The following is a 43624-nucleotide window of genomic DNA, read 5'->3' on the forward strand; positions in this document are numbered from 1 at the left end:
CGGCCCACCCCGCGCGCCGCGGACCGATCCGTCGCTCCGCGCGCCGCGGACCGGCCCGGGAGGCGGCACGGTCACCGCGGCGGGAGGGCCGTCGTCACGCGTGCCGGCGCCGTCCGCGTGCGCCGTCGTCCTCACCTCCGCGGGCGCCCCGGACGACGTCTCCTCCGGCGGCTCCGCGCGGGACGTCCCGTCCCGGGGCTCTCCGGCGGACGTCCCGCCGGGGCCACTCCCGTCCGGCGGCGGGCCGTCCACCGCGGGCCGGGCGGCGGCGACCCGGCGCGCCCGTTCCGCGCGCAGGCAGCCGCGGACCGACTCCGGGTCCAGTCCCTCCTCGACGGCCCGGTGCAGGAGCCGGGCGAAGAGGTAGCCGGGGTCGGCGGCGAGCGCCATCGCCAGCGCCTCCCGCGCCTCCACGTCGTCGCCGGCGGACCAGGCCACCCAGCCCGCCAGGGTGAGCGAGGGCGCCGCGTGCTCACCGTAGGAGCCGACGCAGCGGCGGGAGAGCGCCCGCCAGAGCCGGAGCGCGGGCTCCGCCTCGCCTCCCTCCATCCACTCCGCCGCCCGGTCCCGGGTGGTGCGGTCCTGCAGGCCGAGGATCAGCGCCGCGGCCTCCTCGTCGGTGAGGAGCTCGTCGTCCCGGAGGTCCGCGTCGAGCGGATCGGGCCGCGACGGTTCCGCCGCGTACCGGCGGTGGACCCGCGCCGCCAGTTCCATGGTCCGCTCCGCCACCGACGCGCGGCCGTCCGCCTCGACGAGGCGCGGCAGCAGCGCGGCAGCCGTCTCGTCCAGCGCGGTCTCCTGGGCCGCCACCGCCGCGGTCCCCTCCCAGGGGCGCAGCCGCACCCGCATCTCCCCCAGCGAGCCACGCACTCTCAGCCCGGCGTAGGCCGCCGCGGCGGCCAGCACCGAGGTGCCGGGAAGGCCCGCGGGTCTGCCCTCCGCCGGGCAGCAGGTCTCGTCCGAGCAGCAGTAGGACCAGTAGCGCCCGCCGGAGAGGCACAACGCCTCGATCACCGGCACGTCGAGCTTTCCGCACTCCGTGCGCAGCAGCTGGGCCAGCGGCCGCAGGCGTTCCATGACGGCGCGCCCGGTCCCGCCGGACGCGGGCTCCTCGCACACGTAGGCGACCATCCCGGTGACCGCGGAGCCCCGGCGGGCGCTGCCGGTCACCAGGCCGAGGGCGAGCTGCCGGGCGGCGGCCTGCCACTCCGAGGAGTCGGCCGGGATGCCGAGCCGGGCCCTGCCACCGAACCGTCCGTGGTCCCCCGAGTCGTGCAGGGCCACCAGCACCATGCTGTCCTCCGGCCGGTAACCGAGCAGGTAGGGCAGGGCGTCGGCGAGGTCCCCGGTGCTGCTCAGGGTGACCTGCTGGAGGAGGGAATCAGCCGTCCCGCCACCAGGAGTCCCGTTCGTCACGTTTCCGGATGAGCCAGTGGTTTCGTCGCGATTTGTCATGCGGCGACGATACGGCCGATCACCACCCTCACCCGTTCGGCTGTGGACGACGGCCTGTGGACGAACTCCGTCTGTCACCGCCGTCCTGTTTGATGGGGGTCATGGACCAGCACCACGACACCACGGAACTGCGGACCGAGGCGGACGCCGTCCTCGCCCGGCTCGTCGGCGACCCCACCGGCCGGGCCCGGCTGCGCGAGGACCAGTGGCGGGCCGTCGAGGCGCTGGTCGCGCACCGCCGCCGCGCCCTCGTCGTGCAGCGCACGGGCTGGGGCAAGTCGGCGGTGTACTTCGTGGCGACCTCCCTGCTCCGGGCCCGCGGCAGCGGTCCCACGGTGATCGTCTCGCCGCTGCTGGCGCTCATGCGCAACCAGGTCGACTCGGCGGCGCGGGCCGGCATCCACGCCAGGACCATCAACTCCGCCAACCAGGAGGACTGGGAGACCGTCCAGGCGGAGATCACGGCGGGCGCGGTGGACGTGCTGCTGGTCAGTCCGGAGCGGCTCAACAACCCGGACTTCCGCGACCAGGTGCTGCCCGCCCTGGCGGCGACGACCGGCCTCCTGGTGGTGGACGAGGCGCACTGCATCTCCGACTGGGGCCACGACTTCCGTCCCGACTACCGCCGGCTGCGCACGATGCTCCAGGATCTGCCCGCGGGCGTGCCGGTGCTGGCCACCACGGCCACCGCCAACGCCCGGGTGACGGCGGACGTCGCCGAGCAGCTCGGCACCGGGGCGGCCGGGGCGGACTCCGACGCGCTGGTGCTGCGCGGTCCGCTGGACCGGGAGAGCCTCAGTCTGGGCGTCCTCGAACTGCCGGACGCGGCCCACCGGCTGGCCTGGCTGGCCGATCACCTGGACGACCTGCCGGGCTCCGGCATCGTGTACACGCTGACCGTGGCGGCGGCCGAGGAGGTCACGGCCTTCCTCCGCGGCCGCGGCCACACCGTGGCCTCGTACACCGGCAAGACCGAGAACGCCGAACGCCAGCAGGCCGAGGACGACCTGCTGCACAACAAGGTGAAGGCGCTGGTCGCCACCTCGGCGCTCGGGATGGGCTTCGACAAGCCCGACCTCGGCTTCGTGGTCCACCTGGGCTCGCCCTCCTCCCCGATCGCCTACTACCAGCAGGTCGGCCGCGCCGGCCGCGGCGTGGACCACGCGGAGGTGCTGCTGCTGCCGGGCAGGGAGGACGCGGCGATCTGGACCTACTTCGCCTCGCTGGCCTTCCCTCCGGAGGAGACGGTCCGCCGCACCCTCGACGTGCTGGGCGCCTCCGAGCGCCCCCTGTCCCTGCCCGCCCTGGAACCGCTGGTGGAGCTGCGCAGGTCCCGGCTGGAGACCATGCTCAAGGTGCTCGACGTGGACGGGGCGGTACGCCGGGTGAAGGGCGGCTGGATCGCCACCGGTCGGCCGTGGAGCTACGACGCCGAGCGGTACGCGTGGGTGGCCCGGCAGCGCGAGGCGGAGCAGGAGGCGATGCGCGCCTACGCCGCCACCGACGGCTGCCGCATGGAGTTCCTGCGGCGCCAGCTCGACGACGAGGAGGCCGCGCCGTGCGGCCGCTGCGACAACTGCGCGGGAGCCCGCTTCACCGCCGACGCCTCCACCGGGTCGGTGGACGCCGCGCGGTCGAATCTGGCCCGGGCGGGCGTGGAGGTCGAGCCCCGCAAGATGTGGCCCACCGGCATGGCGGCCGTGGGCGTCGACCTGAAGGGGCGCATCCCGGCGACCGAGCAGGCCGGCGAGGGCCGGGCGCTCGGGCGGCTGTCGGACATCGGCTGGGGCAACCGGCTGCGCCCGCTGCTCTCGCCCCAGGCCCCCGACGGGCCGGTTCCGGACGACGTGGCGCGCGCGGTGGTGGAAGTGCTGGCCGACTGGGCGAAGGGCCCCGGCGGCTGGGCGCCCGGGGTGGAGCGGGCGCAGCCCAGGCCGGTGGGCGTGGTGACGGTGGCCTCCCGTTCCCGTCCGCGGCTGGTGGGGTCGCTGGGTGCCCGGATCTCCGAGGTGGGCAGGCTGCCGCTGCTGGGGGCCGTGGAGTTCACGCAGGAGGCCCCGCCGCCGCACCGGAGCAACAGCGCCCAGCGGCTGAAGGCCCTGCACGACTCGCTCACCGTGCCGCCGGAGCTGGCCTCGGCCCTGGCCGGCGCGCCCGGGCCGGTGCTGCTGGTGGACGACTGGACGGAGACGGGGTGGACGCTCGCGGTGGCGGCCCGGCTGCTGCGCCGGGCCGGTGCGCCGGGGGTGCTGCCGCTGGTGCTCGCCGTCCAGGCCTGACCGGACCCGCGCCGGCCGGCCGCCGCCGCCCCAGGATGCCGGCCGGGGTCACCGGTCGGCGTCGCCGGCCGGACGACGGCACCGCCTCGCCGAAACCCCGCCGCGTGCTCCGCTCCGCCCTGCGCGCCGCCGCGCACCCCGTGCCGCCGCGCACCCCGCTACGCCGTCCGGCCCGCGGTCGGCCCTGCCGTGCGTCCGCCGCGCACCGGCGGCGCACCGGTCCGGCGGGCGGCCGCGATCCAGGGGCACTCCTGCGCGTGGCCTCCGGGTCACCCGGAGGTCACGAAGCCACAGCTCAGCGGGGGTAGTACGCGGAACCGGAGCATCCCCATCGCTCCGTACGCCGGTTGGCGCGCCCGCACGGCGGGGATATTGAAGGCGGAACACCAGAAAGCGGTCAGCGGCCCTAATTGCTCGTTGCCGAGGTGCAGTTCGAGGGCGAGAATTGAGATCCGCCCCCGCGTTGACCCGCCGTCGAACGGTCGGGAGCCTCGTGGTGCGCGCTCCCCCGAATCCGACCCCGCCCGCGCAGTGGGCGTATTGCCGAAGGGAGGACCGTGACCTTCGGATTCGCCCCGTCCTCCGCGGCAGCCGCGTCGACGTCCGCCGACCCGTCCGCCATGTCCACCGGTCGTGTGCTCGAGCCCGCGGAGTGGAGTGCCGCCGGTGTGCCGTTGCTGCGCAACCCCCGCGAGGTCGTCAACGGCCTGCACTCCAGGCACCTGCCCGAGGCGGGCACGGCCGTGGTGGCCGTCCTCGATCCTGACGAACGGCTGCGCGCCAGCGCCTCGTTCACCCGCCGGCCCGGCACGCCCGCGGACGGCTGGATGTTCCGCAACGCGCTGCTGGCGCAACTGCGCCGGGTGATCCCCCACGACCTGCGCCGCCGCAGGCCGGTCCGCACGGCGGTACTGCTGTACTGCCGTGAGGGCGACGGCCGCTGGACGGAGGAGGACGGCGCCTGGATGTGGGGTCTGCGGGACGCCTGTACCTTGCACGGGCTGCGCTGCGGCGCCTACATCACCCTGACCGGGGACGGCTGGCAGGTACAGGGCGAAGGCCGCGGCGGCCGGCGTCCGCACACGGACTCGCCGCCGGAGCTGTTCGGCGGCGCGGCCCCCGTCCCGCCGCCCCGCACGGGCGGAGCGGTGTCCGAGATCCTCCGGCGCGCGGCGGCCCGCTGAGAGCAGGGGCCGCCGGGCGCACGGGACGACCGGACCCGCCCGGGACGCGGGCGGTCCGGACTCAGACCCCGGCGCCCAGCACCGCGTTGACCCGCTGCGGCTCGCCGCAGACGACCAGCAGCGCGCCGGCCCGGCGCAGCGCCGTCGGCAGGGCCGCGGCCACCGCGTCGTCGGAGCCACCGTTGACGGCGATCACGGTCACGGGACGCGGCGTGAGCCGGTCCAGCGCGGACGCGTCGGCGTAGAACACGTCGTCGCCGGCGTCGTGCTGCGCCCAGTAGGCGTCCTCGCCGAAGGACAGTTCGTGGACGGCCCACGGGTGGGGGTCGCCGGTGGTGATCACCAGCACCTCGCCCGGGGCACGGCCCGAGTCGAGCAGCAGGTCGACGGCTTCCTCCGCGGCGTCCAGCGCGCCGTCGACCGGGGCCGGGATCAGCTGTATCTGCGGAGCCGCCGAGGCCGACGGGGCGGCCTGCGGTCCGGGACGGGGGGTCTTGCGCTGGGCGGGCGGCACCGGACGCGGGCCCGGCCGACCGGGACGCGCGGCGGCCGCGGGGCGCGGACCGGGGACGGGGCGGGGGGTCGGCACGCTGCGGCTGGGGGCCGGAGTGGTGCTGGGACCCTGGGCGCTCTCGGGAATCTGAGGCTCCTCGGGACTGAGAGGCATGGTCTGATGTCTATCAAATGTCGGTGCGTCCCGCAGGAGCGGGGGCACGTCAAAGGTGGAACCGCGGGAGGACGGACCGGTCAGAAGTCGAAGCCCAGTTGGCCCTCGATCTCCGGAACGCTCGCCTCCGGCCAGGTGCGGACCTTTTTCAGATGCCGCCACCGTGGCAGCGCATCAAGATACGCCCATGACAGCCGGTGGTGGGGGGTGGGGCCCCTTTCCTCCAGCGCGGCCCGGTGGACGGGGGACGGATAACCGGCGTTGGCCGCGAAGGCGAAGTCCGCGTGGGCCGCGCCGAGTTCCGCCATCATGGCGTCCCGCTCGACCTTGGCGATCACCGAGGCGGCGGCGACGGCGACACAACTGCGGTCACCCTTGATCACCGTGCGGACCTGCCAGGGGCCGCCCAGGTAGTCGTGCTTGCCGTCCAGGATCACCGCGTCCGGCCGGACCGGAAGGCCCTCCAGCGCGCGCACCGCGGCGAGGCGCAGCGCGGCGGTCATGCCGAGGCTGTCGATCTCCTCCGGCGAGGCGTGCCCCAGCGCGTAGGCGGTGACCCAGTCGCGGAGTTCCGCGGCGAGTTCGTTGCGCCGCTTCACGGTGAGCAGCTTGGAGTCGGTGAGGCCCGTCGGCGGGCGACGGAGGCCTGTGATCGCCGCGCAGACGGTGACCGGACCGGCCCACGCGCCGCGGCCCACCTCGTCGACACCTGCGACGACCTTGGCTCCTGTCGTGGCGCGGAGGGAGCGCTCGACGGCGTGGGTGGGTGGTTCGTACGGCATGACGTTCTCAGACTACGCCGCCCTCCGGCAGGGGGAACCTCCGGCCTCGCATCCGCCCGTCCCCACCCACCATCATTCGCTGCCGCACACGTCACGACACCGCTCGATCCCGGCCGCGGAAGGCCGGACACCCACCCCGGAAACCCCGGCGGCGTGGCGACGCGGCGACGATCAATCACCTGTCCGGATTCCCCGGCCGGGCCGATCCGCGGGAAGCCGTCGACCACGTCCCGCCCTCCCGGCCCACCGGCCGCATCGACGAACATCGCATCGCGAACGCGAACCATCACGAGCACCGTGCCCGGACGCCGGGGCACCCGACGCCGGGCACCCACCGCCAGCCGGCCGACGCCCGACACCAGCCGCCGCGAACGCGGGAGCGCCGGGGCGGGGGACGGCCGTCCCCCGCCCCGGCGCCACGGGCCGCACGGCCTACTCGTAGAGGTCGTCCTCCCAGCGGTCACCGGTCCGGCAGGCCGAGGGATCCGGTTCCACGGGCCGCTCGTCGAGGATCCGGCGGGCCTCCTGCTCGCTCCAGCTGGTGGCGTACCAGGGGGTGTCGTCGTCCAGCTCGTCGGTGTACTCCGCCAGCAGGCAGCTCCGCAGCGGTTCCTCCAGGCGGTCGAGGGCCGGGACCGCGTCGACGGACAGGCCCTCGAGGTACATCCGGTCCAGCTTGCCGTCGGCCGTGTACCGCTGGACGTTGTGCTCGGCGATCACCGCGTCGGGAGACATCAGCCCGAACGCCAGCACGCCCACGGCGGCCGAGGCGGCGACGGCACGGGGCAGCCACCGGGCGCCCCACACTCCCGCCGCCATGACGAGCACGATCACCAGGCCCAGCCAGAACTCCATCGCGAACACCGAGATGCGCAGCCGGGTCAGCCCGTAGGCGTCGACGTACATGTCCATGCGCCGTACCGCGGACGCCACCACGACGAGCGCCAGCGCGCAGAGCACGCCGAGGACGCCGCGCACCAAGGCGCGGTCGCGCGGCCCGGACCGGGGCGCGGTGCGGGCGGCGACGACCACCACGACCAGGAACAGCACGGTGACGACCAGCAGCTGCCAGAAGCCCTGACGGGCGTACTCGGAGTAGGTCAGACCGGTCTTCCGCAGCACCGCGTCGTAGCCGCCGAACAGCACCGCGAGCTGCACCGCGTTGAACGCCGCGAACAGCCCGGTGAGGACGACCAGCGGCAGTGTCCACTCGGTGCGGCCGCGCGGACGTCCCGCGGGGATCCGGGTGCGGTCCCAGGGGATGGGCGCGGCGGCGGTGCGGGCGGCGGCGAGCGCCCCCACGGCGCCGAGCACGAACGTCACCAGCCGCAGCGGCCCGTCGGCCGGTCCCTCCAGTTCGGGGACCAGGTTGCCGAGCAGGTCCGCGAACGCCGCGTCCGCCCCGGCGAACAGCGCGCCGAAGACGACGAGGAGCACGACCGCCGCACCGGTGCCGCGGAGCACCGGTCCCAGCCTGCCCGAGGTGCCGGCGGCCCGCGCCTTGACGCCTCGCAGACCCCAGACGACTCCGCCGACGGCCGCCGCGCACAGCCCGAGCGGGGCCAGCAGCACGGCGGTCCAGGAGCGCCCGCCGTTGAGGGCGAGCGCGCCCAGCGCGAAGGCTCCGGCGAGGGCGAGGAACACCGGCCAGCCCGCGTCCCGCAGCGCGGGCACCGTCAGCAGGGCGAGGCCGGCCGCGGCCCAGACCACCGTCCAGGGGCGCACGCCCCGCCCGGCCCGGCGGGCGGCCCCCCAGGCCGCGGCCGCGGCGGGCAGGGCGGCCAGCAGCAGGTTGATCCCCAGGCCGTCGGCGAGCACCAGGCCGGCGATCAGTCCCGCCGCCAGGGCGGCCCAGAGCGTCACCGTGCCGACCGCGGCCGGGGCGGCGCCCTTCACCTCGTCGAACCAGCCCGGTGGCGGCGGCGTCGTCGGGTGCCGCACGGCTCCGGGCCGTGGCGGGGGCCAGTCGGCGGACGGCTGCCTCGTCCTCGGGGCGGCGGAAGTGCCCGGTCCCGCGCCGTCCGGCCTCTTCTCGGGCTCCCCCTGAACCGGTATGTCGGACAACTCGACCCCTCCCCCACCGCCCGCGGGCGAGGCCCGGCGACCCGGCGGCGATCACGCCGGTGCGGCGCTGGCGGGGTCTCGGTGCGGTGTGTCGTCGTGGACGCCGCGTGATCGACAGGCGGCGGGCGCTCAGGCTAGCCCTGCCGCGCCGGGCCGCCTTCGGGCGGAGGAGCCTGTGGCAACCCTGTGGCATGTCTGTGACACAGAAGGGGTGGAAACCGGGCTGCCGGGGGAAGGAGGGCGGGCCGGCGGCCGGGAACGCGCCGTACGTCCCCCGGCCCGCGGCAGGAGAGCGGGAGACCTCAGCCCACCGGCGCCGGCACCCACCGCGGGACCGGCTCGGTCCGCGCCAGCCAGTCGGCGGGCGGAGCGCCGGGCGGCCCGGCCGCCGCGACGACGCCTCCGACCACGGCGCAGGTGGTGTCCACGTCACCGCCGGCCCGCGCGGTCGTCCAGAACGCCGTCCGGAAGTCGCCCGCCGCCCGCGCCGCCGACCAGAGCGCGAAGGGCACGGTGTCCTGGGCGGTGCTGCGGCGGCCGCAGCCCACCACCGCGGCGACGGTCGCGGGGTCCTCGTAGTCGAGCAGGGTGCGGACCCGCTCCAGGCCGAGGGCGACCATGCTCCGGGCCGGCAGCAGCGCCAGCACCCCGTCGATCAGTTCCTCCGGGCGGTGCGCGCCGGCCGTCCGGGCCGACAGCGCGGCGGCCGCGGCGACGGCCTGTGCTCCGGCCACGCCCTCGGGGTGGCGGTGGGTGATGACGGCGGAGAGGGTGGCCTCGCGGACCGCGCGCCCGGGGTCGTCGGCGAACCAGGCGCCCAGCGGGGCGACCCGCATGGCCGCGCCGTTGCCCCAGGAGCCCTGTCCGTCGAAGAGGGCGGCGGACAGCTGCCGCCAGTCGCCGCCCTCGCGGACCAGGCGCAGCATCCGGTTGACGGCCGGGCCGTAGCCGCGGTCGAAGTCGTGGTGGCGGGCGAAGGCCGCGGCCAGTTCGTCCTGGTCGACGGCGCCGTGCGCGGCGAGGACGGCCACCACCGAGCAGGCCATCTCGGTGTCGTCGGTCCAGCCCCACCGGCCGGGCGGGAGCTCGCCGCCGTGCAGCAGCGGACCGTTGGCGGGGACGAAGAACTGGGAGCCGAGGGCGTCGCCCACGGTGAGGCCGGTCAGGGAGGCCAGGGCACGGTCCAGGCGTGCTCCCGGGTCGGACGAGGGGTCATGGGTGGTGGTGGTCACGCTGCCATCCTGCCGATCGGCCCTGCTGCCGACCAGTGCCTTCCGATACCGGATCGCGCCAGCGGTCGAAGGGCCGGTCCAGGGTGTATTTGCCGTTGTCCCCGAGAACGAGCATGCGCGTCTCGCCGTTCCCCGGGTTGGAGAGCGACTCGAACTCGTCGACGGTCCAGTGGAACCAGCGCATGCAGAACAGCCGCATCGCCAGGCCGTGGGTGACCAGCAGGACGTTCGGCGGGTGGTTGGCGTCCTCGAAGCTGCGGAACAGGCTCTCCAGGAAGCCGCCGACCCGGTCGTAGACGTCGGCGCCGGACTCGCCCTGGGCGAAGCGGTAGAAGAAGTGGCCGTAGGCGTCGCGGTTGGCTTTCTGCCTTGCCACGTCCGCCTTGTCCTGCCAGTTCCCCCAGTCCTGCTCGCGCAGCCGGGGTTCCTCGCGGACGCGGACCCGCGCGGGATCGAGGCCGAGCGCCTGGAAGGTCTCGTGGGTGCGGCGGTAGGGGGACACGTAGACGCTCACCCTCTCCTGTCCGAACACCTCGCGGAGTCTGCGGCCGGTCTCCTCCGCCTGCCTCCAGCCCCGGGCCGTGAGGGGGAGGGCGTGGTCCGGGGTGCGCTCGTAGACGGAGTCGTCGGCGTTCCCTGCGGACTCGCCGTGCCGGACGAGGACGATGCGGCGTGGTCGGGCCATACCGGAACCCTAGATCGGGAAGGGTGGCACAGTCCTGTCGTGCGCGGGTCATGTCGCGCTCGCGTCATGCCCTTCCGGGGGTGGTGTCACTCCCGGGCCACGTCCCGTCGCGCGCTGTCACGCCCGAGCGCGCGTCCACGCGTGCACGGGTCGCCGCGGACCGCGGCCCGTCCCGCACCGTGCCCGCGTCCCCGCCCCGCCGTCACGGCCACCGGGCCGACGGGCGACCGGCCCCGCGCCCCATGGACCCCGCATCCCGGCACCCGGCACCCGGCACCCGGCACCGATCGTGCCGCCGGCGTCAGGGACGCTCGGCGGGGACGACGGTCCAGGTGGGCTCCAGGTCGACTATGTCGCCGTCGAGGTCCGCGACGTCCGCCTCCAACTGGGCGCGCAGGGCGAGCCGTTCGATGCGTTCGGTGCGGTACTTGGCGCGCTCGGCGGCCGACTGCCACATGGAGAGGATCATGAACTCGGAGCCCGGCGCCTCGGCGAAGAGCCCCCGCACCATGCCGGGCGAACCGGCCATGGCGGGGTTCCACACCTTCTCCTGCATCAGCGCGAAGTGCTCGGCGCGCTCCTCGCGCACCCGGCAGTGGGCCACGCGGACCCGGTCCGTCTCGGTGAACCGCGGCTGGAAGCCGGTCTTCACGTCGAACCGGTGGGTGAAGAGCCGGACCCGGGTGTCCCGGAAGGTGCCGACCTGGGCGGTGGCCAGCCGGTCGTGGGAGAGCGCCATGAACGAGTCGTAGAGCACCCGGCTCTCCCAGAAGGAGAAGAGGTGCACGACGCCCGGCCGCACCCGGCTCCAGCCCCCACCCTGCCCCTGGAAACCGGACTCGCCGCGCAGACCCGCCCATTTCCGCTGCCCCTGTCCGAACCCTCGGGGGTCCGTCACCGTGCAGCGAATCCACTTGACCAGCACCGCGCCATCGTACGGCCATGAGCGGCGCCTCTCGAGAGCGTGAACTACCGGCGCACTTCCCGGTGATGAGTCGCACACGCGTGGCAGGATGGACAACCGGCCTTCTGCCGGGTCCGGTTGGGACGGCGAAGCGACCAACTGCCTGCTTGCCGGGGCGCGTCGGAAGGCCGTACGGGCACAGGTCGAGGGAAGGGGAGAGCATGTCCGGCAGTGTTTCCGGCATCGGCAAGGGGATCCGCAAGGCCGAGGTGTCGCTGAAGTGGGATCCCAGCCCGATGGGGCAGCCTGACGTCGACCTCGATCTGGTGGCGGCGACCTACCGGCACACCGACCCGCACGGCGAGCCCGTGTACGTGGTCCACTTCGACAGCCGCTCGCCCGACGGCACGATCACCCTCCACCGGGACAGCCGGGACGGCAAGGGGTTCGGCTGGGACGAGGTCATGACCCTGGAACTCGACCGGCTGGCCGGGGAGTTCGGCCGCGTGGTCGTCGGAGCCGTGGTCCAGCAGGGCACCGTGGGGCGGACCTTCGCGCAGGTGCCGCAGGCCCGGTACCGGGTGGCCGAGGGGTATGCGACGCTCACCGAGGAGGACTTCGCGGAGGTGGGCGGCGCCCGCGCGGCCACGCTGTGCGAGTTCGTCCGGGCGGGGAGCCGCTGGGAGTTCCGTCCCGCGGTCCGCGGTTTCCAGGACCCGGAGGGCTTTCCGCGGATCATGGGCGCCGCGGCCGGCGGCTGACCCGGCGGCGCGCCCGGGCAGGGGCCCGGCCGAGGAGCCCGGCGGAGGGATTCGACGAGGGGACGACCCGTCGGGAGACCTCCGGGAGCACCCCGGACGGACGGCCCGAAGGCCCCGCTCCCGCGCGACGGACGCGTGGGAGCGGGGCCTTCGGCCGTGCGACGGTCAGCTGCAGCCGCTGGTGGAGCCGCAGCCCTCGCAGACGTAGCAGGAACCGGCCCGCTGCATCTTGGTGCCGCAGGAGAAGCAGAGCGGGGCGTCGGCCTGGATGCCCAGCTGCATCTCGACCAGCTCCGCGCTGGTGTGCGACTCGCGCGGCGCCGGCTTGGCGGCGGGCGCCTCGGCCTTCGGCGTCACCACGGGCGCCGACTGGGCGAGGCTCTCGACGTCCATGCCGTCCTCCTCGAGGAGCGGCTCGTAGGAACCGGTCTCCAGGTGGCGCTGGCGCTCCTCGGCGGTGTGGATGCCGAGCGCGGACCGCGTCTCGAAGGGCAGGAAGTCCAGCGCCAGGCGGCGGAAGATGTAGTCGACGATCGACTGCGCCATCCGCACGTCCGGGTCGTCCGTCATGCCGGCCGGCTCGAAGCGCATGTTGGTGAACTTCGAGACGTAGGTCTCCAGCGGCACGCCGTACTGCAGGCCCACCGAGACGGCGATGGAGAAGGCGTCCATCATGCCGGCCAGGGTCGAGCCCTGCTTCGACATCTTCAGGAAGACCTCGCCGAGACCGTCGTCCGGGTAGGAGTTGGCGGTCATGTAACCCTCGGCGCCGCCGACGGTGAAGGAGGTGGTGATTCCGGGCCGTCCCTTCGGCAGGCGCTTGCGCACCGGGCGGTACTCGACGACCTTCTCGACCTTGGCCGGGGCCTCGGCGACCGGCTCGGCCTTCTTCTCCTCCTCCTTCTTCTTGGCGGAGAGCGGCTGGCCGACCTTGCAGTTGTCGCGGTAGATGGCGAGCGCCTTGACGCCCAGCTTCCACGCCTCGAAGTAGATCTCCTCGACCTCCTCGACGGTCGCCGTCTCCGGCATGTTGACCGTCTTGGAGATGGCGCCCGAGATCCACGGCTGGATCGCGGCCATCATGCGGACGTGGCCCATCGGGGAGATGGCGCGCTCGCCCATGGCGCAGTCGAAGACCTCGTAGTGCTCCGGCTTGAGGCTCGGCGCGTCGATCACGTTGCCGTGCTCGGCGATGTGGGCGACGATCGCCTCGATCTGCTCCTCCTGGTAACCCAGGCGGCGCAGGGCCTGCGGCACGGTGCCGTTGACGATCTGCATCGAACCGCCGCCGACGAGCTTCTTGAACTTGACCAGGGCCAGGTCCGGCTCGACGCCCGTGGTGTCGCAGCCCATGGCCAGACCGATGGTGCCGGTCGGGGCCAGGACGGACGCCTGGGAGTTGCGGAAGCCGTTCTGCGCGCCGAGGCGCAGGACGTCCTGCCATGCCTCGGTGGCGGCGGCCCACACCGGGGAGTCCAGGTCGTCCATGCGGACGGCCACGGCGTTGGCGTCGGCGTGCTGCTTCATCACCCGCTGGTGCGGCTCGGCGTTGCGGGCGTAGCCGTCGTACGGGCCGACGACGGCGGCCAGTTCGGCGGAGCGGCGGTAGGCGGTGCCGGTCATCAGGGAGGTGATGGAACCGGCGAGGGCGCGGCCGCCGTCCGAGTCGTAGGCGTGGCCGGTGGCCATGAGCAGGGCGCCGAGGTTGGCGTAGCCGATGCCCAGCTCGCGGAAGGCGCGGGTGTTCTCACCGATCTTCTCGGTGGGGAAGTCCGCGAAGCAGATCGAGATGTCCATCGCGGTGATGACCAGCTCGACGACCTTCTGGAAGCGCTCGACCTCGAAGGACTGGTTGCCCTTGCCGTCGTCCTTCAGGAACTTCATCAGGTTGAGCGAGGCGAGGTTGCAGGACGTGTTGTCCAGGTGCATGTACTCGCTGCACGGGTTCGAGCCGTTGATCCGGCCGGACTCCGGGCACGTGTGCCAGTGGTTGATGACGTCGTCGTACTGGATGCCCGGGTCGGCGCACGCCCAGGCGGCCTCGGCCATCTTGCGGAAGAGGTTCTTGGCGTCGACCTCCTCGATGACCTCGCCGGTCATCCGGGCGCGCAGGCCGAACTTCGAGCCGGACTCCACGGCCTTCATGAACTCGTCGTTCACGCGGACCGAGTTGTTGGCGTTCTGGTACTGGACGGACGTGATGTCGTCGCCGCCCAGGTCCATGTCGAAGCCCGCGTCGCGCAGGGCGCGGATCTTCTCCTCCTCCTTCACCTTGGTCTCGATGAAGTTCTCCACGTCGGGGTGGTCGACGTCGAGGATGACCATCTTGGCGGCTCGGCGGGTGGCGCCGCCGGACTTGATGGTTCCCGCGGAGGCGTCGGCGCCGCGCATGAAGGAGACCGGGCCGGAGGCGTTGCCGCCGGAGGAGAGGAGCTCCTTGGAGGAGCGGATGCGGGACAGGTTCAGGCCGGCGCCGGAGCCGCCCTTGAAGATCATGCCCTCTTCCTTGTACCACTCCAGGATCGACTCCATGGAGTCGTCGACGGAGAGGATGAAGCAGGCGGAGACCTGCTGCGGCTGGGGCGTGCCGACGTTGAACCAGACCGGGCTGTTGAAGCTGAAGATCTGGTGCAGCAGTGCGTAGGCCAGCTCGTGCTCGAAGATCTCGGCGTCCGCGGGCGAGGCGAAGTACTTGTTGTCCTCGCCGGCCTTGCGGTAGGTCTTCACGATCCGGTCGATCAGCTGCCGGAGACCGGTCTCCCGCTGCGGCGTGCCGACCGCGCCGCGGAAGTACTTGCTGGTGACGATGTTGACCGCGTTCACCGACCAGAAGTCGGGGAACTCGACGCCACGCTGCTCGAAGTTGATCGAGCCGTCGCGCCAGTTGGTCATGACGACGTCACGGCGCTCCCAGGCCACCTCGTCGTACGGGTGCACGCCGGGGGTGGTGTGGATGCGCTCGATGCGCAGTCCCTGCCGGGCCGCAGCAGCCTTGGAACCCTTGGTCCGGGAACCTCGTGCCGGACCGCTCGCCGTCTCTGTCATGCCGCCTCCCTATACCGGGCAAAACGCCCTGAAGTGCCGCGTTCTTCCCGTGGCACGAATTTGTCCTGTTCGTCGCGGGACGCCCTCGCTGCGTCACCCGCGACCCGTCTTCCTTCCACCGCCGCCCGACCGGCTCCGGAGCCGCTGCCCCCGGTGCCGGTCCGCCGTTCAGTCGGCGGTGCTCACGGGCAGCGGAGCCTTGCCCGGCTCCACCTGCCCGCGGTCGTCTTCCCGGGCCCGCCCGCCCGAAGCGTCCTCGCCCGAAGCGTCCTCGCCCGATGCGTCCTCGCCGGGGGCGGGACACCGCCTCGCCTCCCTCAGTTCCGCGATCGCGCCCTCGAAGTCCTCCAAGGACTCGAACGCGCGGTAGACGGACGCGAAGCGCAGGTAGGCCACCAGGTCGAGCTCCTGGAGCGGACCGAGTATGGCCAGCCCCACGTCGTGCGTGGTGAGCTCCGCACTGCCGGTGGCGCGCAGCGCCTCCTCGACCCGCTGCCCCAGCTTCGCCAGCGCGTCCTCGGTCACCGGCCGGCCCTGGCAGGCCTTGCGGACGCCGTTGATGACCTTGGTGCGGCTGAACGGTTCCGTGACTCCGGAACGCTTGATCACCATCAGCGAGCACGTCTCGACGGTCGTGAACCGACGGGTGCATTCCGGGCACTGGCGCCGCCTGCGGATCGACGTGCCGTCGTCGGTCGTACGGCTGTCGACGACACGGCTGTCGGGGTGCCTGCAGAAGGGGCAGTGCATGGCGTTCCAACCCTCCTCACAAGCAGACTCAACAGCCTCGCAGGACCCCGTGGGCCCCTCGAAGCGAGCACCAGCATAGGTGATGGCGTGATCCCCGAAGACCACACCCACCACAACCTCTGGGTCGCGCCGCACATCCAACCACTAGATGTGGGGCCAGGCCGGGAAATTGCACACAGGAGCACCTCAACTCCGCGTGTCGCCGCGGGCGGGCCCGGGCACGGCGTCCGCAGGGCCGCGCGCCACGGCCGGCGGGCCGGCGCAGCACCGGACGAGGGCCCGCGCGGGGCCCTTCCGGAGGGGCCGCGGGGCGCCCGCACGAGCCCTTCCGGGAGCGCACCCGCGGGCATGCGGGCGCACGGTCGGGGAGGTGGCGTGACCACCGCGCGGACGCGGCGCGTGCCTCCTGCGCGGATGCGGGGCCGAAGCCGACCACGGGGTCGGGCGGACGGGGCACCTGATGGCAGACTGGGGCACGGCCCGGGCGGGACGCGGACCGGTGAAGCGTATCCCCCCGCCCCCCTCCGCCCGAGATCGGGGTGGTCCGGGGGCCTTACACCCCGCCCGTGGCACGTGCCAGAGGGATCGGCTTTTTTCACTCGAACGTGTGTTTGGCGCAACCTTTCGAAAGCCTCTACCGTTGAGCAGCAGGGAGACCATCGAGAGGGGCCGACGTGACCACCACCGCAGACAGCGCCACCATCACCGCCCAGGACCGCTCCCAGGGGCGTCTCGAGCCGCCACACGCGATGAACGCCGGGATCAACACCGCGATGAACGAAGCCACGCACCCAGAGGGGCCAAAGCGCTCCCTCCCCGGGCGACCTCCCGGCATCAGGGCGGACAGCTCGGGCCTCACCGACCGGCAGCGGCGGGTCATCGAGGTGATCCGTGACTCGGTGCAGCGCCGGGGCTACCCGCCGTCCATGCGGGAGATCGGGCAGGCCGTGGGCCTCTCCAGCACCTCCTCGGTGGCGCACCAGCTGATGGCGCTCGAACGCAAGGGCTTCCTGCGCCGCGACCCGCACCGGCCGCGCGCCTACGAGGTCCGCGCCTCCGACCAGGCCACCCCCGTGCAGCCCACGGACACGGCGGGCAAGCCGGCGGCGTCCTACGTGCCGCTGGTGGGCCGGATCGCCGCCGGTGGGCCGATCCTCGCCGAGGAGTCGGTCGAGGACGTCTTCCCGCTCCCCCGGCAGCTGGTCGGTGACGGCGAGCTCTTCGTCCTCAAGGTCGTCGGCGACTCGATGATCGAGGCCGCGATCTGTGACGGCGACTGGGTCACGGTCCGCCGCCAGCCGGTGGCGGAGAACGGCGACATCGTCGCCGCCATGCTGGACGGCGAGGCGACCGTGAAGCGGTTCAAGCGCGAGGACGGACACGTCTGGCTGCTCCCGCACAACGCCGCCTACGAGCCCATCCCGGGCGACGACGCGACCATCCTGGGCAAGGTGGTGGCGGTCCTGCGCCGCGTCTGAGACCAGCGGCCCACCCGGCCGCGCTTGATCGGGCCCCGGAACCCCTGCGCCGGTTCCGGGGCCCTGTCGTGTCCCGCCGCACGGCCACCCGCCGCCTGGCGTCCCGCCGCGTGACGTCCTGCCGCACCGGTGGGCCGACCGCGCCGCATCCTGACGCCTCGCGTGCCGCCGCCTGGCGGCTGTGTCCGCCGCCCGCGCCTAGCGCCCCTCCGCCTGGGCGGCCGCGTCGATGGCGGCGAGCGAGCGGCGGACCTGGTTCCGGTCGGTCGTGTACCAGAAGTCGGGCAGGGACGCCTTGAGGAAGCTCCCGTAGCGTGCCGTGGCCAGGCGCTGGTCGAGCACCGCCACCACGCCGCGGTCCCCCGTGGCCCGGACCAGCCGTCCGGCTCCCTGGGCCATCAGCAGCGCCGCGTGCGTCGCGGCGACCGCCATGAAGCCGTTGCCGCCGCCTTCCTCCACGGCCTTCTGCCGCGCGCTCATCAGCGGGTCGTCGGGACGGGGGAACGGGATCTTGTCCATGACCACCAGCTGGCAGCTGGGTCCCGGCACGTCCACGCCCTGCCAGAGGGAGAGCGTGCCGAACAGGCAGGTCTTCGGGTCGGCCGCGAAGTTCTTGATCAGTTCGCCGAGGGTCTCTTCTCCCTGCAGCAGCACGGGGAACTCCGGGATCCTCTCCCGCAGTTCCTCCGCCGCGAGCTGGGCGGCCCGCATCGAGGAGAAGAGTCCGAGGGTCCGCCCGCCGGCGGCCTGGATCAGTTCGGTGAGTTCGTCCAGCATGTCCGCCCGGTCGCCGTCCCGGGCGGGGCGGGCCAGGTGCTTGGCGACGTAGAGGATGCCCTGCTTCGGGTAGTCGAACGGCGAGCCGACGTCGACGCCCTTCCACTTCGGGAGGTCGTCGCCCTCCAGCCCTTCGGGGCCGAGCCCCAGCGACCCGGCGACGCCGTTGAAGTCGCCGCCCAGCTTCAGCGTGGCGGAGGCCAGCACCACGCTGCGGTCGGCGAACAGTTTCTCCCGCATCAGCCCGGCCACGGACAGCGGAGCCACGCGCAGCGAGGCGCCGAAGCGGTCGTGCCGCTCGTACCAGACCACGTCCCACTCGTTGCCGTGGGTGATCCGCTCCGCCACGGCGTGCACGTTCTCGACCGAGGCCAGGGCCTGCTTGCGGACCGCGTCCTCGTCCTGGACGGACTTGTCGCGGGTGTTGCCGAGGGCGGAGATCACCGACCGGCAGGCGTCCCGCAGCGCGGTCAGCGCGTAGGCGAGGTCCTCGGGGATCTCCTCCAGGCGGCCGGGCAGGGCCAGCTCCATCACCCGCTCGAAGCCCTCGGAGGCGGTCTGCAGCTGGTCGGCGAACTTCTCGTCGACCAGTTTGGCCGCGCGGCGCACCGCACGGCCGACCTGGCCGGGGGTGAGTTCGCCGGTGGCGACACCGGTGACGCGGGAGACGAGTTCGTGGGCCTCGTCGACGACGAGCACCTCGTGCTGCGGGACCACCGGCGCGCCCTCGATCGCGTCGATGGCCAGCAGCGCGTGGTTGGTGACGATCACGTCGGCGAGCTTGGCCCGCTCGCGGGCCGCCTCCGCGAAGCATTCCGCGCCGTAGGCGCACTTGGAGGCGCCGAGGCATTCGCGGGAGGAGACCGACACCTGCTGCCAGGCCCGGTCGGAGACGCCCGGCGTCAGGTCGTCGCGGTCGCCGCTCTCGGTCTCGTCGGCCCAGTCGCGCAGCCGGAGCAGGTCCTGGCCGAGCTTGCTGGTGGGCGCGGCGGCCTCGAACTGGTCGAAGAGGCCCTCGTCCTCGTCCTGCGGCATTCCCTCGTGCAGCCGGTGCAGGCAGAGGTAGTTGGAGCGGCCCTTGAGCATCGCGTACTCGGGCCGGCGGCGCAGCAGGGGGTGCAGGGCGTCCACCGTGCGCGGCAGGTCGCGTTCGACCAGCTGCCGCTGCAGCGCCAGGGTGGCGGTGGCGATGACCACGCGCTCCCCGTGCGCCAGGCTGGGCACCAGGTAGCCGAGCGACTTGCCGGTGCCGGTGCCGGCCTGGACCAGCAGGTGGGTGCCGTCGTCGATGGCCTCCGCGACGGCTTCGGCCATGGCCACCTGGCCGGGGCGCTCCGTGCCGCCGACGGCTCCGACGGCGGCGTGCAGGAGCTCGGGGAGTGAGGGCTTCGTCATAGCCCCACCCACCCTAGTGCGTCCCTCCGACAGCGTTCCGCCCGCGGACCATCAGGGCGGCCCGCCTGCCGGGCAGCCCGGGGGTGGCGGCCCGGCGGAAACCGGCCTTCCGGAAGGCTCCGGGGAGGCGTGGTTCCGCACGCCGGGCTCGGCGACCGGCCTCGGGCGGGCGGGACGCCGGGCGGGCTCCGGGCGGGCCACCGCGTGCGGCAGCGGGGCGCCCGGTCCGCGTCCGCCGGTCGGCGGCCTCGCCGACCGGCGGATGCACGCCGGTGTCGTGGGGGCGCGCGGCGGAGTGGTCCGCGAGCGGGTCCAGGCCGGTGCGGTGGACCTCCCCGTGGCTCATCGGCCGCCCGTCGGGCGCCCGGGGCACGGCACGCTGCGGCCGTCGTCCCCGGTCTGCGCCCGCACGTGCTCCTCGGTGCGCCGGAGCGGTCCGGTGGGTTCCCCGAACGCGGTCACCACTCGGGGGCGACGTTCGACAGGGGCTTCACCGGGGTCGTTCAGGATCGGGGGATGCCGTCGCCGCTTCCACCGCGTAGGCCAGCCGCTCCAGCACGGCGTCGGCCTGCTCGTCGGTGACGGTCAGCGGCGGCAGGAGGCGGACGACTCCGGCGCGCGGTCCGCCGAGGCCCACGATCAGTCCGCGCCGCAGGCACTCCCGCCGTACCGCCGCGGCGAGACCGGGCGCGCCGCGGGCCTCACCGGAGGCGAGGGCCGGGTCGACGAACTCCAGGCCGAGCATCAGCCCCCGCCCGCGCACCTCACCGACGCACGGGAGGTCCGCGGCCCACGCCCGCAGCCGGCGGAGCATGAGGTCGCCGATCTCCCCGGCCCGCGCGGCGAGCCGGTGTTCGCGGACGTGGGCGAGGGTCGCCGCCCCGGCCGCCATGGCGAGCTGGTTGCCGCGCGGCGCGCCGGCCGGCGGGACCGGGGCGCCCGCCGCGTCGAGGTCCTCCCGGTGGACCACCACGGCCAGCGGCAGGCTGCCGCCGATCGCCTTGGCCAGCACCATCGCGTCGGGCGTCACACCGCTGTGCTCCACGGCCCAGAACGCGCCGGTCCGCCCGACCCCCGTCACCGTCTCGTCGACGATCAGGGGGACGCCCCGGTCGCGCGTGCTCTCCCGCAGTCGCCGCAGCCGGTCGTCCTCCGCCGGCTCCACGACCGTCCCGCTCATCCCCCGGGCCAGTCCGCGGGCCACGGCGAGCGCGTCGGCGGCCGTGGGGCCGCAGAACCTCACCCGGGCGCCCGGCGCGAACCGCGGCGGCAGCGTGGCCAGCAGTTCGGCGACGAACCGCTCCTCCACCGGCGTGGACAGGTCCAGGACGCCGATGGGCGCACCGGAGTCCAGCACCTCACGCACCGCGGCCAGCACCACGGGGTGGTTGTGGCCCAGCGCGAGCGCCCCGTCGCCGGAGAGGCAGTCCAGGTAGCGGCGGCCGTCCGGGCCCTCGACGGTCATCCCCCGGGCGCGCACCGGCACGATCGGCAGGGCGCGGGCGTAGGTCCGCGCCGACGGCTCCCGCAGCGGCTGTCTGCGCACGGTCCCGGACAAGGCCACCCTCTGGTCCTCCCGCCGTCCCACGACATCGGGGCCGGACGCGGACAGCCGTCCCCTCAGCGCTACAACTGCGCCGCCTCCGTCCAGGACACGGGTGAAGCGGGATTTCCGGGGAAGCAGCGGAGGAGACCACGCGGACCGGAACCCCCTGGTGGACGCCTCCGTCCGCCCCTCGTGACGGAACCGTTGCCTGCCCGTCGGCGCCCGCCCACAGCCACCCCCTAGGGTGGGATGGCCGATCGGGCACCGTGGGTGACCGGTCCCATCACGTCCAAGCGCACTCACGCCAGGGGGAGTTCTGAACATGCGACCCATACGCCCGCCGTTCCCGTCCGGCCGGGAGGACACCGCGGGCCGGACGGCGCGCACGCGGCGCGGCGCCTTCCGCCCCTTCGCCGCCGTGGCCCTGGCCTCGGCCCTCGCCCTCACCGCGGGCGCCTGCGGGCCGGAGGGCACCGAGGCCGCCGACAAGCCGCCCGTGTCCCTCCCGGACGACGGCACGATCAAGATCCCCCAGGAGCTGACCGACAAGCTCAAGGAGCACGGGATCGACCTCGACGAGTGGCGGGGAGGCGCCTGGAAGAACTGGGACAAGGACGACTGGCTGCGTGAGGCCGACCAGTTCATCAACCCGGTCATCGAGGACCTCTGGAACCCCGACCGCATGCGGGGGGCCGAGGAGCCGGACAGCACGGTCGACGAGAACGCCATCGCCGACGACCAGGGCGTGACCGACCCGACGCCGGCGCCGGTGGAGGCCGCCGGGGTCTCCGCCCCGTACAGCGACTCGGCGCCGGCCGCGGGCAAGCTCTTCTTCGACGGGCCGCAGGGCACGATGGTCTGCTCGGCGACGGTCGTGAAGGACCCGGCCAACCCCGGGAAGTCCAACCTGGTGTGGACGGCCGGCCACTGTGTGCACGCCGGCGAGAAGGGCGGCTGGTACCGCAACATCGCCTTCGTGCCCTCCTACAACGACCAGGGCATGAGCGGCCAGGAGCTGGCCGGCGCCGCCCCCGAGCAGATCGCTCCGCACGGCCTGTGGTGGGCCCAGGTCGCGATGACCTCGGACCAGTGGATCGCGCAGGGCGGCCAGACCGGCGGCGACGGCGCTCCGTTCGACTACGCCGTGCTGAAGGTGACCCCGGAGAACGGCGGCGGCAAGTCGCTGGAGGAGACGGTGGGCGCCGCGCTGCCGGTGGAGTTCGACGCCCCGGCGGTGGCGGAGATCGACAGCGTCACCGCGACCGGTTACCCGGCCGCGAAGCCGTTCGACGGCGAGCGGATGTTCCAGTGCGAGGACAGGCCGGGCCGTCTGTCCGTGGTGGCGAGCGACCCGACCATGTACCGGATCGGCTGCACGATGACGGCCGGCTCCTCCGGCGGCGGCTGGGTCGCCGAGGGCTCCGACGGCAAGCCGGCGCTGGTGTCCAACACCTCCATCGGCCCCGTCAGCGCGGGCTGGCTGGCCGGACCGCGTCTCGACTCGCAGGCCGAGAAGCTCTACGAGTCCGTGAGCGCTCAGTAGCCGGCGGACGCGGGCGAAGGCCCGCGCACGACGAGGGCCCGCCTCCCGGTGTCACCGGGAGGCGGGCCCTCGTCGTCGCCCCGGCCCGGAGGGCCGGAAGCGTCAGGCGGCGGCCGGCGTGTACGGAGCGAGGTCCGAGGCCAGCTCCTCGTGCACGCGCACCTTGAGCAGGGTGCCCTCCGCGGTGTGCTCCTCGGAGATCACCTCGCCCTCGGCGTGCGCCCGCGCCACCAGCTTGCCGTGGGTGTACGGGATGAGCGCCTCGACCTCGACGGCCGGGCGGGGCAGCTCCGCGTCGATCAGCGCCAGCAGCTCGTCGATGCCCTGCCCGGTGCGGGCCGACACGGCGATGGAACGCTTCTCGACCCGCATCAGCCGCTGGAGCTCCAGCGGGTCGGCCGCGTCCGCCTTGTTGATCACGACGATCTCCGGCACGCCGGTGGCGCCGACGTCACGGATCACCTCGCGCACCGCGGCCAGCTGCTCCTCCGGGTTCGGGTGCGAGCCGTCCACCACGTGCAGGATCAGGTCGGAGTCGCCGACCTCCTCCATGGTGGAGCGGAACGCCTCGACCAGGTGGTGCGGCAGGTGGCGCACGAAGCCGACGGTGTCGGCCAGCGTGTACACCCGCCCGCTGGGCGTCTCGGCCCGGCGCACGGTCGGGTCCAGGGTCGCGAACAGCGCGTTCTCGACCAGGACGCCGGCGCCGGTGAGGCGGTTGAGCAGGGAGGACTTGCCGGCGTTGGTGTAACCGGCGATGGCGACCGAGGGCACCTTGTTGCGGCGCCGCTCCTGACGCTTCACGTCGCGGCCGGTCTTCATCTCCGCGATCTCCCGGCGCATCTTCGCCATCTTCTCGCGGATCCGGCGCCGGTCCGTCTCGATCTTGGTCTCACCGGGACCACGGGTGGCGAGACCGCCGCCCTTGCCGCCGCCCATCTGACGGGACAGCGACTGACCCCAGCCTCGCAGGCGCGGCAGCATGTACTGCATCTGCGCCAGCGCGACCTGCGCCTTGCCCTCGCGGGACTTGGCGTGCTGGGCGAAGATGTCGAGGATCAGCGCGGTCCGGTCGATGACCTTGACCTTGACGACGTCCTCGAGGTGGATCAGCTGGCCCGGGCTCAGCTCACCGTCGCAGATCACGGTGTCCGCGCCGGACTCGATGACGATGTCCCGCAGCTCGTTGGCCTTGCCGGAACCGATGTAGGTCGCCGCGTCGGGCTTGTCGCGCCGCTGGATCACGCCGTCCAGCACCAGCGCGCCCGCCGTCTCGGCGAGGGCGGCCAGCTCGGCCAGCGAATTCTCGGCGTCCCGCGCCGTGCCCGAGGTCCACACTCCGACGAGTACGACCCGCTCCAGCCGGAGCTGCCGGTACTCGACCTCGGTGACGTCCTCGAGTTCGGTGGACAGGCCCACGACGCGTCGCAGGGCCGCACGCTCGGAACGGTCGAACTGGTCGCCGTCCCGATCGCCGTCGATCTCGTGGCTCCAGGCGACGTCCTCTTCCATCAGGGCATCGGCCCGAAGGGCGTGCGCGAAACGCTCGGAGTCCTGGGAAGTGGATGAAGAGGAGGTCATTGGGTCCTTACGTCGAAGGGGGGAAACGACGGGCCGTGCGGTCCGTCACTGGTCACAACGTCCGGGTGCCCCGGGAGATTCCCGGGCAACCCGCCCGCGCCCCACGATGGTCCCACGGCGCCGCCGCCCCGTCACCGGGTTATGTGCCGCGGCGGCCGGCGGTGCACCCGCGCGGCGGTCACCCGGGTGCCGGGAGGGGCTCCGCCGGGCCCGCGGCCGTCGCCCTCGCGTCCTGCGCGTGCCGCACCGCGGTCTGCGCGTGCCGCACCAGGGCCCTGGCGCTCGGGTCCGCGGCGGCCCCGTCACGGCGGACGCCACCGCGGCGGTGGACCGCCCGCGAGGAGCGGCGGCCGCGCCCGCGGGTGTCACCGCGCGCCCTCGGCCCGCCCGGCCACGGCCCGCCCAGTCATGCTCACGAAGTCATGTCCAAGGGGCCGTGCCCAGGAGTCGTGTCCAAGGAGTCATGTCCACAAGGTCACGACCCCGCGATCACGGCTCATCGGCCATGGTCCATGTGGTCGTGGCCCATGTGGTCGTGGCCCATGTACTCGTGCCACATGTGCGCGTGCCCGTGGCGGCCGGGTTCCGGCGCGGGCACGGCGGTGCGTCCGGCGGCCGGCCCGCCCTCGGCCGCGGGGGCGTTAGACCTCCAGTCGGGGTGCCCCGGCATCGGCGGTGTCCGGGTGCCGTGGAGCCAGGCCCGGAAGAAGCCGCCCAGGTCGCGTCCGGCGATCTCGGAGGCGAGCCCGACGAAGTCGGCGGTGGTGGCGGTGCCGTCCCGGTGCCGGTGCACCCAGGCGCGTTCCACCTGCTCGAAGGCGTGCCGTCCGATCTCCTGTCGCAGCGCGTACAGCACCAGCGCCGCCCCGTCGTAGATCACCGGCCGGAAGATGCCGATCTTCTGCCCCTTCCTGGGGACCTTGGGGGCCGCGGGCGGCCCGCCCGCGGCGCGCCACTTGTCGGAGGAGGCGTACGCCGCCTTCATCCGCTCCTCCAGCGTGCGGTGCCCGGTCTCCTCCGCGTGGAGCGCCTCGTACCAGGTCGCGTGGCCCTCGTTGAGCCAGACGTCCGACCAGGTGGCCGGGGTGACGCTGTCGCCGAACCACTGGTGGGCCAGCTCGTGCACCATGACCGACTCCACCAGCCAGGCGGGGATGGCGGGCTCGGTGAAGAGGAAGCGCTCGAAGAGGGAGAGCGTCTGGGTCTCCAGCTCGAACCCGGTGGCGGTGTCGGCGATGAGGATCCCGTAGGTCTCGAACGGGTAGGGGCCGACCTTGCCCTCCATCCACCCGATCTGCCCCGGTGTCTTCGCCAGCCACGGCTCCAACTTCTTCCGGTCGGCGGCCGGGACGACGTCGCGCAACGGCAGCCCGTGCGGGCCCTTGCGGGTGACCACGGCGGAGCGGCCCACCGAGACCTGGACCAGTTCGGTGGCCATCGGATGCCTGCTGCGGTACGTCCAGGTGCGGGTCCGCGCCGCGCGGGCGGCGCTCCTCCCGTCCTTCTCCGGCAGGCCGTTGGCCACGGCCGTCAGCGCGGTGGGGGCGGTGACGCGGATCGTGTAGAGAGCCTTGTCGGACGGGTGGTCGTTGCAGGGGAAGACCAGGTGGGCGGCGTCGGCCTGGTTGGCCATGGCGAGGCCGTCCTTGGTCACCACCCAGCCGTGGTCCCGTCCCTTCGGCGGGCGGGGGTCGCTGGTGTGCCGGACGACGATCCGGGTGGTGTCGCCCGCCTCCGGCAGGGCGCGCGGGGTGATCACCAGGTCCTCGCCGGCGGTGGTGAACGCGGCCTTGGCGCCGTCCACCGTGACCGAGGAGACCTTGCCGTGCGCGAAGTCGAGGTTGAGCCGTTCCAGGCGGTGGGTGGTCCTGGCCTCGATGGCGGTGACCGCCTCCATGGGGCGGGTGTTGGAGCCCGGGTAGGTGAAGTGCAGGTCGTACGAGAGGACGTCGTACCCGGGGTTGCCCAGCTCGGGGAAGAGGTGGTCGCCGACGCCGAGCGGTGCGGCGGGCGTGGGGTCCGGGGCGGCGGCCGCGACCAGGCAGACGGAGACGGCGGAGGCGAGCAGGGCGCCGCGGACGGCGCGGCGGCGAGGGCGGTGCGAGAGCATCCCCCACGGCTACCAGCACGGGCCGTCGCCCCGGGGGCGACTCACGTCCTTCCCACCCGAACGGGTTGCCGCCGGCTCCGGGCCGGCGGGCTCACTGCGCGGCGGTGGCGGCGCGGCCGACGTCGAAGACGCCCGGCACGTCCCGCATGGCACGCATCAGTGCGGGGAGGTGGGCGGCGTCGGGCAGGTGGAGCGTGTACGTGTGGCGGACGCGCTGGCGGACCGGTGGTTCCACGGTGGCGGACACGATGTCCACGCCTTCGGCGGCGATCGCCTCGGTGAGGTCGGCCAGCAGGTGGGGCCGGCCGAAGGACTCGGCGATCAGGGTGACCCGGCAGCCGGTCGTCTCGCCCCAGTGCACGCCGACCGGTTCCCGCCCGGCTCCCAGCATCCGCACGGCGGTGGCGCAGTCCGTCCGGTGGGCGGCGATCGCGCCGCCGCGCACGGCGAAGCCGACGATCTCGTCCCCCGGCACGGGGGTGCAGCAGCCGGCGAGCCGCACCTGGCTGCCCGGCCTCTCCGCGATCACGCCGGTGCCGCGGAACGACACGTCCGGTTCGACGGAGGGGTCCGGTGCGGGCGGCACGTCGCGGATCGCGTCCTCGGAACGCCCGTCCTCGTCACGCCCGTCGGCGGACGTCCCGCCGGCGGGGGCCTCGGCGGCGCGGGCCGCGAGCCGGCGCTGGATGGCGATGCGCGCGGTGGGCGTCCGGGCGTGGTCGAGCCACTCCCGGGAGGGCTCGGAGGCCGGGTCCTGGCCCATCAGCAGCTGCACCCGGTCGCCGTCGCGCAGCACCGTCCCGAGGGCGGCGAGGCGGCCGTTGACCCGGGCGCCGATACAGGAGTGGGCGTCCTCGCCGTACTGGGCGTAGGCCGCGTCGACGCAGGTGGCGCCCTCGGGCAGGCCCAGGGCGCCGCCGTCGGCGCGGAAGACGGTGATCTCGCGGTCCTGGGCGAGGTCCTGACGGAGCGTGGACCAGAAGATGTCGGTGTCGGGGGCGGCGGCCTGCCAGGCGAGCAGCCGGGAGAGCCAGCCGGGCCGGGTCGGGTCGGCGCGCTCCCCGTCCGGTCGCTCGCGCTCGGCGCCCTCGCCCTGTTCGTCCGAACCGGGCGGCGTCACATGGGGGTTGCCCAGTGCGATCACGCCGGCCTCGGCGACCTTGTGCATCCGGTGCGTACGGATGAGGACTTCGGCGACCTGGCCGTCCTCGCGGGCGACCGCGGTGTGCAGGGACTGGTAGAGGTTGAACTTCGGGACGGCGATGAAGTCCTTGAACTCGGAGACGACCGGCGTGAAGCAGGTGTGGAGTTCGCCGAGCACCCCGTAGCAGTCGGCGTCCTCCTGCACCAGGACCAGCAGCCGTCCGAAGTCCGTGCCCCTCAACTGTCCGCGTTTGCGCGAGACCCGGTGCACGGAGACGGAGTGCCGGGGCCGGATGACGACCTCGGCGGGGATGTCCGCCTCGCGCAGCACCGCGCGCACCGACTCGGCCATCTCGGCCAGCGGGTCGTCCGCGCCGGCGGCGTTGCCGGCGATCAGCTCCTGGGTGCGCCGGTGCTCCTCGGGGTGGAGGACGGCGAAGACCAGGTCCTCCAGTTCGGTTTTGAGCACCTGCACGCCGAGCCGTTCGGCGAGCGGGATCAGCACGTCGTGGGTGACGCGTGCGATGCGCTCCTGTTTCTCGCGCCGCATCACGCCGAGGGTGCGCATGTTGTGCAGCCGGTCGGCGAGTTTGATCGACATCACGCGGACGTCGTTGCCGGTGGCGACCAGCATCTTGCGGAAGGTTTCCGGCTCGGCGGCCGCGCCGTAGTCGACCTTCTCCAGCTTGGTGACGCCGTCGACCAGGTAGGAGACCTCCTCGCCGAACTCGGCGCGCACCTGCTCCAGGGTGACCGCCGTGTCCTCGACCGTGTCGTGCAGCAGCGAGGCGGTCAACGTGGTGGTCTCCGCGCCGAGTTCGGCGAGGATGAGGGTCACCGCGAGGGGGTGGGTGATGTAGGGCTCGCCGCTCTTGCGCATCTGCCCGCGGTGCGAGGACTCGGCCAGCACGTAGGCGTGGCGCAGGGGTTCGAGGTCGGCCTCCGGGAAGTGCGCCCGGTGGGCCTCGGCGACGTGGCTGATCGCGTCGGGCAGCCGGTCGCGGCCCGTCGGGCCGAGCAGGGCGACCCGGCCGAGCCGCCTCAGGTCCAGTCTGGACCGGGAGCGCCGGCGGGGAGCCGGCGGGCTCTGGGGAACGGGCGTCACGGCCCCTGGGGTCGCGGCGTTCGTGGCCTCCGCGCTCATCGGCACCTCCGGCTGCGTCGACCGGCGGACGGGGACCCCGAGAGGCGACACGGCCAGGGGTGCGGTGTCGATCCCCCGTCCGGACCGGTGCTTGATGCTATCGAGCCCATCACGTGCCGTTCACCGCCTCTCGCCGAGCGTGAACGGGATCACCCGTTCGAGGGAAGGGGGCGGGCATCGCGGCGTGGCGCTCCGCCGCGCGCGCGGCGGAGGGTCCCACGACCCCGGCCCGCTCCCTTCCGCCCGGTTTCATGCGTTCCGCACCGCCAGGGTCCTCGCGGCGGTGGCACGCTCCAGCCAGTCGGCGTCGACGGCGCCCTCGGCGACGATCTCCGCCGGGCCGGTCATCTCGATCTCGCCGTCCGGATGCTCGGTGATCACCAGACGACCGCCGGGCAGGTCCACGGTGTACGTGACGGGGGTCCCGGCGACGGCCGGGTCGGCACCGTCCCGGCGGGCCGCGGCGACGGCGACGGCGCAGGCGCCGGTGCCGCAGGAGCGGGTCTCGCCGGAGCCGCGCTCGTGCACCCGCATCGCGACGTGGCGCGGGCCGCGGTCGACCACGAACTCGACGTTGACCCCGTCCGGGTAGACCGAGGCCGGCGCGAACGGCGGCGGGGCGTAGAGGTTCCCGGCGTGCGCGAGGTCCTCCACGAAGGCGACGGCGTGCGGGTTGCCCATGTTGACGTTGCGCGCGGGCCAGCTGCGGCCGTCGACGGACACCGTCACCTGGTCGTCGGACAGCACCGCGCGGCCCATGCGGACGGTGACGTCGCCGTCCTTGGCCAGGTGGACGGTCTTGACGCCGCCCCGGGTGGCCACGGCGACCTCGCCGGCGGTGACGTGGCCCGCGTGCTGGAGGTACCGGGCGAAGACGCGGACGCCGTTGCCGCACATCTCCGCGATCGAGCCGTCGCCGTTGCGGTAGTCCATGAACCACTCGGCCTCGCCCGCCGTCTCCCGGGCCTCCGGGTGGGCGGCCGACCGCACCACGTGCAGCAGCCCGTCCCCGCCGATCCCCGCCCGGCGGTCGCACAGCGCGGCGACGGCGGCGGGGGACAGGTCCACGGCGTTGTCGGGGTCGGGCACGATCACGAAGTCGTTCTCGGTGCCGTGGCCCTTGAGGAAGGCGATCCGCGTGCTCATCCTTCGATCGTACGGCCTGAGGAGGTCCGGTGACGTGCGGGGACCGGGACCGGCGGGGGCGCCCGGCGGGCCGGCGTCCATGGTCACCGCAGGCGCGCGACGCGCCATACCGCGAGCACGACGACGGCGATCACCACCACCGCGTAGGCCAGCGCGACCCGCCAGTCGGCCCGTCGGCCGCTGCCCCGCGGGGGCAGGCCGGGCCAGTTCTGCCCGACCTTGCGGGCGGCCACCAGCCCCCAGCCGGCGGCGCAGGAGCAGATCAGGACGCCCAGCATGGCGATCACGGCGCCGCTGTCGCCGAAGTCGAAGGCGAGCGGGAAGGCGAACATCAGCGAGCCGGCGGCGGCGAGTCCCACCACGGGCGCGAGGTGCCAGGCGCTGAGCCTCCGCCGGGGGCGGATCTCGACCTCGACCTCGGGGCCGGGGAACATCTCGTCGGGCGGCGGACCGTCGTCGCTCACACCGTCCTCGCCGACCTCGTCGTCGGCGTCGACGTCGATGTCGGGGTCGACGTCGGGGTCGGTGTCCACGGGGGTGTCCACGGCGTCCGCGAGCTCCAGGGCGGGGGCGTGCGGTTCCGGCCCGGACTCCGCGCCGGGGAACCCGTCGTCCCCGGTGCGTGCCGAGGGCACGAGGGGCAGGTCGGCACCGGGCACCGGAGCGGCCTCGTCACGCTCGTCGTCGCCCTCGGTGACATGCCTCCCGTGTGCGGTGTCGCGAGGGCCGGCCTCCATCGCCACGCGCCCTCCTGACTGGGACTCCACTGGTCGATCGGATCACGATGATGGCACGGCGCCCGGGGCCGGAATGACGACCGGAGCGACCCGATGCCATGACGTGATCAGGCTGTGACCGGCCGTTCGAGGAGGGCCAGCGCACGCCCGGGCAGCTCGGCGGCGTCGTCCGCGGCCCCACTGAGCCAATGCACCCGCGGGTCCCTCCTGAACCACGAATCCTGGCGGCGCGCGAAGCGCTTGGTCGCGCGGACCGTCTCGGCGCGCGCCTCGTCCTCGGTGCACTCCCCCGCCAGCGCCGCCAGAACCTGCTGGTAGCCCAGCGCACGCGAGGCCGTGCGCCCCTCGCGCAACCCCTGTGCCTCCAGTGCCTTCACCTCATCGACCAGCCCGGCCTCCCACATCCGGTCGACCCGTCGGGCGATCCGCTCGTCCAGCTCCGGCCGGGCGACGTCGACGCCGATCTGCACGGTGTCGTACACCGATTCGTGGCCGGGGAGGTTGGCGGTGAACGGCTTGCCGGTGATCTGGACGACCTCCAGGGCCCGGACGATCCGGCGGCCGTTCGACGGCAGGATCGCGGCCGCCGCCTCGGGGTCCGCCGCGGCCAGCCGGGCGTGCAGGGGGCCGGGACCGTGCAGCTCCAGCTCCTCCTCGAGCCGGGCCCGTACCTCGGGGTCGGTGCCGGGGAACTCCATCCGGTCGACCGCGCCCCGCACGTAGAGGCCGGAGCCGCCCACCAGGACCGGCCACCGGCCCGCGGCGAGCAGCGCGTCGATCCGGGCGCGGGCCAGCTTCTGGTACTCGGCGACGCTGGCGGCGACGGTGACGTCCCAGATGTCGAGCAGGTGGTGCGGGATGCCGCCGCGCTCCTCGGGGGTCAGCTTGGCGGTGCCGATGTCCATGCCCCGGTAGAGCTGCATGGAGTCGGCGTTGATCACCTCGCCGCCGAGCCGCTGGGCGAGGAAGACGCCCAGGTCGGACTTGCCGGCGGCGGTGGGGCCGACTACGGCGATGACGCGCGGGGTGGGACGAGTACTGCTCACGGCCCCAGTCTCCCAAATCCCGGGAGCGGTCCCGACCGCGGTGCGTGGACGCCCCGGTCGGACGCGCGCATCCGGCCGGTTCCGGTGCGCATACATACGGTGTGAAACGGACAGGTGTGTATCGACACCACGGAAGGCGGACCATGAGCGGTTTCCTCGACAACCTGAAGAACAAGCTCGGTCCCGCGAAGGAGAAGGTCACCGACCTCGCCTCGCGGAACCAGGACAAGATCCAGCAGGGCATCGACAAGGCCGCGCGGATGGCCGACGAGCGCACCAAGGGCAAGTACTCGGAGAAGATCGACCGCGGCACCGGCAAGGCCAAGGACGCGGCCGCGCGGCTGGCCCAGCAGGAGGGCGGCGGCCCGCACGGCCGCGGCGCCGGCATGGCCGGCGACGAGGGTCCCGGCCCGGTGCGCCGCCCGGACAGCGGTGACGGCGGCACCACGCCGCCGTCCTCCCCGCCGCCGGGGTACTGACCGCCACCGGCGCGGGGCCGGCCGGGGACGGTGCCGCCGGTCAGGTCCAGGAGGCCACGAAGTAGCCCACGCCGTAGGGGGCGTCGTCGTAGAGCAGGCGGCAGTCGAGGTCGTCGTCGTGCGCCGCGGAGAGGATCTGCCACGGGGAGCGGCCCGAGATCATCAGGTCGCGGGCGAGCGCCTCGTCGAGGCCGGTGAGGAGGAACCCGTCGCGGTCACCGGTCGCCAGGGCCTTCGCGATGCCGGCGTCCACGGCGGCGGCCCGCTCGTCCAGGTAACCGGGGGCCTTCACGTCCCGGCGGGCACTGCCGTCGCCCATCACCAGGAGTCCGACGCGCTCGCTCGACCGGGCGAGGTTGACCCCGTCCTCGCCGTTGGCCGGCGTGGACCGCCCGTGCGGGGACACCTCGTAGCCGCGGACGGGTCCCGCCCAGTTCGAGCGGGCCAGGAGCCAGGCGCCGACGGTGAGGGCCGACGGCAGCGCCGCGGACCCTTCCTCGCCCTCGCCCTCGCCCTCGCCCAGCGTGACGTCCGTGGGCACGCCGTAGCCGCGGAGCGAGCCGGTGGCGCCGGCCTCGTGCAGCATGTCGCGCTCGCCCGCGCCGACGACCACGACCAGGTCGGGCTTCGCCTCGACGAGGGCGCGCACCGCCTCGTCGCAGGCGGCACGGAGCGCGTCCAGTTCGGGCGCGGCCCCCTGGGCGACCTCGGGCACGAGCAGCGGGGGGCAGGGGCAGACGGCGGCGGCGACAAGCATGATCGCAGCGTAACCGCTCCCGCGCGGGCTCTCCCCTGCCGGCGACGCCTCGGCCCCCACCCGGCCCCGCTCCCCCGCCTGCGGGCAACCGTGCCGCCGGGCGACCGGCCCAGCCGGCCCGTTCCGTCTGCGGGCAGTCGTGCCGCCGAGGGCGGCATGGGTGGGCGCGGGCCTCACGTGCGCACGCGACGGTCCGCTCCGCGGAACCTGAGCCCTCCTGGGAAGGGGGCGGGTCGGGGGTCGAACAGTGCTGTCCGCTCAGGCCGGCTTCCGCTCGCCGTGGTGGCGCCGCCCTGTGCCCGCAGCACGGGCGGGCACGGTGACCGTCGTGAGGGGGGTGTCAAGGCTGGTGTGGGGGCCGGGCAGGTGGCCGCGGGGTGTGCGGCCACCCGGCAGAGGCGGCGGGACTGTCCCCCGCCCCCGCCGAGGGGACGGGGACACGCGCGGAAGGCTCGTGCCGGACCGGCGGGGTCAGTCGCAGCCGCAGCCACCCGCCGGCGCGGGAGTCGGCGCGGGCACCCCGACCTTGGGGAGACCGAGCAGCACCCCCATCGGCCTGACCGCCTCCGCCGCGTTCCGCTTCTCCCACGCGTCACCCGCCCGCGTGCGGCGGACCGCCAGGACCGGGCCCTCCGCCAGCAGGTGGTGCGGCGCGGCGTACGTGATCTCGACGGTCACCACGTCACCCGGCCGCACCTCCTCGTCCGGCTTGGTGAAGTGGACGAGCCGGTTGTCGGGCGCGCGCCCGGACAGCCGCCGGGTGGCGCCGTCCTTGCGGCCCTCGCCCTCCGCGACCATGAGCTCCAGCGTCCGGCCGACCTGCTTCTTGTTCTCGTCCCAGGAGATCTCCTCCTGGAGGGCGACCAGCCGCTCGTAGCGCGCCTGGACGACCTCCTTGGGGATCTGGTTCTCCATGGTGGCCGCCGGGGTGCCGGGACGCTTGGAGTACTGGAAGGTGAAGGCCTGGGCGAACCGCGCCTCGCGGACCACGTGCAGCGTCTGCTCGAAGTCCTCCTCGGTCTCGCCGGGGAAGCCCACGATGATGTCGGTGGTGATCGCCGCGTGCGGGATGGCGGCCCGCACCTTCTCGATGATCCCCAGGTACCGGTCCTGCCGGTAGGACCGCCGCATCGCCTTGAGCACGGTGTCCGAGCCGGACTGCAGCGGCATGTGCAGCTGCGGCATCACGTTCGGCGTCTCGGCCATCGCGGCGATCACGTCGTCGGTGAAGTCGCGCGGGTGCGGCGAGGTGAAGCGGACCCGCTCCAGGCCCTCGATCTTCCCGCAGGCGCGCAGCAGCTTGCTGAACGCCTCGCGGTCGCCGATGTCGGAGCCGTAGGCGTTGACGTTCTGGCCGAGCAGGGTGATCTCGGAGACGCCCTCGGCCACCAGGGCCTCCACCTCGGCGAGGATGTCGCCGGGGCGGCGGTCCTTCTCCTTGCCGCGCAGTGCGGGCACGATGCAGAAGGTGCAGGTGTTGTTGCAGCCGACGGAGATCGACACCCAGGCCGCGTAGGCGCTCTCGCGGCGGGTCGGCAGGGTGGAGGGGAAGGCCTCCAGCGACTCGGCGATCTCGACCTGCGCCTCCTCCTGGACGCGGGCGCGCTCCAGCAGCACCGGCAGCTTGCCGATGTTGTGGGTGCCGAAGACGACGTCCACCCAGGGCGCCCGCTTCACGATGGTGTCGCGGTCCTTCTGGGCCAGGCAGCCGCCGACGGCGATCTGCATGCCGGGGCGCGATGCCTTCTTGGGGGCGAGCCGGCCGAGGTTGCCGTAGAGGCGGTTGTCGGCGTTCTCCCGGACCGCGCAGGTGTTGAAGACGACGACGTCCGCGTCACCGTCCGACCCCTCGGGAGCGCGGACGTAACCGGCGTCCTCCAGCAGCCCGGAGAGCCGCTCGGAGTCGTGGACGTTCATCTGGCACCCGTAGGTGCGTACCTCGTAGGTCTTCAGGCCCACCGCTGTTTCGTCGACGGCTGTTTCGTCGACGGCCACGTCCACTGCCCCGCCCACCGCGTCGCTCCGGTCCATGCTGCTCATGGGACACAAGGGTAAGGGGGCGCCGGACCCGTCCCGCACGCGTCCCGGGGGCCGCCCCGGTCCGGAGGCGGGCGCGCATCGACCGGCAGACGCCGTGCGCACCGTCGAGCGGGGGCCCGGCGCCGCCGGCCCTGGGCACGCCCTCGGCCGGGAGGGCGGGGACGGCGGGCTCCCGGTCGTCGGACACGGTGCCGGAGCCGGCCACCGCCCGGAGCCGTCAGCGGACCGGACGTCCTCTCCGGCCCGCGGGCGGTGACCGGTCGCACAGGGCGGCGGGGCCGCGGGCGTGATCTCCGGCCTACCGGTGACGGGCTCCCGCTGGCAGGATCGCAGGCATGTTCCCGGCTGTGACCCGTATCGGCAGGCGAAGAGTCCTGACCGGCTCGTTCGTCGTCCTGGTCGTGCTGGCCGTGTTGCTGTGGTGGCTGCTGCCCCTGGGCAGGACCCCGCCGAGCGGGCGGATGGTCTTCGGCACCGGCACCCAGGCGGGCGTGTACCACGTCTACGGCCAGGAGTTGCGGAAGGACTTGGCCGTGGACACGCCGGACCTGTCGGTGCGGCTGAAGGAGTCCTCCGGGTCCCGGCAGAACGTGGCCATGGTGGCCGTCGGCACCGCCCAGTTCGCCATCGCCGCCGCCGACGCCGTGGAGGAGTACAAGTACTCCGAGAGTTCCCGGGCGGACGAGCTGCGCGGCGTGGCCCGCCTGTACGACGACTACCTCCACGTGCTCGTTCCCGCCGGCTCCGACGTCCGGCGGGTCAGCGACCTCAAGGGGCTCCGGGTGGGCATCGGCCCGAACGACTCCGGTGTGCAGCTGATAGCGGAGCGGGTCCTGGCGGCGGCGGGTCTCGACCCGCGGGACGACGTGGTCCGGCACCTCGACGGCATCGACACCGGGCCGGACAAACTGCGGCGCGGCGAGATCGACGCCTTGTTCTGGTCGGGCGGCATCCCCACCAGGGGCCTGGAGGACCTGGCCGAGAGGTTCGACTACCGCTTCGTGCCGGTCGACAGCGATCTGGTGGCCCGCCTGCACCAGCAGGGCGAGAGGTACGGCCACTACCGGTCCACCACCATGCCCGAGTCCGCGTACCCGCGGGCGATGCGCGGGGAGCCCGTGGAGACCCTGGCCGTCTCCAACCTGCTGATCACCCGCGCGGACGTGGACGCGGAGCTCACCGAGTGGCTCACCCGTACGGTGATCCGCAGCCGGGACGAGATAGGCGAGAAGGTGCACTCGGCCCAGCTGGTCGACGTGCGCACCGCGATCGACACCTACCCGGTGCCGCTGCACAGGGGCGCCCGGGAGTACTACCGCTCGGTCAAGCCGTAGGCGCCGAGCGGGGCACGGTCACGGTCACCGTCAGCCCGTGCGGTTCGTGGTGGGCGAAGTCCAGCGTGCCGGCCGCCGCGGCGAGCAGCGCCCTGGAGATGGACAGGCCCAGGCCGGACCCGTCGACGTTCTGGTGGCGGCCGCTGCGCCAGAACCGGTCGCCGACGCGGTCCAGCTCCTCGTCGGTGAGGCCCGGCCCCTCGTCGGTGACGGTCACCGTGGCGGCCTGCCCGTTGGCGGCCACCGTCACCCGCACCTCGCCGCCCCCGGGCGTGAACTTGACCGCGTTGTCGATGACCGCGTCCAGGGCGCTGGAGAGGGTGACCGGGTCGGCCCAGGCGGTGGTGGCGGGGCACTCGCCGGTGAGCCGGACGCCCCCGGCCTCCGCGGCGGGGGCCCAGGAGGCGACCCGTTCCGCGGTGAGCGCGCCGATGTCCGTGAGCTCCAGTTCCGGCTCGGCGTGCTCGGCGAGCGCCAGGTCCAGCAGGTCGTCGAGGACCTGGGCGAGCCGTTTGCCCTCGGTGCGCACCGAGGCGATCTCCTCGTTGTCCTCGGGGAGTTCCAGCGCCAGCAGTTCGATCCGCAGCAGCAGCGCGGAGAGCGGGTTGCGCAGCTGGTGGGAGGCGTCGGCCACGAAGGCGCGCTGCTGCTCCAGCACGTCCTCGACGTGGTCCGCCATCTCGTTGAACGAGCGGGCCAGCCGCTGGAGCTCCGGCGGTCCGCCGGCCGCGGCGACCCGGGACTTGAGGCGGCCGGTGGCGATGTCGTGGGTGGTGGCGTCCAGCACCCGGACCGGCCGCAGCACCCAGTGGGTGAGCCGCAGGGCGGCGCCCACCGCGACCAGCATGGCGGCCAGTTCGCCGACGGCGATCAGCAGCCAGCTCTGGACCGTGCGCCAGCGCATCCCGTCGGTGGGCGAGTCGGTGACCACGACGGCCACCACGTCACCGTCCCGGATCACCGGGGAGGCGACCACCAGCCGCCGGTCCTGCCAGGGCCAGACCTGCTCCGGGTCGTGGCTGGGGCGGCTGAGCAGCGCCTCCTTGAACGCGGCGCGCACCTCGCCGTCCTCGGGCAGTTCCCAGTCGCCGGGCGAGGAGGTCACCAGCTCGTCGTTGCGCAGGAAGACGCCCGCCCGGATGCCGAAGACCTCGTGGTAGCTGTCCAGCTCGCGGGCGAGGTTGTCGTCGCGCTCGCCCACCGCCCCGTCGGGGACGTCGCCCGGCGCGAGGTTGCGGACGAACTGGGCGAGGGCGGCGAAACGCGCGGTGTCGTCGATCCGGTCCACCACCACCCGCTGCTGCTCGGCGGCGGCCACGCTCAGCGCCAGGGGGACGCCCAGGGCGAGCAGCATGGCCGCCATCAGGACGATGAGCAGCGGAAGAAGCCTGTTGCGCACCCGTCCCCTAGGCGGCCGGGGCGACGAGCCGGTACCCGACGCCGCGAACGGTCTCTATCAGCGTCGGCCGGCGCAGCTTGGAACGCAGCGAGGCGACGTGCACCTCGAGGGTACGCCCGGTCCCCTCCCAGCTGGTGCGCCAGACCTCGCTGATGATCTGCTCGCGCCGGAAGACCACGCCCGGACGCTGCGCGAGCAGGGCGAGCAGGTCGAACTCCTTGCGGGTGAGGGCGACGGCGGCACCGTCGACGGTGACCTGCCGGGTGGACAGCTCGATCGTGACCGTGCCCAGGTCGAGCACGGTGCTCTCGGCCCCGGGGACGCTCTCCTCGGAGGCGCGGCGCCGGCTGACCGCGTGGATGCGGGCGAGGAGTTCCCCGGTGTCGTAGGGCTTGACCACGTAGTCGTCGGCCCCCAGGTTGAGGCCGTGGATGCGGGAACGGACGTCGGCCCGGGCGGTGACCATGATCACCGGGGTGGTGGTGCGCTTGCGGATCCGGCCGCAGACCTCGAACCCGTCCTGGTCGGGCAGGCCCAGGTCGAGCAGGACGACGGCGAAGGCGGGGCCGCCGGGCACCAGCGCGCGCAGCGCCTCCTCGCCGTTGCGGGCGTGGGTGACGCTGAAGCCGTGCCGGGCCAGGATCGCGGTCAGGGCCGCCGCCACGTGGTTGTCGTCCTCGACGAGCAGCAGTCTCATGTCGTTCGGCCCTCCCTTCGGCCGTCCCGTCCGGGCGCGCTCCCCGCCCGGACCTCTTATCGAGGTACCACCCCGTGAACAGGTTGAGGAGCGCCGTGAGGGGATTCGTTACCCACCCGGTACGGAGCAGGACGCCCCAACTACGGCTTGTGTCCGATTGCTATCCGATCGTGATGCTCAATTTCCGCTCAGAAGTAATGCGCTGGTAGGACCTGGTTATTAAGGTCCACCGGAAACCGAGGAGGACGGAGCCAGCAAACGATGACCGATGTAACGGTGGCCAAGGAAGATGCGGCCCCGGTCGGCGATCTCGTGGTCCTGAAGGACGTCAACAAGCACTTCGGCGCTCTGCACGTGCTCCAGGACATCGACCTGACCATCGCCCGCGGTGAGGTTGTCGTGGTCATCGGACCCTCCGGGTCCGGCAAGTCCACTCTGTGCCGCACCATCAACCGACTGGAGACCATCGACTCCGGTTCGATCACGATCGACGGCAAGCCGCTGCCCGACGAGGGCAAGGAGCTGGCCCGGCTGCGCGCCGACGTCGGCATGGTCTTCCAGTCGTTCAACCTGTTCGCCCACAAGACGATCCTCGAGAACGTCACCCTGGGCCAGGTCAAGGTCCGCAAGGCGGACAAGAAGGTGGCCGAGGAGAAGGCGCGGGCCCTGCTCGACCGGGTCGGCGTCGGCGCACAGGCGGACAAGTACCCGGCCCAGCTCTCCGGCGGCCAGCAGCAGCGCGTCGCCATCGCGCGGGCGCTCGCCATGGAGCCGAAGGTGATGCTCTTCGACGAGCCCACCTCGGCCCTGGACCCGGAGATGATCAACGAGGTCCTGGAGGTCATGCAGCAGCTCGCCCGCGACGGCATGACCATGATCGTCGTCACCCATGAGATGGGCTTCGCCCGGTCGGCCGCGAACCGGGTCGTCTTCATGGCGGACGGGCGGATCGTCGAAGAGGCCGCTCCGGAGCAGTTCTTCAGCAACCCCCGGAGCGACCGCGCCAAGGACTTCCTGTCCAAGATCCTGCACCACTGAGACACCCGCCGGGGAACCCTTCGAGGCGCCCGCGCCACCTCCCGTCTCCGGACCCCGTCCGGGGGCGGGTCGTATCTCCTCATCACGCAAAGGATGTTCACCATGAAGCTTCGCAAGGTCACCGCCGCCTCCGCGGCCGTCATCGCCCTGGCCCTGACCGCCACCGCCTGTGGTGAGGGCGCCGCCGAGAAGGACGCCAAGGGCGGTTCCGAGGGCGGCAAGGGCAAGATCACCGTCGGCATCAAGTTCGACCAGCCGGGCCTCGGCCAGAAGACGCCGCAGGGTTACGCCGGCTTCGACGTCGACGTGGCGAAGTACGTCGCCAAGGAGCTCGGCTACTCCGAGGACCAGATCGAGTTCAAGGAGTCGAAGAGCCAGGACCGCGAGAACATGCTCTCGCGCGGTGACGTGGACTTCATCGCCGCCACGTACTCGATCAACGACGAGCGTGAGAAGAAGGTCGACTTCGCGGGCCCGTACCTCCTCGCCCACCAGGACCTGCTGGTCCGTGCCGACGACGACTCCATCAAGTCGGCCGAGGACCTCAACAGCAAGAAGCTCTGCTCGGTGACCGGTTCCACCTCCGCGCAGAACGTCAAGCAGAAGCTGGCCCCCAAGGCCCAGCTGCAGGAGTACCCGACCTACTCCGCCTGCCTGACCGGTCTGCAGAACGGCGCCGTCGACGCGCTGACCACGGACGACTCGATCCTCGCCGGCTACGCCGCCCAGGACTCCCACAAGGGCAAGTTCAAGCTCGCCGGCCTGGAGCTGTCGAACGAGAACTACGGCATCGGCGTCAAGGAGGGCAGCGACCTCAAGGCGAAGATCAACGCCGCCCTCGAGAAGATGGTCTCCGACGGCTCGTGGGAGAAGGCGGTCGAGGCCAACTTCGGCCCCGCGAACTACGAGAACGAGCCCGCGCCGAAGATCGGCGACATCAAGAAGTAACGTCCAGCGGCTTCACCACGGCGGCACCGTCCTCCCGGCTCCGGCCGGGGGGACGGGCCGCTTGCCCTGAGCCAACCGACACGCGGAAGCGCGGGAGATCGTGTTCGACTTTCTTGAAGGTTACGACCTGCTGGGGGCCTTCTGGGCGACGGTGCAACTCACCGTCTACTCAGCGATCGGCTCCCTGATATGGGGAACTCTGCTGGCCGGCATGCGGGTGGGCCCGGTGCCGCTGATGCGCACCTTCGGCACCGCGTACGTGAACTTCGTACGCAACATCCCGCTCACCGTGATCATCCTGTTCAGCTCGCTGGGCCTGAACCAGACGCTGGGGGTGAAGCTCGGGGGCGGTGAAGACTTCGACACCATCAACTTCCGGCTGGCTGTGCTGGGCCTGATCGTCTACACCTCGGCATTCGTCTGCGAGGCGCTGCGTTCCGGCATCAACACCGTGCCACTCGGTCAGGCGGAGGCCGCGCGCGCCCTCGGTCTGAACTTCGGCCAGGTGCTGCAGCTCATCGTGCTGCCGCAGGCGTTCCGGGCGGCGGTGAACCCGCTGGCCAACGTGCTGATCGCGCTGACCAAGAACACCACGGTGGCAGCTGTCATCGGCGTGGCCGAAGCCTCGCTGCTGATGAACGAAATGATCGAGAACGAGGCGCAGTTGGTGCTGATTGGCGCGGTCTTCGCGTTCGGCTTCGTGTGCCTGACCCTGCCCACCGGCGTGCTGATGGGCCTGCTGGGCAAGAAGGTGGCGGTGAAGCGATGAGCGCGTCGGTCCTCTATGAGGCCCAGGGCCCCCGTGCCAAGGCCCGCAACGTCATCTACACGGCCGTCTTCCTGGTCGCCGTGGCCGTGCTGCTGTGGTGGGTCTACACCTCGCTCGACGAGAAGGGCCAGCTCGACTGGGCCCTCTGGTCGCCGTTCTTCGGCAGCGAGGCCTGGACGACCTACTTCCTGCCGGGCCTGAAGAACACCTTGCTCGCCGCGGCCCTGTCCCTGGTGATAGCCCTGCCGCTGGGCGCGGTCCTCGGTATCGCCCGGCTCTCGGACCACGCATGGGTCCGGGTGCCGGCCACGGTGGTCGTGGAGTTCTTCCGCGCGATCCCGGTACTGATCCTGATGCTCTTCTGCCGGGAGGTCTACGTCGCGTACACCGGCGTCAGCAGCGACTCCCGGCCGCTGTACGCGGTGGTCACCGGTCTGGTGCTCTACAACGCCTCGGTGCTCGCCGAGGTCGTCCGGGCCGGCATCCTCTCCCTGCCCAAGGGGCAGTCCGAGGCCGCCATGGCGATCGGTCTGCGCAAGAACCAGATGATGCGGATGGTGCTCCTGCCCCAGGCGGTCACCGCGATGCTGCCGGCCATCGTCAGCCAGATCGTGGTCATCGTGAAGGACACCGCGCTCGGCGGCTACATGCTGGCCTTCCCCGAGATGCTGTCCAACGCCACCACGGCGAGCTCTTACTACGGCGCCAACATCATCGCCTGCCTCACGGTCGCGGCAATCATCTTCATCGTGGTCAACTTCGCGCTCACCTCGTTCGCGAGCTGGCTGGAGAAGCGTCTGCGGAGGGCCAAGAAGTCCACCGGCGCGACCCTCGCACCTGACGGAGGCGTCGACCAGTCGGGCTTCGGCGGCGCGACGAACTGACACCACGTCAGTTCCGTGACGTCCCAGGTGACACGGGAATCATCCGACGAAGGCAGTGGCGGCCCCGCCACTGCCTTCGTCGCTTGACGCGGACACCTGCAATGGGTTGCATAACCATGTGATCGCGCACCCGGCTCCACCTCCCTCCGCCCCTGTGCTCGTCGTGGGCGCGGGTCCGGTGGGGCTCACCCTCGCGCTCGCGCTGGCGCGCCTGGAGGTCCCGACGGTGGTCCTCGACGAGGGGCAGGGCGGCGACGAGCGACGCCCGGCCCGCACGGTCGTGCTCCATCCGGACACCGCGGCGCTGATCACCCGGATCACCGGCGGCGGTCTCGACCGGCTGGGGCTGCGCTGGAGCGGCTGGTTCGCGATGCGCGGCCGCCGGACGGCGTTCTCGACCGACTTCGGGGCGTCCGGTCCCGGCGCGACGGAGTTCGGTCACGACGCCCCGCTGCACCTTCCGCAGCACGCGCTGACCGGCGCCCTGCGCGCGGCGGCCGAGCGGGAACGGCTGATCACCCTGGCCCCGGGGAGCCGGCTGGACTCGCTGGAGCAGGACGGCTCACAGGTGCGCGCCCGGGCCCGCGGCACCTGGTGGCGCGGCAGCCACCTGGTCGGCTGCGACGGCGCCCGGTCCACGGTCCGCAAGCTGCTGGACATCCGCTTCCCCGGCCGCACCGCCGTGGAACGGCACGCGGTGGCCACCCTGCGCGCCGCCCTGCCCTGGCCCGGGCGGGGCGTGCTGCACCGCTCCCCGCCCTGGCGCGTCTCGACCCCGTTCGCGGGCGAGGTGGTGGCGCGCCCGCTGCCGGACGGGGTGTGGCGGCTGGACTGGCTGATGCCGCCGCCCCGCGATCCGGCGGCCGACCTGGTCACGCCGGAAGTCCTGGTGGCGCTCGTCCGGGAAACCCTGGCCGGCTGGGAGGACGTCGACCTGCCGTCGCCCTACGAACTCCTCGACACCGGGGTCCACACGGTCCACCACCGGCTGGCCCGCCGGTGGCGGCGAGGCCGGGCCTTCCTGGCCGGGGACGCCGCCCACCTGCTGGGTTCGCTGGGCGGCCAAGGGCTCGAGGAGGGCCTGCGGGACGCCGAGAACCTCGCCTGGAAGCTGGCCTTCGTCCGGCACGGCACGGCGCCCGAGTCGCTGCTGGACACGTACCAGGCGGAACGGCGGGCGGTGGTCGCCGCCCGGCTGCGCGCCGCCGACCAGGCGCTGCCGATACTGCGCGGCGGTGGTCTGCGGAGCTACGTGCCGGGCACGGCCCGCGCCCAGGACGCGCTGCTGGTCGACGGCCACCTGGGGCGGGGCGCGCTCGGCGGTCCGGGCGGGTACGGCGCCTCGCCCCTGCTGCCCTCGCCGACGGACGCCGACGCGACGGTGGACACCGCCCCGGGCGGGCTGGTGGAGGACGTGCGGGTCACCGCGGAGGACGGCTCCTCCACCGGGCTGTGGGAGCGGCTGGGACGGTCCACGCTGTCCGTCGTGCTGGTCGCGCCGGGCACCGGGGTGTGGGAGCGGCGGCACTGGGCGGGGGCCGGGATCATGCCGGCCCTGGCGGAGGCGGTGCGGACCCTGCCGGTACCGGCGGAGCTGCTGGTCGGCGAGGCGTATCCGGGCGCCCCGGCGCACACCGTCCTGCTGGTCCGGCCGGACGGCCGTCTCGTCACCGCCCTCGCCGGGGTCCGCCCGGAGCAGTTGCGCGCGGCGGCCGAGGCGGCGACGGGCGCGGGCCTCGCCGTGCCCGCCCCGTCCGAGCCGCAGCGCGACGCGGCGGAGCGCGCGGGGGCGCGTTCCTGACCGGTGCCGGCCTCGTGCGGCCGG

33 protein-coding genes are annotated in these 43624 nt (G+C 73.4%); 12 read left to right on the forward strand and 21 right to left on the reverse strand.

The window, feature by feature from the left end; genetic code table 11:
- A partial coding sequence (locus A2U95_RS03905) for a DUF4192 domain-containing protein (protein ID WP_166020825.1) occupies window positions 1-1455 on the reverse strand: 1455 nt, incomplete at its 3' end.
- A 101-nt stretch (window positions 1456-1556) separates the two neighbouring features.
- On the opposite strand from A2U95_RS03905, the gene A2U95_RS03910 reads away from it, so the two are divergent.
- On the forward strand, window positions 1557-3734 hold the full coding sequence (locus tag A2U95_RS03910; RefSeq protein ID WP_166020826.1) for a RecQ family ATP-dependent DNA helicase: 2178 nt from the start codon (window positions 1557-1559) through the stop codon (window positions 3732-3734).
- A 557-nt stretch (window positions 3735-4291) separates the two neighbouring features.
- Window positions 4292-4918, forward strand: coding sequence for a hypothetical protein (locus A2U95_RS03915; RefSeq protein ID WP_166020827.1), 627 nt, complete (start codon window positions 4292-4294; stop codon window positions 4916-4918).
- A gap of 61 nt (window positions 4919-4979) precedes the next feature.
- On the opposite strand, the gene A2U95_RS03920 is transcribed toward A2U95_RS03915, so the two are convergent.
- From A2U95_RS03920 to A2U95_RS03945, 6 genes are all read right to left on the reverse strand, one after another.
- Window positions 4980-5585 (reverse strand): hypothetical protein, encoded by a 606-nt coding sequence (locus A2U95_RS03920; RefSeq protein WP_166020828.1) that lies wholly within the window; start codon window positions 5583-5585, stop codon window positions 4980-4982.
- 80 nt (window positions 5586-5665) lie between these two features.
- Entirely contained in the window at window positions 5666-6367 is a 702-nt protein-coding gene (locus A2U95_RS03925; RefSeq protein WP_166020829.1) for a ribonuclease HII, read from the reverse strand.
- A gap of 432 nt (window positions 6368-6799) precedes the next feature.
- Window positions 6800-8308 carry a DUF4153 domain-containing protein gene (locus tag A2U95_RS03930; RefSeq protein WP_166020830.1) on the reverse strand — a complete coding sequence of 503 codons (1509 nt, stop codon included), beginning with the start codon at window positions 8306-8308 and terminating at the stop codon, window positions 6800-6802.
- 425 nt (window positions 8309-8733) lie between these two features.
- Complete coding sequence (locus tag A2U95_RS03935) at window positions 8734-9663, reverse strand: ADP-ribosylglycohydrolase family protein (RefSeq protein ID WP_166020831.1); 930 nt, start codon at window positions 9661-9663, stop codon at window positions 8734-8736.
- Window positions 9644-10348, reverse strand: coding sequence for a histidine phosphatase family protein (locus tag A2U95_RS03940; protein ID WP_166020832.1), 705 nt, complete (start codon window positions 10346-10348; stop codon window positions 9644-9646). The genes A2U95_RS03935 and A2U95_RS03940 overlap by 20 nt, the downstream gene beginning before the upstream one ends.
- A 301-nt stretch (window positions 10349-10649) precedes the next feature.
- Window positions 10650-11273: a YdbC family protein gene (locus tag A2U95_RS03945; RefSeq protein WP_166020833.1), complete on the reverse strand. Its 624-nt coding sequence runs from the start codon at window positions 11271-11273 to the stop codon at window positions 10650-10652.
- A 200-nt stretch (window positions 11274-11473) separates the two neighbouring features.
- On the opposite strand from A2U95_RS03945, the gene A2U95_RS03950 reads away from it, so the two are divergent.
- Window positions 11474-12013: a TerD family protein gene (locus A2U95_RS03950; protein WP_166020834.1), complete on the forward strand. Its 540-nt coding sequence runs from the start codon at window positions 11474-11476 to the stop codon at window positions 12011-12013.
- A 165-nt stretch (window positions 12014-12178) separates the two neighbouring features.
- Here the strand turns inward: A2U95_RS03950 and A2U95_RS03955 are convergent, their stop codons facing one another.
- Together A2U95_RS03955 and nrdR are read right to left on the reverse strand one after the other, a co-directional pair.
- Entirely contained in the window at window positions 12179-15058 is a 2880-nt protein-coding gene (locus A2U95_RS03955) for a vitamin B12-dependent ribonucleotide reductase (RefSeq protein WP_166020835.1), read from the reverse strand.
- Window positions 15059-15226: 168 nt separating this feature from the next.
- On the reverse strand, window positions 15227-15808 hold the full coding sequence (gene nrdR / locus A2U95_RS03960) for a transcriptional regulator NrdR (protein ID WP_166020836.1): 582 nt from the start codon (window positions 15806-15808) through the stop codon (window positions 15227-15229).
- Window positions 15809-16482: 674 nt separating this feature from the next.
- On the opposite strand from nrdR, the gene lexA reads away from it, so the two are divergent.
- On the forward strand, window positions 16483-17286 hold the full coding sequence (gene lexA / locus A2U95_RS03965) for a transcriptional repressor LexA (RefSeq protein ID WP_166020837.1): 804 nt from the start codon (window positions 16483-16485) through the stop codon (window positions 17284-17286).
- Between the two features lie 198 nt (window positions 17287-17484).
- On the opposite strand, the gene A2U95_RS03970 is transcribed toward lexA, so the two are convergent.
- Both A2U95_RS03970 and A2U95_RS03975 read right to left on the reverse strand, forming a co-directional pair.
- Window positions 17485-19458 (reverse strand): ATP-dependent DNA helicase, encoded by a 1974-nt coding sequence (locus A2U95_RS03970; protein ID WP_166020838.1) that lies wholly within the window; start codon window positions 19456-19458, stop codon window positions 17485-17487.
- Between the two features lie 490 nt (window positions 19459-19948).
- Window positions 19949-21070 carry an aminotransferase class III-fold pyridoxal phosphate-dependent enzyme gene (locus A2U95_RS03975; protein WP_420857016.1) on the reverse strand — a complete coding sequence of 374 codons (1122 nt, stop codon included), beginning with the start codon at window positions 21068-21070 and terminating at the stop codon, window positions 19949-19951.
- Between the two features lie 256 nt (window positions 21071-21326).
- Between A2U95_RS03975 and A2U95_RS03980 the strand changes: the two genes are divergently transcribed.
- The gene (locus tag A2U95_RS03980) at window positions 21327-22547 is read left to right on the forward strand and encodes a trypsin-like serine peptidase (protein WP_206282816.1); all 1221 of its coding nucleotides are present in this window, start codon (window positions 21327-21329) and stop codon (window positions 22545-22547) included.
- A 102-nt stretch (window positions 22548-22649) separates the two neighbouring features.
- On the opposite strand, the gene hflX is transcribed toward A2U95_RS03980, so the two are convergent.
- From hflX to miaA, 6 genes are all read right to left on the reverse strand, one after another.
- Entirely contained in the window at window positions 22650-24128 is a 1479-nt protein-coding gene (gene hflX, locus A2U95_RS03985) for a GTPase HflX (protein ID WP_166020840.1), read from the reverse strand.
- Between the two features lie 496 nt (window positions 24129-24624).
- Window positions 24625-26238, reverse strand: a complete 1614-nt coding sequence (locus A2U95_RS03990; RefSeq protein ID WP_166020841.1) for a M1 family metallopeptidase — start codon at window positions 26236-26238, stop codon at window positions 24625-24627.
- A gap of 91 nt (window positions 26239-26329) precedes the next feature.
- Window positions 26330-28525, reverse strand: a complete 2196-nt coding sequence (locus A2U95_RS03995) for a RelA/SpoT family protein (protein WP_166020842.1) — start codon at window positions 28523-28525, stop codon at window positions 26330-26332.
- A 249-nt stretch (window positions 28526-28774) separates the two neighbouring features.
- On the reverse strand, window positions 28775-29671 hold the full coding sequence (gene dapF / locus A2U95_RS04000) for a diaminopimelate epimerase (RefSeq protein ID WP_166020843.1): 897 nt from the start codon (window positions 29669-29671) through the stop codon (window positions 28775-28777).
- A gap of 83 nt (window positions 29672-29754) precedes the next feature.
- Window positions 29755-30204: a hypothetical protein gene (locus A2U95_RS04005; RefSeq protein ID WP_240957414.1), complete on the reverse strand. Its 450-nt coding sequence runs from the start codon at window positions 30202-30204 to the stop codon at window positions 29755-29757.
- A gap of 311 nt (window positions 30205-30515) precedes the next feature.
- The gene (miaA, locus tag A2U95_RS04010) at window positions 30516-31454 is read right to left on the reverse strand and encodes a tRNA (adenosine(37)-N6)-dimethylallyltransferase MiaA (RefSeq protein WP_166020844.1); all 939 of its coding nucleotides are present in this window, start codon (window positions 31452-31454) and stop codon (window positions 30516-30518) included.
- A gap of 143 nt (window positions 31455-31597) precedes the next feature.
- On the opposite strand from miaA, the gene A2U95_RS04015 reads away from it, so the two are divergent.
- Window positions 31598-31933, forward strand: coding sequence for an antitoxin (locus A2U95_RS04015; RefSeq protein ID WP_166020845.1), 336 nt, complete (start codon window positions 31598-31600; stop codon window positions 31931-31933).
- A 40-nt stretch (window positions 31934-31973) separates the two neighbouring features.
- Here A2U95_RS04015 and A2U95_RS04020 read toward each other — a convergent pair whose 3' ends face one another.
- Both A2U95_RS04020 and miaB read right to left on the reverse strand, forming a co-directional pair.
- Window positions 31974-32690, reverse strand: coding sequence for a class III extradiol dioxygenase subunit B-like domain-containing protein (locus A2U95_RS04020; RefSeq protein ID WP_166020846.1), 717 nt, complete (start codon window positions 32688-32690; stop codon window positions 31974-31976).
- Window positions 32691-33161: 471 nt separating this feature from the next.
- Entirely contained in the window at window positions 33162-34730 is a 1569-nt protein-coding gene (gene miaB, locus A2U95_RS04025) for a tRNA (N6-isopentenyl adenosine(37)-C2)-methylthiotransferase MiaB (protein ID WP_166020847.1), read from the reverse strand.
- Window positions 34731-35065: 335 nt separating this feature from the next.
- Here miaB and A2U95_RS04030 point away from each other — a divergent pair, with 335 nt between their 5' ends.
- On the forward strand, window positions 35066-36064 hold the full coding sequence (locus A2U95_RS04030; protein ID WP_166020848.1) for a TAXI family TRAP transporter solute-binding subunit: 999 nt from the start codon (window positions 35066-35068) through the stop codon (window positions 36062-36064).
- Here the strand turns inward: A2U95_RS04030 and A2U95_RS04035 are convergent.
- Window positions 36054-37463, reverse strand: coding sequence for a sensor histidine kinase (locus A2U95_RS04035; RefSeq protein WP_166020849.1), 1410 nt, complete (start codon window positions 37461-37463; stop codon window positions 36054-36056). The two genes, A2U95_RS04030 and A2U95_RS04035, sit on opposite strands and share 11 nt — an antisense overlap.
- Window positions 37464-37470: 7 nt before the next feature.
- Window positions 37471-38160: a response regulator transcription factor gene (locus A2U95_RS04040; protein WP_166020850.1), complete on the reverse strand. Its 690-nt coding sequence runs from the start codon at window positions 38158-38160 to the stop codon at window positions 37471-37473.
- A gap of 261 nt (window positions 38161-38421) precedes the next feature.
- Here A2U95_RS04040 and A2U95_RS04045 point away from each other — a divergent pair, with 261 nt between their 5' ends.
- The 5 genes from A2U95_RS04045 (at window position 38422) to A2U95_RS04065 (ending at window position 43600) form a co-directional block, all read left to right on the forward strand.
- Window positions 38422-39198, forward strand: coding sequence for an amino acid ABC transporter ATP-binding protein (locus A2U95_RS04045; protein ID WP_166020851.1), 777 nt, complete (start codon window positions 38422-38424; stop codon window positions 39196-39198).
- 102 nt (window positions 39199-39300) lie between these two features.
- On the forward strand, window positions 39301-40146 hold the full coding sequence (locus A2U95_RS04050; protein WP_166020852.1) for a glutamate ABC transporter substrate-binding protein: 846 nt from the start codon (window positions 39301-39303) through the stop codon (window positions 40144-40146).
- 100 nt (window positions 40147-40246) lie between these two features.
- Window positions 40247-40915 carry an amino acid ABC transporter permease gene (locus tag A2U95_RS04055; protein WP_166020853.1) on the forward strand — a complete coding sequence of 223 codons (669 nt, stop codon included), beginning with the start codon at window positions 40247-40249 and terminating at the stop codon, window positions 40913-40915.
- A complete protein-coding gene (locus A2U95_RS04060; RefSeq protein ID WP_166020854.1) occupies window positions 40912-41799 on the forward strand; it encodes an amino acid ABC transporter permease in 888 nt (295 codons plus the stop codon). The genes A2U95_RS04055 and A2U95_RS04060 overlap by 4 nt, the downstream gene beginning before the upstream one ends.
- 118 nt (window positions 41800-41917) lie before the next feature.
- A complete protein-coding gene (locus A2U95_RS04065; protein ID WP_240957193.1) occupies window positions 41918-43600 on the forward strand; it encodes an FAD-dependent monooxygenase in 1683 nt (560 codons plus the stop codon).
- Window positions 43601-43624: the final 24 nt, after the last annotated feature.

The sequence above is a fragment of the Streptomyces chilikensis genome (genome assembly GCF_001642695.1).
Classification (GTDB): domain Bacteria; phylum Actinomycetota; class Actinomycetes; order Streptomycetales; family Streptomycetaceae; genus Streptomyces; species Streptomyces chilikensis.

Bases quoted from the DNA above. Each gene is read 5' to 3' on its own strand.
- nrdR (WP_166020836.1), bottom strand. From the start codon at position 15,808: ATGCACTGCCCCTTCTGCAGGCACCCCGACAGCCGTGTCGTCGACAGC.
- dapF (WP_166020843.1), bottom strand. From the start codon at position 29,671: ATGAGCACGCGGATCGCCTTCCTCAAGGGCCACGGCACCGAGAACGAC.
- A2U95_RS03970 (WP_166020838.1), bottom strand. From the start codon at position 19,458: ATGACGAAGCCCTCACTCCCCGAGCTCCTGCACGCCGCCGTCGGAGCC.
- A2U95_RS04045 (WP_166020851.1), top strand. From the start codon at position 38,422: ATGACCGATGTAACGGTGGCCAAGGAAGATGCGGCCCCGGTCGGCGAT.
- A2U95_RS04060 (WP_166020854.1), top strand. From the start codon at position 40,912: ATGAGCGCGTCGGTCCTCTATGAGGCCCAGGGCCCCCGTGCCAAGGCC.
- A2U95_RS04030 (WP_166020848.1), top strand. From the start codon at position 35,066: ATGTTCCCGGCTGTGACCCGTATCGGCAGGCGAAGAGTCCTGACCGGC.
- miaB (WP_166020847.1), bottom strand. From the start codon at position 34,730: ATGAGCAGCATGGACCGGAGCGACGCGGTGGGCGGGGCAGTGGACGTG.
- A2U95_RS03990 (WP_166020841.1), bottom strand. From the start codon at position 26,238: ATGCTCTCGCACCGCCCTCGCCGCCGCGCCGTCCGCGGCGCCCTGCTC.
- A2U95_RS04040 (WP_166020850.1), bottom strand. From the start codon at position 38,160: ATGAGACTGCTGCTCGTCGAGGACGACAACCACGTGGCGGCGGCCCTG.
- A2U95_RS04015 (WP_166020845.1), top strand. From the start codon at position 31,598: ATGAGCGGTTTCCTCGACAACCTGAAGAACAAGCTCGGTCCCGCGAAG.
- A2U95_RS03920 (WP_166020828.1), bottom strand. From the start codon at position 5,585: ATGCCTCTCAGTCCCGAGGAGCCTCAGATTCCCGAGAGCGCCCAGGGT.
- hflX (WP_166020840.1), bottom strand. From the start codon at position 24,128: ATGACCTCCTCTTCATCCACTTCCCAGGACTCCGAGCGTTTCGCGCAC.
- A2U95_RS03955 (WP_166020835.1), bottom strand. From the start codon at position 15,058: ATGACAGAGACGGCGAGCGGTCCGGCACGAGGTTCCCGGACCAAGGGT.
- A2U95_RS04050 (WP_166020852.1), top strand. From the start codon at position 39,301: ATGAAGCTTCGCAAGGTCACCGCCGCCTCCGCGGCCGTCATCGCCCTG.
- A2U95_RS03950 (WP_166020834.1), top strand. From the start codon at position 11,474: ATGTCCGGCAGTGTTTCCGGCATCGGCAAGGGGATCCGCAAGGCCGAG.
- A2U95_RS03940 (WP_166020832.1), bottom strand. From the start codon at position 10,348: ATGGCCCGACCACGCCGCATCGTCCTCGTCCGGCACGGCGAGTCCGCA.
- A2U95_RS03925 (WP_166020829.1), bottom strand. From the start codon at position 6,367: ATGCCGTACGAACCACCCACCCACGCCGTCGAGCGCTCCCTCCGCGCC.
- A2U95_RS03980 (WP_206282816.1), top strand. From the start codon at position 21,327: ATGCGACCCATACGCCCGCCGTTCCCGTCCGGCCGGGAGGACACCGCG.
- A2U95_RS03995 (WP_166020842.1), bottom strand. From the start codon at position 28,525: ATGAGCGCGGAGGCCACGAACGCCGCGACCCCAGGGGCCGTGACGCCC.
- A2U95_RS04020 (WP_166020846.1), bottom strand. From the start codon at position 32,690: ATGCTTGTCGCCGCCGCCGTCTGCCCCTGCCCCCCGCTGCTCGTGCCC.
- A2U95_RS03910 (WP_166020826.1), top strand. From the start codon at position 1,557: ATGGACCAGCACCACGACACCACGGAACTGCGGACCGAGGCGGACGCC.